The sequence below is a fragment of the Gemmatimonadaceae bacterium genome, from assembly GCA_036504815.1.
GTDB lineage: Bacteria > Gemmatimonadota > Gemmatimonadetes > Gemmatimonadales > Gemmatimonadaceae > PNKL01.
This window is the reverse complement of sequence record DASXUN010000020.1, coordinates 56880-114106: the sequence shown is the minus strand read 5'-3', so window position 1 is coordinate 114106 and position 57227 is coordinate 56880. Positions and strand designations below refer to the sequence as shown.

The following is a 57227-nucleotide window of genomic DNA, read 5'->3' as shown; positions in this document are numbered from 1 at the left end:
GACATCGACGTGGAAGTCGCCGATGCGGGTGAGCCGCGGCGTGAAGTCGAGCGCCGCGACACCCCCGATGCGCATGGACTGCTCGCCGGCGGTGAGGCGCACCTCGATGGCGCGCGAATGCGGCGCGAATCCGCCCTCGCCGTGCGCGAGGACGATGCCGCGCGCCGTGGCGAGCCCGCGGGCGTTGATGAGGTTCAGGCGCTCCTGTTCCACGACCCCTTCGAGCATCCCGGCGGCGGCCGCGGCAAGCAGGGCGCCCGCGCTCGCCGTCAGGTCGTCGCCGGTCTTGAGCGTCAGCGTCTCGATGGCCGTGGCGCCGCGCCCGGCGAGCAGGGCGCGCGCCACCGTTGCCGCGCGGCGGGCGAGCAGCAGGGCGGGACCGAGCGTCGCCGCGTCCTCGCCGGCGAGGGCGCCGTTGAGCGAGCGCGAGAGGTCGTTGTTGAGCAGCGCGTCCCGCACCGCCGCGCAGGCGTCCACGGCCACGTTGCGCTGCGCCTCGGCGGACGACGCGCCGATGTGCGGCAGGAGCACGACGTTGGGGTACGGACGGAACGGATGGTCGCCCGTGAGCGGCTCCTTCAGGTAGACGTCGAGCACGGCGCCCCCCAGGTGGCCGCGATCGAGCGATGCGCGCAGGGCGTCGTCGTCCACGATCCCGCCGCGCGCCATGTTCACGACGATGGCGCCGGGGCGCAGCCGGGCCAGCGCCCGCGCGTCGATCATGCCGGTGGTCTCGTCCGTCAGGGGGACGTGCACCGTGAGGAACTGGGCTTCATCGAGCAGCGCGTCGAGCGTGGGGGCGCGCTTCACGCGCAGCGCGGCAAAGCGCTCCTCGCCGACGTAGGGGTCGTAGGCATGCACGTCCATTCCGAAGGCGTGCGCGCGCTGCGCCACTTCGCTGCCGATGCGCCCGAGCCCGACGATGCCAAGCGACTTGCCGCGCAGCTCGGTGCCCAGGAGCTCCGAGCGCTCCCAGCGCCCCTCGTGCATCGAATGGTCGGCGCGCGTGAGGTGGCGCAGCAGCGAGATAACGCCGCCGAAGAACAGCTCGGCCACCGCGACGGTATTGCCGGCCGGGGCGTTGATGACCGCGATGCCCAATTCCGTGGCGACGTCCATCGCGATGTTGTCCACGCCGACACCGGCCCGTCCGACGACTTTCAGGCGGGTCGCCCGGCGGAGCAGCGCCGCCGTCACCTTGGTGGCGCTGCGACCGATCATCGCGTCGTACTGGTCGATGCGCTCGAGCAGGTCGGGCGCCGGGAGCGTGGGTTGCTCATCGACGTCGAATCGCGGGACGGCGCGCAGCAGGGCGACGCCTTCGGCGTCGATCTCATCGGTGACCAGGATCTTCAGGGGCATGTCTCAATTTGCCGAACGGGTTGCGCCGCCGCGACTGGAGCGAGAGGATTCGATAGTCTCGAGCGGTCCACCCGACCCCGTGGTTCACCTTGCCGGTGCCACCCAACCCGACGTCTGAACCCGACGTGGAGCGTGTCATGTCCTGTCGTTCCCTGCTTGCCCTCGCCTTCCTGGCCCCGACGCTGGCTTCCGCGCAGACGCCGCTGCGCGCCGCGCTCAGCGGCCGCGCCACCACGGAGATCGCGCTGTCTCCCCCGCGCGTCGCCGGTCAACCCGCGCCCAAGGCGCTGGTGGTGAAGATCGACTACGGCCAGCCGCACGCCCGCGGCCGGGACGTGCCCATCGAACTCGCCAAGGCGGGCACCATCTGGCGCACCGGTGCCAACAGCTCGACGACCCTGACGACCGACGTCGACCTCGTCATCGGCGGGGCGAATGTCGCCAAGGGCGCCTACTCGCTCTATACCATCCGCACCGACAAGGGGTACGACCTCATCATCAACCGCAACACCGGCCAGTGGGGCACGGAATATGACCAGACAAAGGACTTGGCTCGCGTTCCCTTGACGGCCAGGACGCTGGGAGAGACCCGCGAGTCGCTCCAGATTGCCCTGGTGCCGGCCGGGGACCAGGCGCCCAAGGGAACGCTGACCATCGCGTGGGGGAAGCTCGAACTCTCCACCGGCTGGTCGACGAAGTAAGTTTCAGGGGGCGCGGCCAAGGCCGCCCCCTTTCACTTGCCACCGACGCCCATACTATGCCCGCACCGCGCCTCCAGGCATTGCACGATGCCGGACAGAGCCTCTGGCTCGACTACATCGACCGCCCAATGCTGCTCAACGGGGAGCTGGCGCGCCGCATCCGCGACGACGTGCTCACCGGGATGACCTCCAACCCCGCGATCTTCGAGAAGGCCCTGGCCCAGGGGACGGCGTACGACGCGCAGGTGGCCGACCTGACCGGCGCGACGTCGGCGTGGCAGCTCTTCGAGGCGCTGGCGTCCACCGACGTGCGGGCGGCGTGCGACCTGTTCCGGGCCGTCTACGACAGCACGGAGGGCGTTGACGGCTACGTCTCCCTGGAAGTGTCGCCCAACGTGGCGAACGACGCCGAGGGGACCATCCGCGAGGCGCGGCATCTGTGGACGCTGGTGGATCGGCCGAACGTGATGATCAAGGTGCCGGGGACCGACGCGGGGGCCATCGCCCTGCGGCAACTGATCGCCGATGGCATCAACGTGAACGTGACGCTGCTCTTCGCCGTCGAGGCCTACGCCCGCGTCATCGAGGCCTACCTGTCCGGTCTCGAGGCGCGTGCCGCGGCGGGCGCGCCGCTCAGTCCCGTCGCCAGCGTGGCGTCGTTCTTCGTCAGCCGCGTCGATACCGAGATCGACAAGCGCTTCGATGCGATGGTGAAGGCGGGGACCCTCGGCGCGGCGACGGCCGACGCGCTCAAGGGCAAGGCGGCGGTGGCCAACGCCAAGCTCGCCTACCGGCTCTTCACGCATCAGTTCGGCAGCGCGCGGTGGGCGGCGCTGGCCGCGCGCGGCGCGCGCGTGCAGCGGCCGCTGTGGGCGAGCACCTCCACCAAGAATCCGTCCTATCGCGACGTCATCTACGTCGAAGAGCTGGTGGGCCCGCAGACGGTGAACACGCTGCCGCCGGCCACGCTGGAGGCGTTCCGTGATCATGGCGAGACGCGGCGCACCATCGACACCGACATTCCCGGCGCCGAGCGCGCGCTCGACGCGGTGGAGGCGGCGGGCATCTCGGTGCGCCAGGTGACGGAGCAACTGCTCTACGAGGGGCTCGCGTCGTTTCAGAAGTCGTTCGACGCCCTGCTCGCCGGACTCGAGGCGAAGGCGGCCGTGCTTGGCCGCCCCGTCGCCGCCAGCCGCTGAGGTGGAGCCGATGCCGAGTCGCCGCAAGCGCACCAAGGTCGTCTGCACCATCGGGCCGTCGTCCTCCGATCCGGAGATGCTGCGCGCCCTGATGCAGGCTGGGCTCGACGTGGCCCGCATCAACTTCTCGCACGGCACGCACGACCAGCACGCCGCGCGCATCGCCGACATCCGGCGCATCGCGGCGGAACTCAATCGTCCCGTCGCGATCCTCGGCGACCTGCAGGGGCCGCGCATCCGCGTCGGTCACCTCGCGCAGCCCATCCAGCTGTCGGAGGGGACCGAAGTCACCTTGGCGTACGAGAACGTCGCGCGAGCGTCGGACATTCCGGTGACGTATGACGGCCTCGCGCGCGACGTGAAGGCGGGGGCCCGCGTCCTGCTCGACGACGGGCTGCTGGCGCTCGACGTCCTGTCCGTCGACGGCGACTTCGTGCGGTGCGTGGTCGTCTATGGCGGTCCGCTGAAGTCCTCGAAGGGGATGAACCTCCCCGGCGTGCAGGTGTCCGCGCCGACGCTCACGGAGAAGGACCGCCTCGACATCGCCTTCGCTGTCGAGCACAAGCTGGATTATCTGGCGCTCTCGTTCGTCCGCCAACCGTCCGACATGGCGACCCTGCGGGCGCTCGTCCCCAAGGGGACGCTGCTGGTGTCGAAGATCGAGAAGGACTCGGCGCTGAACGACATCGAGGAGATCCTCAAGGCGTCGGACGCGGTGATGGTGGCGCGCGGCGACCTTGGCGTGGAACTCCCGTTCGAGGAGGTGCCAATCGCCCAGAAGCGCATCATCGCGCTGGCCAACCGCTACGGCCGGCCGGTGATCACGGCCACGCAGATGCTCGAGTCGATGATCACCAACCCGCGGCCGACGCGCGCCGAGGCGAGCGACGTGGCCAACGCGATCTTCGACGGGACCGACGCGGTGATGCTCTCCGCCGAAACCGCGAGCGGCGCGTATCCGAAGCTCGCGGTGGAGGCGATGGTGCGCATCGCGCTCGAGGCGGAGCGCCATCCCGTCCCGCGCGGTGTCGGCGCGGACCGCGTGGAGCCGGGTCAGGCGAGTGTCGAGGAGACCATTGCCGGCGCCACGGTGACGGCCGTGCGCATGGTCGGGGCGGTGGCGGTGGCGGTCTTCACCAAGTCCGGTTTCGCGGCGCGCATCGTCGCGGCGCGGCGTCCCGGCGTGCCGATCGTCGCGTTCACCGACCAGGCGCGCACCTACCGCCAGCTCGCGCTCGTGTGGGGCGTGACGCCGGTGCTGGTGCCGCACGCCGACACCTACGAGCAGATGGCGTGGAGCGCGCGCGGCATTTGCGTGGACCTCGGCTTCGCGAAGCCGGGTGACCGGGTGGTGATGACGGCGGGCGTTCCCTTCGACGTCCCCGGCACCACCAACACGCTCAAGGTGGAGACGGTGTGAAGCTCACGTTCCTCGGCACCGGCACCAGCTTCGGTGTCCCGGTGGTCGGGTGCGCCTGCGCGGTGTGCCGGTCCGGGGATCCGCGAGACAAGCGCACGCGCGTCGGCGCCGTCGTCGAGGTGGGGCACACCCGCCTCCTGATCGACACGCCGCCCGAGTTGCGGCTGCAGCTGATCGCCACGGGCATCCATGACGTGGACGCGGTGCTCTTCACGCATGACCACGCCGATCACACGCACGGGCTCGACGACATCCGGGCGATCTCTGTGCGCCGCGAAGGGGCCATGCCGATCTACGGGCCGGCCGAGACGCTCGCGACGCTGCACACGAAGTTCCCGTACATCTTCGACGACAGCATTCGGCCGATGCCGGGGACGTACAAGCCCGAGGGGCTGGCGATGGCGCTCGAGCCTGGCGTCACGGCGCGCATCGGCGACGCCGAGGTGACGCCCATCGAGGTGCCGCACGGCCGCTGGCGCGTCTTCGGCTACCGCATCGGCGCACTCGCGTACGTGACCGACGCGAAGATGATCCCCGAGCCGGCCTTCGCGCTCATGGCCGGCGCCGAGGTGCTCGTGATCAACGCGCTTTTCCGCACGTCGCACCCCACGCACCTGAGCCTCGGCGAGGCGGTGGACGTGGCGCGCCGCGTCGGCGCGCGGCAGACGTGGCTCACCCACCTGACGCACGACAACCTCCATGCCGCGCTCGCGGCCGAACTTCCTCCTGACATCCAGCCGGCCTTTGACGGCCTCGTGGTGGAGTGCTGATGGCGTTCTCGCTCGATCTGACCTCGATGACGGAGCCGGCGGTGGCCGCCGGCGTGCGCGACGACGACTGGGGGGCGCTGGGCGAGCGCTTCCGCGCGGCGCACCAGGCCGTGTCGGCGATCGCCGCGACGGGCGTGTACGGATACCGGGAGCTGGAAGCGCAGGCTGCCGAGCGCGCGCGGGTGGTCGCCTTCGCGCAGTCGGTGGCGGGTCGCTACGATGACGTGGTCGTGCTGGGGATTGGCGGCTCCTCGCTGGGTGCCATCGCGCTGCGCACGGCGCTGCTGCCCCCCGCGTGGAACGCGCGCACTTCGGCGGAACGCGGCGGCCGGCCGCGCCTGCACGTGCTCGACAACGTCGATCCGCGCACCATCGCGGGCGTGCTGTCGCTCGTGGCGCTGCCGCGCACGATCTTCGTGGTGATCTCCAAGTCCGGCGGGACCATCGAGACGCTGGCACAGTATCTCGTCGTGCGGGAGCGCCTGGCGAGCGCCGGGCTCGACGCGGCGCAGCATCTCGCGTTCGTGACCGATCCCGCCAAGGGTGCCCTGCGTGCCATCGCGGGGCGCGACGGGATTCCGGTCTTCGACGTGCCGCCGAATGTGGGCGGACGGTTCAGCGTGCTGTCACCGGTGGGGACGCTGCCGGCGGCCCTCTGTGGCATCGACGTCGAGGCGCTGTGCGCCGGCGCGGCGGTGATGCGCGACGCGACAATGGGCGACGAGCTCGCCAGCAACCTGGCCGGCCTGTTTGCGACGCTCCAGTGGCGCGCGCACGAGCAGGCGGGGCAGGGGATGCACGTGATGATGCCCTACAGCGACGCGCTGCGGGACATCGCGCCCTGGTTCGTGCAACTGTGGGCGGAATCGCTCGGCAAGGTGGATGCGGACGGCCTGCACGTGGGGCCGACGCCAATCGCGAGCGTGGGCGCCACCGACCAGCACAGCCAGGTGCAGCTGTTCATGGAGGGGCCGGCCGACAAGACCGTGACCTTCCTGCGACTCGAGCACCCGGCCGAGGACGTCACGATTCCGCGCCTTGAACAGGGCGAGAAGGCGCTCGCCTTCCTCGGTGGGCACACGCTGGGTGAACTGCTGGACGTCGAGTGCCGGGCGACGGCGAGCGCGCTCGCGCGCGCCGGACGGCCGTCGATGACACTGACCCTCGGCGCGGCCGATGCCTGGCATCTGGGCGGGCTGATGATGTGGCTGATGCAGGCGACGACCCTGGCCGGGGCGCTGTACCGCGTGAACCCATTGGACCAGCCCGGGGTAGAACTTGGCAAGCGGTTGGCCAACCGGGAGTTAGGTCATCCAGATTACGTGAACACCGGCGGGGTGAACGGGCTTGAGCCGGCGGGGTTCGTTCGGCGGGTCGTCCATCTCGGCTGAGGCAGCTGGCCAAAGGGTGCCACCCGCGGTTGGGCAGCCGAGATCGCGGCAATTCTGGGTAGGGCAAATCGCCGCTCTTCTATAGTTGCCGCGCGCTTCCAAGACGGCCAAATTACAAGGCTGGCTAGACCTGCCAGCCGACGGCGCATCCTCCGCGCCCACATCACACTGACTATCTGACATGTCGCATACGATCGACTCCCTGCATCGCATTCTTGGCCCGGCTGCCGCGATCGAGAATCATCGCGTCGTCCTGAAGGACCCGGCCGTGCTCGCCTCCAGCCGGATGGACGAGCTGGTGCGCCTCGCCGTCTTCGGCAGCGCCGACGAGAAGGACTGGGCCCGCTGGGTCATCCTTGAACTCGGCCAGGCCGTGGGCGTGCGCCCGGCCTCCATTCACGACCTCTACATGGCGCGCGGCCGCGGCGAGATCCGCGGATTCACCGTCCCCGCCATCAACGTGCGCGGCATGTCGTACGACACGGCCCGCGCCATCTTCCGCACGGCCATCAGGCTCGACGCCGGCGCCTTCCTGCTCGAGATCGCCCGCAGCGAGATCGCGTACACCGACCAGCGGCCCACCGAGTACGTGGCGGTGATGACGGCCGCGGCGCTGCGCGAGGGGTACCGCGCCCCAATCTTCATCCAGGGCGACCACTTCCAGGTGAACGCCAAGAAGTTTGCGGCGGACCCGGTCGCCGAGGTGTCGGCGGTCAAGGCGCTCGCCACCGAGGCGATTGCCGCCGGCTTCTACAACATCGACCTCGACACGTCGACGCTGGTGGACCTGTCCAAGGAGACCCTCGCCGAGCAGCAGCGCCTGAACTATGAGATCGGCGTCGAGCTCACCCGGCACGTGCGCGGGCTCGAGCCGAAGGGGATCACCATCTCGCTGGGCGGTGAGATCGGCGAGGTGGGGACGAGCAACTCCACGGTCGCCGAGTTGCGGGCCTTCATGGACGGCTACAACGCGACGCTCCAGCGCGAGGCGCCGGGGACGGTGGGACTGTCCAAGATCTCGGTGCAGTCGGGCACCTCGCACGGCGGCGTCGTGAAGGCGGACGGCTCCATTGCCGACGTGAAGCTCGACTTCCAGACGCTCGAGGACCTCGGGCGGGTGGCGCGCTCGGACTACGGCCTGTCGGGCGCGGTGCAGCACGGCGCGTCCACGCTGCCGGACGACCTGTTCAACAACTTCCCGCGCACGGAAACGGCGGAGATCCACCTGGCCACCGGCTTCCAGACGATGCTGTACGATCTGATGCCGGAGACGCTGCGCGCCGAGATCTATGAATGGCTGCGCGTCAATGCCAAGGATGAGCGCAAGCCGTCGGACACCGACGAGCAGTTCTTCTACAAGTCGCGCAAGAAGGCGCTCGGGCCGTTCAAGCGGCAGCTGTGGTCGCTGCCGGCGGAGACCCAGGCGGCGCTGGCGCGCGCGTACGATGCCAAGTTCGAGTTCCTGTTCACCCAGTTGGGCGTCGGTGGCACAATGCCGCACGTCCGGCGGTATATAGTTGCACCCGAGCAGCGGCGGCCTGCGCCGTCGCATGCCGGTCCGGCGGTTGAGGCGGCCCCCGACGACGCCGAGGCCGGAGAGTAGTGGTGCTGGACCGCGGGCCTGCCGGGGCGGGCTCGCCGACATCCTCTGGAGAAACCATGCGAAAGACATTTCTGTTTGCTGCCGCCGCGGTCCTGGCCCTCTCGGCCTGTGTGTCGAAGGACAAGTACGAGAAGGAGCTCGAGCAGGTGAAGCTCATCTCGTCGGAGAAGGACTCGCTGCTGAAGGACGTCATGGCGACGACGCAGTTCATCGCCGACGTGAACACGGAGATCGGGAAGGTGCGCGACGCCAAGGCCGGCAAGCCGGTCGTCGGCGCCACGGGCGAGCTTCCCAGCGCGTCGCCGGCGGAACAGCGCGCGCAGATGGTGGCGAAGGTCAAGGCGCTCGCCGAGCGGGTCAATGAGGCGGAGTCGCGCCTCGCGGCCAGCCGCCAGCGCGTCGCCGCGCTCACGGGCGACAACTCCGGGCTGAAGCAGCAGCTGGCGCAGTACGACTCGACGATCACGGCCTTCAAGTCGATCATCGAGAACCAGAAGGCCGAAATCGCCTCGCTGACCTCGCAGGTGGCCGCGCTGACGGGCGAGAACCTCTCGCTGAAGACCGACAAGGCGCAGCTGACGACCGAGAAGGAGACGCTGACGACCGAGAAGGCGGCCCTCACGGTCGAGCGCAACACGGTCTACTACGTGATCGGCACCAAGGACGAGTTGCGCAAGAAGGGGATCATCGTGAAGAAGGGCGGCATCCTGGGCATCGCGGCCACCGACATTCCGGCGACGACGCTCAACCCGGCCGACTTCACCGCGATCGACAAGACGCAGGTGTCGTCGATCTCGCTGCCGAAGGCCGACAAGAGCTACCGCGTGCTGTCGCGGCAGGATCTGTCCGCCACGGATCAGCCCGTGAAGGGCGGCTACAAGGGCGCGATCGCGATCAAGAACGCCGAGCAGTTCTGGTCGGCGTCGAAGTTCCTCATCATCGTCCAGAACTGATGCACGGAGCGTCTCGCGGATGAGCGCGCCGCCCTGGGGGGCGGCGCGCCTCCGTGACACCTTCCTGGACTACGCCCGCCGGATCTGGAAGAAGGGGGGCGAAGACGACCTGTTCTTTCTCGCCGGCGGGGTGGCGTACAACATCCTCCTCGCCGGCGTGCCGTTTTTCCTGCTGCTGATCGCCGGCATCGGCTACGTGCTCAACAAGCCGGAGGCCGACTCCACCCGCGACGTGGTTGAGTTCCTCAGCCGCCTGCTCCCGGTGGGCAATGGCGACGGCACGAACTTTCTCGACCCGATCCTGCGCGATGTCGTGCGCACGCGGGGGCGTGTGGGCCTGCTGTCCGCCGCCTTCTTCGTCTGGTTCTCGACGCGGCTCTTCGGCACGCTGCGCAGCGTGCTGCAGCGCGTCTTCGCCCTGGGGCACGGGCGGGGCATCGTCGTCGGGAAGCTCTACGACGTGGGCTACACCCTCGTCTCGTCGGCGCTCTTCGTGGCCTACCTCGCCCTCTCGGCCTATCTGGCGATCATGGGCGAGCGCGGCACCGCCATCCTGCACGAGATCGGGGTGGACGCCTCGGTGATGGGCGGCCTGGAGTACTTCGTCGGGCGCGTGCTCGCCTTCAGCGTCGTCGTCACGATCTTCTTCAGCATCTACAAGTTCATTCCGGCGGGCCACGTGCCGTGGAAGCAGGCGTTCGTGGCGTCGATGACGACGGGCGTGCTGTTCGAGCTGGCGCGCAACATCTTTGTGCTGGCGGTGCAGCGCTTCAATCCCGCGTCGCTCTACACGGGGACGCTGGGCGCGCTCGTGATCGTCGTCTTCTGGGTGTACTACTCGGCGCTGCTCTTCGTCATCGGCGGAGAGGTGGCGCATGTCTACGGCGTGCGCCGGCGCTGGCACCGGCACGAGGCCATGGAGGGATAGTGATCGACCTGCGCAGTGATACCGTCACCAGGCCCACCGCGGCGATGCGCCGCGCGATGGCCGACGCCGAGGTGGGCGACGACGTCCTCGATGGCGATCCCACCGTGCTCGCGCTGCAGGAACGCGTCGCCGCGCTGCTGGGCAAGGAGCGCGCGCTGTTCGTCCCGACCGGGACGATGGGAAATGCCTGCGGCCTCTGGGTGCACGGCCGGCACGGCACCGAGGCGTACGCGCACGACGACTCGCACATCGTCAACTGGGAGATCGCCGGGCTCGCCGGGCTGCGCGGGGTGCAGCCGCGGATGGTGCGCGGCGCGCCGGTGATGACGCTCGAGACGCTCAAGGCGGCGGTGCGCACCCCCAGCAAGCACGCGCCCGTCGCCAGCGTCGTCTGCTTCGAGAACACGCACAACGGCGCGGGCGGGATGGTGACGCCGCTCGCCGACCTGCGCGCCATGGCCGACTTCGCCCGCGGCACGCTGAAGCTCCCCATCCACATGGACGGCGCGCGACTGTGGAACGCGTCCGTGGCCACGGGCACCTCGCTCGCGGACTTCGCCGCCTGCGCCGACACCGTGATGGTGTCGTTCTCCAAGGGACTCGGCGCGCCGCTGGGCGCGTGCGTCGTGGGCTCGGCGGCGCACATCGACGAGGCGTTCGTGGCCCGCAAGCGCCTCGGCGGCGGGATGCGGCAGAGCGGCATCGTGGCGGCCGCGGCGCTGCACGGGCTGGAGCATCATCTGGAACGGCTCGCCGAGGACCACGCGAACGCCCGGCGGATCGCGGCGATCATCGCCGACGGTGTGAAGGACGTGCAGGTGGTGCCGCCCGACACGAACATCGTGATGGTGGACTTGCCGGCGCGGCTCGATGCCGGCGTCGTGACGGCGCGGGCGAAGGAACTGGGCGTGCTGGTCTCGGCGTGGCATGCCAAGCGGGTGCGCATCGTGCTGCACCTGGACGCGTCGGCGGCGCAGGTGGAGGAGGCCGGGCGGGCGATGGTGCGGGCGCTCGCGTAGGCGGCGGCGGAGGGGTAGGTTCTCGAACAGAAGACGAATGAGGATCTGGAATTCGGAACGGGATTGAGGATTCCGATTGCGGATGGCGATGGGCGATTGTGAGGCGGATGCCGTCGATGGCATTCGCACGCGGATTGCGATCGTGAATCGAAGTCCGCAATCGTAATCCGAATTCGGAATCCGGATTCCAAATCCTGAATCGCTATAGAAACCGGCCCTCACTCGGAGTCTGCCATGTCCGTCTCCCGCCGTCATTTCGTCTCCGCCCTCGGACTCGGGGGGGCCGGCCTGCTGGCGCCGCCGTTCGTTGGCGGCCGTGGTCATGAAGCCCGGCTCGCGGAGTGGCTGGCCGCACCGGCCGCCCCGACCGGGCTGATTCGCCTCGACAGCAACGAGAATCCGAACGGGCCGGGCGCGAAGGCCTTCGACGCGCTGCGCGCGATGTTTGGCGAGGCAAACCGCTACCCGGACGCTCCCGACGATGCCCTGGTCGCCGCAATCGCCAGGGAGCATGGCGTCTCGGAGGAGAACGTGGTCCTCGGCTGCGGCTCCAGCGAGATCCTGCGGATGTGCGTGGAGGCGTTCGTGAGCACGGCGCAGCATCTTGTGAGCGCCTCGCCGACGTTCGAATTGCCGGCCAACTTCGCCCGCACGATGGGACGTCCGGTGGTCTCGGTGCCGGTGGATGCCAAGCTGCGGCTCGACCTCGAGGGGATGGCCAGCAAGGCCGGTGGAGCGGGGCTCATCTTCTTCTGCAACCCCAACAACCCGACGGCGACCGTGCACGGCGACGCGGCGGTGCGCGAGTGGGTGGCGCATGTGCGCCGCGAATCGCCGGCGACGCACATCCTGATCGACGAGGCCTACCACGAATACGTGGACGATCCGTCGTACAAGTCGGCGGTGCCCCTGGCGATCGCCGATCCGAACATCATCGTGTCGCGCACCTTCTCGAAGGTGTTCGGCATGGCCGGCCTGCGCGCCGGGTACGCGATCGTGCATCGGGACACCGCCCGCAAGCTGCAGGGGTGGCGGCTCGGCTCCGGCGTCAACGTGCTGGCGCTCGGGGCGGCGACGGCCACCGTGAGCGACCGGGAGCACATCGCGCTCGAGCAGAAGCGGAACCGCGACGCCAAGGCGTTCACGCGCGCCTTCTTCGAGAAGGCCGGATACGAGGTTGGCGTCAGCGAGACCAACTTCCTGATGATCGACCTGCGCCGCGACATGCGCCCCGTGCGCGAGGCGTGCCGGCGCGAAGGCATCGCCGTGGGGCGGCCGTTCCCGCCGCTGACCAACTGGCTGCGCATCTCCATCGGGACGATGGACGAGATGCAGAAGGCGGCGGAGGTGTTCCGGAAGGTGCTGGCGTAACGACGACTTAGGATATGGAATCCGGAACGGGATGCAGGATTGCGAATGGGGACTGCGACCTGCGATCGTAAGTCGCAATCCGTATTCGAGTTCCTCGATCCCGTTCCGGATTTCCAATCCTCAGTCGTAGTTGTACCCGCCTCGCCCCGCCGTTAACTTAGGTATGCTTCAGGCCCCGATGGTCGCGGGCCCGCCAACTCCGCCAGGGCCGAAAGGCAGCAACGGTACGTGGTGTCCCACGTTGCATCGTCAGGCCTGGAGCACTCTCGCGGGGACTCACCGTTTGGTGAGCCCCGCGAGTTCGTTTACGACCGGGGATTCTCGATCCTAGGTCGTGCTGTTGATCCACTCCGCCCCCGCCGCGAACGCCTCCGTCAGCGCCTGGCGGTCGTGCCGCTCCACCGCACCGCGCAGCGCACCGAGCTGCGCCAGGCAGGTGTCGAGCGCGTCGAGTACGGGGACGGCATTGTCGTCGAAGATTGGCCCCCACATGTCGGCCGACGATGCCGCCATCCGCGTCATCTCGCGGCCGCCACCGCCGAGCCGTCGGCGGGCGATGGCCCGGGACGAGAGCGTCCCCGCCAGGGCGAGGGAGAGGAGCTGGGGGAGGTGACTGCTGAAGGCCATCTCCGCATCGTGCAGCGCGGCGTCACGCTCGGCCGGCTTGGCGCCCACGGCGCGCCAGAGCGCGCGGGCGCGCCGCCAGGCGCTGGTGCTGGTCTTCGGGGTGCGGCAGAGGTCTACGCGTGCCCCTGCGAAAAGACCCCTCCGCGAGGCGAGCCAGCCGGCGCGGTGATCGCCGGTCATCGGGTGGCTCCCCACGAAGTTGGCTGACAATCCGAGCGCCGCCGCACTCTGCATGATGCGTCGCTTGGTGCTTCCGACGTCGGTGATGAGCGCGGCGTGATGCACCGCGTCTCCGGCCTGCTCGAGCAGCCGGGGCACGGCATCCACCGGCACGGCCAGAATCACGGTGTCGGCCTCGCGCAGGGCGCGGAGGCCGCGGTCGATCACGCGCGAGATCACCCCGGCGCGCTGCGCGTGCCGCGTGGCGTTCGTATCGACATCGAAGCCCCACACGTCGGCGCCCCGCTCCGAGAGGTCGCGAGCCAGGGAACCGCCGATCAGGCCAAGGCCGAGGATCGCGACGGGACCCGTCACCTCTGCCCGACGCGCGGTCACGGGGCGTCGTCCTGCTGTGCGCGCCGGCACATCGCGACCACCGGCCAGAAAATGTCGCGCACGGCTTCCTCGGGGAGGCCGGCCTGCCGCGCATGGCGCGCCGCCGCGGCAACCACCTGTGCCTCGCGCCGCGGATCGAGCGTGGCAAGGCCGGCGGCGCGCTTCTCCGCGCCGATGCGGCGCGCGAGTTCCATGCGCTGGTGCAGCAGATCAATCAACTCGGCGTCCAGCGTGCTGAGTTCGGCGCGCAATTTCGCAAGCGCGGGCGCGGTCTTGGCGGCGGGGGTCATCAGGCGACCCTCGTCTTGCGGCGATCCGGCGCGAGCGTCCGGCCGGCCGCCTCGGCGAAGAGGGCGAGCGACTGCATCATCGCGCCGAAGGCGTCGAGCGTGAGTGACTGCTCCCCGTCGGACATCGCCTCGCCGGGGCGCGGATGCACCTCGACGATCAGTCCGTCGGCGCCGGCCGCGATGGCGGCGAACGCCAGCGGCGCCACGAGGTCGGCCCGCCCGGCGGCGTGCGACGGGTCGACGATCACCGGGAGGTGCGTCTCGCGCTTCAGCACCGGAATGGCGGCCACGTCGAGCGTGTTGCGCGTCGCCGTCTCGTAGGTGCGGATCCCGCGTTCGCACAGCACCACCAGCTCATTGCCGCGCGCCATGATGTGCTCGGCGGCGAGCAGCAGTTCCGTGATCGTCCCCGACAGGCCGCGCTTGAGCAGCACGGGACGCCGCACGCGCCCCACCTCTGCGAGCAACGCGTAGTTCTGCATGTTGCGCGCGCCGATCTGCAGCATGTCGGCGTGCTCGGCCACGAGGTCCACGTGGCGGGGATCCATGACTTCCGTCACCACCGGGAGGCCGGTGGCCGCGCGCGCCTCGGCGAGCAGCGCGAGCCCCTGTACACCCAGCCCCTGGAACGCCCACGGCGACGTGCGCGGCTTGAAGGCGCCGCCGCGCAGCATCGCCGCGCCGCGGTCGCGCACGCCGATGGCGGTCTCGACCAGCATCTCGGCGTTCTCCACCGAGCAGGGCCCGGCGGCAACCACCACGCGCCGCCCGCCGAGGGCCGTGCCGGCCGCGTCACCCAGGGGGACGAGCGTCGGCTCCGCCTTGAATCCGCGTGAGGCCAGCCGGTACGGGGTGCGCACCGGCACGACGGATTCCACGCCCGGCCAGCGGCGCACCGCCCCGGCGTCCAGTGCGGAGGTGTCGCCAATGCACCCCACGACGACGCGGTCGGTGCCGCGTGACACGTGCGTACGCACTCCGCGTTCCTCGAGGTGTTCGCGCAGTTCGTCGAGCGTGTGCTGCGGGATGCCAGCTTCGGTAATGATGATCACAGGATCTCCGGGGAAACAGAAAAGGCCCGTGGACATGTCCACGGGCCTGGTGTGAGCGAGGTGTTGGTGTCAGCTATGCGCGAACGCCTACCCCCGCGGCCCGTGAGAGGCTGCGAAAGTAGAAGTAATAGTAGGCGCGGGCGCTGAGCATGGTCACGGACGGTAACTGGACCCGGGGCGCCAAGTCAAGGGGTGGCCGGGGATTCGGACGCGGAATTTGCGCGGCCCAGAGCGCCAGCAGCCCTCCAGGAAGCGCGGGGACCGCGCGCTGTTCCCGCCTCGGGCCGCTCCCGTGCCGGAAGGGCGTGACCGCCCGCGTCAACCGTCTACCGTCCACCGTCTACCGTCTGCAGTTTTATCCCATGTCCCTCGCCCTCGCCCGAAAGTACCGCCCCAAGTCGTTCGCGGCGGTGGCCGTGCAGACGCACGTCGCGGGGACGCTCAAGGGCGCGATCGCCCGTGGCCGGGTGGCCCACGGCTACCTGCTGTGCGGGCCGCGAGGCACCGGCAAGACGACGCTTGCCCGCGTGCTCGCGATGGCGCTCAACTGCGAGCAGAAGCGCGAGGACGGCGAGCCCTGCGGGGCGTGCCCCAGCTGCACGCGCATCTGGAGCGGCAACGCGTCGCTCGACGTGGTGGAGATCGATGCCGCGTCGAACCGCGGCGTGGACGATGCCCGCGACCTTCGCGAACGGGCGCAGTATGCGCCCACCGGGGACGACCGGTACAAGGTCTACATCGTGGACGAGGCGCACATGCTCACGCGCGAGGCGTGGAATGCGCTCCTGAAGGTGCTGGAGGAGCCGCCGCCGCGCGTCGTGTTTGTCTTCGCCACCACGGAACCGCAGAAGATCGCGCAGGCCGCCGCACCGGTCCTGAGCCGGCTGCAGCGCTTCGACCTCAAGCGCATCGGCCCCGCCGACGTGCGCGAGCGCCTCGCGGCGATTCTGGCCGAGGAGCAGGTGCAGGCGGAGCCCGAGGCGCTGGCGATGCTGGCCCGCGCCGCCGACGGCTCCATGCGCGACGCCCTCTCCCTGACGGACCAGGTGCTCGCCTGGGGCGACGGCACGCTCACGCCGCAGCGCGTGCGCGATGCGCTGGGGCTGGTCCCCGAGGACGAGACGCTGGCGCTCTTCGACCTCGTGCTCGACCGCCGCGCGGGCGACGTGTTTGCGACCGTCGGGCGGCTGGCCGACCACGGCGTCGACTTCAACGTCCTGCTCGCCGACTTCAGCGACCTGCTGCGCGCGCAGCTCGCGCTCTCCCTGGGCGGCACGCCGCCGGAGATCAGCGACCGGCTGCGCCACGAGCTGGGGGCGCGCGCGGAGCGCGTGCGCGCGGCGGACCTGGTGCGGATGCTCACCATGCTGGTGGAGCTCGAGCCGCACTTCCGGCGCTCGTCGCAGCAGCAGCTGCTGTTCGAGACACTGCTCGTGCGTTTCGCCTTGCTCGACCGGACGGTGGATCTCGAGTCGGTGCTCAAGGGCATGATGCCCACGCCGCCGGGCGCCCCATCCGGGGGCGGGACGTCATCGCCCGCGCGCCGCGAACCGGTTCGCGGCGACGCCGCGCGCGAGGGTCCCCCGCGACAGGCGGCTCCCGTCGTGCGCGAAGGCGCACCGCCGCGGCTGCGCGACGCGGTGCCGGCCGCACCGTCGGCCGCGCTCGAGGCGCCAGCGGCGAAGTCAGCCCTCGAGACACCGCCGGCAAAGTCGGCCGCGCATTCCGTGGCGTCCGCGCCGCCGGCCGCCGACGTGGCGACGCCGGCCGCGACCCTACCGGCCGAGATCAACCGGCTGGCGGAGTTCTGGGACGAAATCGTGGACGTGGTGCGCCGCGGCGGACGCGGCACCCTGGCGTCGATGCTCGATCACGCGACGCCGCAGGCCGTGTCGGGGTCGGGCGTCATCACGCTCGCGGTGGATACCGAGGCGCACGGCGACGCCATCACGCAGGGGGCGGAATACGTGCTGGCGGCACTGCGCACCCGATTCACCGGCGTGGAGCGCCTGACGGTGAAGGCGCAGCAGGCGGCACCCATGGAGCGCCTCACCGAGGAGAGCATCCTGGCGCGGCGCGTCGCCCAGCTGCGCAAGCGCGATGCGGTGCTCGACGCCGCCATCGAGGCGCTGGATCTTCGTCTCCTTCCGTAGCGAACCATGGACCTCAAGAATCTCGTCGCCCAAGCGCAGCAGATGCAGCAGCGCGCCCAGCAGGTGGATGAGGCGCTGCTCAAGCTCACGGTCGCCGGCTCGGCCGGCGGCGGCATGGTGGTGGTCGAGGCGGACGGCAAGGGGAACGTGAAGAAGGTGCGCATCGATCCCACCGTGGTGAATCCCGCCGACGTCGAAATGCTCGAGGATCTCATCACGGTCGCGACGACCGACGCGCAGAAGAAGGCCGCCGAGGCGGCGCAGCGCGAGATGCGCGCGTTGATGGGCGGCCTCAATCTGCCATTCAACCTTCCGTTCTGACGTGTCGGCCATCGACGACCTCGTCGCCGAGCTGTCGCGGCTCCCCACGATCGGGCGCAAGTCGGCGCTGCGGCTGACGTATCACCTGCTCAAGCAGCCGGCCGAGCAGTCGCGCCGGCTGGCCGACGCGCTCGTGACGCTGGCGGAGAAAGTCCATCCGTGTCCCCGCTGCTTCAACCTGACGGAGGCCGAACTCTGCGCCATCTGCGCGGATCCCCGCCGGGATGCGGCGCTGATCTGCGTGGTCGAGGAGGCGTCAGACATCGGCGCGATTGAACGGTCGGGGGAGTTCCGCGGCACGTATCACGTGCTGGGCGGCCGGCTGGCGCCCATCGACGGCGTCGGCCCGGACGACCTCGCTATCGCGCCGCTCGTCGCCCGGGTAAGCGCGGGCGGCGTGCGCGAGGTGATCCTGGCGACCAACGCCAAGCTGGAAGGTGAGGCGACGGCCCTGTACCTGCAGCAGCAACTGGCGCCGACCGGCGTGGCGCTGAGCCGGATTGCGCGCGGCCTGCCCGTGGGCGGGGACCTGGAATACGCGGACGGAGTGACGATCGCGCAGGCGATTACGGCGCGACGGGCGCTTTAGCGGAACGGGGAGGGGGTAGAGGCCAAGCGAGGGGGGACGAGGCGTGGAACGAGAAGGGAGTTCCTCGGCGCGTCCAGCGGCCTCCCTCCTCGTTCCGACTCCCATATTCCCTCGCCGAGCCGCTACCCCCTCCCCGTTCCGCTTCTCCACCCCGTCCCCCTGTCCTCCTCAGGCGTTTCTGTCCATCTTTTACCCTTACTCCAGCCCTCCGCCATGCCCGTTGGTGCCGCCAGTTGGTCCTTTACGGAAGACGACTTCGGGGCGATCACGCATACGCTCCAGAAGTTCCTCTTTGACAGCAACGCCCGGTGCGCGCTCCTCGTGGACCGCACGGGGCAGCTGGTCGCGACCGTGGGGGAACAGCCCAACTTCGACCCGACGGCGTTTGCCACGCTGACCGCGGCGGATTTCAGCGCCAACGACCAGCTGGCGCGGCTGATTGGCGAATCGGACTTCAACTCGCTGTTCCATCAGGGCGAGAAGGAGTCCATGTACCTGGCGGACGTGGCCCGCCGCGTCATTCTGGTCACGCTTTTCGACAACCGCACGACGCTCGGCCTCGTGCGGCTCAAGATGAAGGAAACCGTGGGTGAACTTACGCGTTTATTCGAGGCGGTCTTCTCGCGTGGCAGCAGTGGCCAGCCGCAGCAACCCCACCTTCTCGCCGGCGCAGACGACGAGATCGACCAGCTGTTCAGCTAGGAGAGAACGGTCATGTCGATGATCAACTACGCCTCGCGCGAGATCAACTGCAAGATCGTCTACTATGGCCCCGGTCTCGGCGGCAAGACGACGAATCTCGAGCACGTCTACGGCAAGGTGAAGCCCGACACCCGCGGCAAGCTGATTTCGCTCGCCACGGAAACCGAGCGCACCCTGTTCTTCGATTTCCTGCCGGTGGACCTCGGCACCATTCGCGGCTTCAAGACCCGGTTCCACCTGTACACGGTGCCCGGCCAGGTCTACTACAACGCCTCGCGCAAGCTGATCCTCAAGGGCGTCGATGGCATCGTCTTTGTGGCGGATTCACAGCTCGAGCGCATGGAAGCGAATCAGGAGGCCATGCAGAACCTGTACGACAACATGGCCGAGTACGGGTACGACCTGACGAAGATGCCGTTCGTCATCCAGTACAACAAACGCGACCTGCCCAACGCCGCCCCGCTCGCGGACCTGCAAGCCGCACTCAATCCGGGCTGGGAAGTCGTCGATCCGGCCCGCCAACGCGTGACTCCCGATCCATTCCATCCGACCGAGAACCTCATCGAGCAGTTGCCGACGGGCGAGTGGATCGAACACGCGACGTACTTCGAGGCGGTCGCGGTGACGGGCGATGGCGTCTTCGACACCCTGAAGGCCGTTTCGAAGCTCGTCCTCAAGGCGCTCGCCTGAGCGCCGGCGCAGGGCCGTGAATCTCCCGAACTGGATCACCGTCGGGCGCATGGCGCTCACGCCGCTCGTTGCCTGGCTGCCGTTCATTCACTCGGCGACCCTGCGCGGGCTCGCGTTCGTGCTCTTCCTGGTCCTGGCAATCTCGGACCACTATGACGGCAAGCTGGCGCGGGAGCGCAACGAGATCACCAATCTTGGCCGTCTGCTCGACCCGCTCGCCGACAAGATCTTCCTGCTGGCCGTGTTCATTCCGATGTACCTGCTGCAGGCGCCGCGCGGTGAGTGGCTGGTGCGCCTGCTGCCGCGTGCGGCGGAAGGTTCGAGCTACGCCTTCATCACCTGGGGCGGGCTGTCGGTGCCGTTCCCGTGGTGGGTGCTCGTGATCATCCTCGGCCGCGAGGTCGCGATGACCTGGTTTCGTCAGGCGGCCAATGCGAAGGGCGTGGTGATCGCCGCCATCGGGCCCGGGAAGGCGAAGGCCATCTTCCAGTTCATCTGGGTGGGCGCCGCCTATTTCTGGTTCGCGTTCCGCACGTACGTCGAGGAGCACGGCTTCGTCCATTTTGCGCTCGATCAGGTGGCGTTCTTCGCCGGTACGGTGGGAACGCTTTCGATGGCCGTCGCCATTCTGCTCACGGTGTGGAGTTTCGCGGTGTATTTGCGGCGCTATGGGAAGGTGCTGCGATAGTCGGAACTCAGCAGGCGGTCGACGGCGACTGGCGGATGGCAGACGGCGGATGAAACCATGCTGATTGAAGTCGTCACCATCGGCGACGAACTCCTCCTCGGGTACACCATCGACACCAATGGTGCCTGGCTGGCGCGCGAACTGGCGCAGCACGGCATCCTCGTGGCGCGCCGCACCTCGGTGGGCGACGGCGCCGACGAAATTGCGTCGGGCGTCGGCGGCGCGCTGGAGCGCACGGGCGCCGTGATCACTACCGGCGGACTCGGGCCGACCAGCGACGACCTGACCAAGCCGTCCATCGCGCAACTGTTCGGCCGCGAGATGTACGAAGACGCGGACGTCGTCGCGTCGCTTCGCCAGCGGTGGGCGTCACTTGGCCGCAAGGGGGAGATCCCGCAGAGCAACCTGCAGCAGGCGCTCATTCCGCACGGGGCGGTGATCCTCGCCAACGGACACGGCACCGCGCCGGGGATCTGGCTCGAGGATACGCGCGGGCGCTGGGTCGCCATGCTGCCGGGCGTGCCGCGCGAGATGCGTGGCATGTTCACCGATCAGCTCCTCCCGCGCCTGGTGCAGCGCCTCACGGGACCGCCCACGGTGGTCCGCTCGCACACGATCCGCACCACGGGCATCGCCGAGAGCGCATTGTCCGATCGCATTCGCGGCATCGCGGGGCTCGAGCTCGAGGGATTGGGACTCGCATATCTCCCGGGATGGGAAGGGGTGGACCTGCGCCTGACCGCGCGCCGCATGGCCGCCGCCGACGCCGACGCGAAGCTGGCGCGCGTCGCCGCCGTGCTGCGCGAGGCGGCGGGCGAGCACGTGTACGGCGAAGGGAACGAAGACCTCGCGGCTGCCGTGCTCGCCGAACTTCGCCTGGCGGGGAAGCGCATCGCGGTGGCCGAGAGCTGCACGGGAGGACTGCTCGGCGCACGACTGACGGCGATTCCGGGATCCAGTGACGTGATGCTCGGCGGGATCATCGCCTACCACAACGACGTCAAGGTGCGCGCCCTCGGCGTGCGGCCCGAGACGCTGCAGGCGCACGGCGCGGTGAGCGAGGAGACGGCGCGGGAGATGGCCGCCGGCGCGCGGCGGGCGCTGGGGGCGGAGGTGGGCGTGTCGATCACCGGCATCGCCGGCCCCGACGGCGGCACGCCGGAGAAGCCCGTCGGGACTGTCTGCATTGCGGCCGACGTGCACGGGACGGTGAAGAGCTTCCGGGCGATCATGATTGGCGATCGTCAGGAAATCCGTCAGCGGAGCGCCCAGTCAGCGCTCAGCCTGGTCCGACGGTCGCTGCGGGGCAGCGCCTAGCCGGCTTTCGACCCGCATCAGGCGCTGCGGCATGGCAGCCTCCCTTTCGAAACGTCTGTGCGGCCACCTCCGTAGGTCTCAATAACCGCCATTTCGACAGAAAATTCGTGGCTCGCCGGTTGCACTGGGGGTCAGCGAACCGTGAAATTCACAGTGGCACACCGCGTCGCGCGACGCGGTGCGCCGTCCTGCCCCAATACTGAGCCGATGACCGATCCCAAAACCACGCCCGACCTCGATCCGGGCTCGCCGGTCGCTGACGAGGCCTCCAACGAGGCCGCCGATGCCGTCGAGTCTGCCGATGCTGCATTCGGTGCCGAAGGCGAGGCGCCGACGGATGCGACCAGCGCCGCGTTGCGCGACGCCGAGCGTCAGCTGGCCGAGCAGAAGGACAAGTACGTTCGACTCCTCGCCGAGTTCGACAACTTCCGCCGGCGGAGCGGGAAGGAACGGCTGGAAGCCGAGTCGAAGGGAATGGGGGCGCTGATCGCGGGGCTGCTCGACTCGCTTGACGACATGGGACGCGTGGCGCACTTCGATCCGGCCACGACGCCGGCGCAGTCCATCGTCGACGGCGTGCTGCTGGTGGAGAAGAAGGTGCTCAAGTCACTCGCCGGCCACGGACTCGTCGTCGTGAATCCGGAGGGTGAGAAGTTCGATCCGTCGGTGCACGAGGCGCTCACCGCGATTCCGGCGGCGCTCCCCGAAGAGGACGAGCTCGTCGCGCAGGTCTATCAGGTGGGCTACACGTTCAACGGCCAACTGCTGCGCCCGGCGCGCGTGGTCGTCAAGCAATGGCACGGCTGATCCGCTGATGGCCCACAGCAAGGACTTCTACGCCGTCCTCGGGGTCGCCGAAAAGGCGACCGCCGACGAGATCAAGAAGGCGTATCGCCGCCTGGCGAAGCAGCATCACCCCGACACGAACAAGGGGGATCCCAGGTCGGCCGAGCGCTTCAAGGAGATCTCGGAGGCGTACAACGTCCTGGGCGACGTGAAGAAGCGTGCGCAGTACGACGAGATGCGGCGCCTCGGCGCATTCGGCGACTTCGTGCGGCGCCCGGGCGGCGGCGCCACGGGTGGCTTCCGCAGCTCGGGCCCGCGCCCCGGCGCTCGCTCCGGCGCGGGGACGCCACCCAAGTTCGAGGAGTTCGACGTCGGTGGGTTCGGCGGACTCGGCGACCTGTTCAGCTCGATGTTCGGCGGCGGTGCGCAGCGTCCGAAGGCGAGCGAACCCGAGCGGGGCCAGAGCATCGAGACGACGCTGGAAGTGCCGTTCCGCGTCGCGGTGATGGGCGGCAAGATCCCCGTGGAACTCGAGGTGAACGAGGAGTGCAGCACGTGCGGCGGCAGCGGCGCGGCCAAGGGCGCCCGCATCAGCGCCTGCCCCGAATGCGGCGGCCGCGGCTCCATCTCGTTCGGCCAGGGCGGCTTCGCCGTGAACCGCCCCTGCCCGATGTGCCTGGGCAAGGGATCGGTGGCCAGCGAGAAGTGCTCTGCGTGCGCCGGTCAGGGGGAGAAGCGCGAACGCAAGAAGGTCTTGATCACGGTGCCGCCGGGCACCGACACCGACGCCAAGATCCGGCTGAAGGGACAGGGCGGGCGCGGCGTACGCGGCGGTCCGCCCGGCGACCTGGTGATCACCTTCAAGGTGGAACCCGACAAGTTCTACTCGCGGGATGGGCTCGACCTCATCGCGCATGTGCCGGTGAACGTCGCGCAGGCCACGCTCGGCTCGAAGGTGAGCGTCAAGACGCTCGACGACAAGAAGGTGACCATCGCGATTCCCGCCGGGACGCCGTCGAGCAAGCGCTTCCGCGTGCGCGGCCAGGGAATCGAGAAGGATGGGAAGAAGGGCGACCTGCTGGTCGAAGTGCGCGTGGATGCGCCGGCCGATCTGAGCGATGAGGCGCGCGCCGCGATGGCGGCGTTTGCCCGCGAGGCGGGGCTGAAGTACTAGTTAACCCCTGCGGCCCCCTCCCCGCGATTCCCACCCGGAGGTGCACTTGCGCGTCTTCTTTCTCGCCATCCTGGCGCTCGTTGCGTTGGATGCGACACCGGTCATGCTTGGCGCGCAGCAGGCATCGAGCGTGCGCGTCGCGCAGTTCGCATCCGCCGCCCTGGACGGCGGCGCGTACGCGAGATCGCAGGTGCCGGTTGCGGGGAAAAAGAGCGCTGTAGCTGCCGGTCTGCTGAGTCTCGGGCTGCCGGGCGTCGGCTCATTCTATGCAGGCAATCGGCGCCACGGGTGGCGCCATCTGGCGATTCACAGTGTGTCCATAGCAGTCGTGGCCGCGAGCTGCCTTCCCGGCCTCGACAACTGCAACGGCGTTGGAGGCATTGCCGCCTGGGCGTTTCTGGGAAACCTCGTCTGGGCGCCGATCACAGCAGTGCGCGATGCACACGCGGCGAACGCCAGGCGTCGGTAACCACGTAGCGTTCGCGAAGCGTTACGCGATGAACCCGCCGCCCAGCACGCGCGTGCCGTCGTAGAGCACCGCGCTCTGCCCGGGCGTGATGGCGGAAACCGGCGCGTGCAGCGTGACGGACACCGCGTCGCCCGTGATGGCGTCAATGACGGCGGGCGCCAGCGCCGCGCGATGCCGCACGCGCACCTGCACTTCGTCGCCCGCGCGCGGTGGAGAGTCCACTAGCCAGTTGATGCCGCTCGCCGAGAGATGCGTGCCCAGCAGGTCCTCGCGCGGCCCGACCACCACCTCGCGCGTTTCGGGGCGGAGCGCGATGACATACAGCGGATCGGCGGAGCCGCCCGGGAGTCCACGCCGCTGGCCGATAGTGTAGCGTGCAAATCCCTCGTGCTCGCCGAGCACCTCACCCGTGGTCGTCACGATGCGCCCCGGTGAGAGGGCGGGGGCACCGTCGCCGAGTTCGCGCCGGAGGATCTGCACGTAGTCGCCGTCCGGGACGAAACAGATCTCCTGGCTCTCTGGTTTGTCGGCCACACGCGGCAGCTGCAGATCGCGCGCGACCGCGCGCGTTTCCGCCTTCGTCATCTCGCCGACGGGGAGGAGCAGCCGCGGCACCACGTCGCGCCGGATCCCCCACAGGAAGTACGTCTGGTCCTTGTTGTCATCGGTGCCGCGATGCAGCTCACCGGCGATGGCGCGGGCGTAGTGACCCGTGGCCACATACTCCGCGCCGATGCCGTCCGCCTTGGCGACGAGGTCGCTGAACTTGGTGAAGGTGTTGCAGCGCACGCACGGAATGGGCGTGCGGCCGCGCGCGTACTCGGCGACGAAATCGGCAATCACGTCGCGGCCGAAGTGGTCCACCATGTTGAGCACGTAGTGCGGAATGCCGAGCTGCTCGGCCACGCGCCGCGCATCGCTGGTGGCGTCGAGCGAGCAGCACGGACGGTCGGGGAGTTCGGCGCCGTCCTCGAACAGCTTCATCGTGACGCCGACGACGTCGTACCCCTGGCGCACGAGGAGCGCCGCGGCGACCGAACTGTCGACACCGCCCGACATGGCCACGAGTACGCGCGCCTTAGCGGTCATCGGCCATCTGCCATCTGCCATCACTCCCCCACACGCTAGAACCTCCCCGACATAGCGCGTGCCGACTTGACCGCCTCGGGGAAGAGCTCGGCGACGCGGTCAATCTGCGAGTCGTCGGTGAGCTTGCCCAGGCTCATCCGGACGGCGGACGCACCGAGCTCGGGCGGCAGGCCCATGGCGCTCAGCACGTGCGACGGCGTGACGCTTCCACTCTGGCAGGCCGAGCCGCTCGAGGTGGCGACCCCCTTCAAGTCGAGCGCCATCAGCATCGACTCGCTGTCGGTGCCGGGGATGGAGACGTGCAGGATGTGCGGCACGCGGGGGGCGCCACGCCCGTGCACGACGAGGTCGGGGAGGCGCGAGGCGAGCAGCGACTCCAGCCGGTCGCGCAGCGCGCGCAGGCGTGCCACCTCCGCGTCCCGCTCCTTGAGGGTGAGTTCCATCGCGGTGGCGAGCGCCACGGCCATCGGCGTGTTCTCCGTGCCCGGGCGGCGCCCGCGATCGTGCGACCCGCCGAAGAAGAGCGGGGCGAGCGCGGTGCCGCGGCGAACAAAGACCGCGCCGATGCTCTTGGGTGCCCCGAACTTGTGCCCGCTCACCGAGAGGAAGTCGCACGGGAGCGTCCGCACGTCCACGTCGAGCTTGCCGAAAGCCTGCACGGCGTCGGTGTGGAAGATCGCGCCGGCCTCCTTGGCAAGGGCGGCGAGTTCGGCGACGGGCTGGATGACACCCGTCTCGTTGTTGACCCACATCACGGTGACCATCGCGACATCGGCGCGGATGTGACGCCGCGCGGAATCGAGATTCACGACCCCCGTGGGGTCGATGGCCAGCAGCCGTTCGTCGCCGCCCTCGCGCCTGGCCTGATGCACCGATTCGAGCACCGCCTTGTGCTCGATGGGGGTGCTGACGATGCCGGGGCGGCCGTCACCCTGCTGCACGCGCCAGCCGCCCAGCACCGCGATGTTGTCAGCTTCCGTGCCACCAGAGGTCAGGCAGATCTCGTCGGGCTGTGCGCCCAGGCAGGCGGCGATGCGCTCGCGCGCGGCGTCGGTGGCCGCGCGCGCCTCACGTCCCCAGCGATGCGCGCTCGACGAGTTGCCGAACTTCGCGCTGAAGTACGGCAGCATCGCCTCGAGCACCTCGGGGCGCACCGGCGTCGTGGCTGCGTGGTCGAGATAGATGGGGGGCGTGGGCATGGACGAAATATAACGGGGGCTACTTGTCGCCCAGCACCTTGATGATGACCCGCTTCTTCCGCTGGCCGTCCCACTCGCCGTAGAAGACGCGCTGCCAGGGGCCGAGGTCGAGTTCGCCGGCCGTGATGGGGACAATCACCTCGTGCCCAATGGTCAGCGAGCGCAGGTGCGCGGCGGCGTTCTCCTCGCCAGTGTCGTTGTGGCGGTACCGCGACGGGTCCCACGGCGCGATGGTGTGCTCAAGCCAGTGCAGGATGTCGTGCCAGAGTCCCGACTCGTGATCGTTGACGAAGACCGACGCGGAGATGTGCATGGCCGACACGAGCACGAAGCCCTCGCGAACGCCGCTCCGCTGCACCTGCTCGGCGACCTCGTCGGTGATGTCGATGATTTCCTGCGCGCGCGTGGTGTTGAACCACAAGTAGTGGGTGTGGGCAGTCATGCGGCAATCATGTGAAGGCGGGCGGGGCGGGGCAATAGCCCTCGCGGGATCTCTGGCGCCCGAAGCGGTAGCGGCCGACGAGTTTGATGGCACGTGGAACGCGATCCACGCAAACAGCCCCGCCCGTGATGAACGGGCGGGGCTTCCTGCCGCGCGGCGGCGCGGCGCGCTTACTGAAACGGCGGGCCTACTTCTTGAGCGCCCCGACGACCGAGTCCACCGCGGCCAGATAGGCATTCACCAGCGGCCGGCGCGCCGTGAAGATGATCTCGGCGCCGCTCCCCGTGATGAACTTCACCTGCACGTCCTCCTTGGCCTTGCGCAGCGGCTCGTCCGGAATGCGCGCGCCCACGGTGGAGGTGGGCGCGCACTTGCCGTTCAGGCAGTTCTGGTCGTCGCGGAGGCTGGAGATCTGCAGCGGGCGATTGAGCCCCTTGGCATCCGCGGCATCGCTGATGGCGGGATACGCGCTGTTGACCCAGAGCCGGTGATAGCGGTCAGGCGAGCCGTTGCGCTTGACGAAGGTCCGCAGGCCATACTGCGGTTCCATCGCGCTCCAGGCGACAATCTCCACAATGGAGGCCTTCTCGAAGTCGCGAACCTGGATGACGACGCCGCCCTGCGGCGCCTCGTGTCCGGCGCTGGGACGGGCCGCGACGGCCAGGGCGCCAACGGCGCCGATCAGGGCAAGTCCGCGCCAGACGGCGCGGCGGGAGAGCGAATTGAAACGCATGGTCAGGTGTCCGAAGAGGTTTGGCGCAGGACCGCCCGCACCGGCGCGGCATCGAGTCCGCCGAGTTTCACCGGTGCGGCCATGAGATCGTACGATCCCGCGGCGGGAATGGAAAGGTCAAGATTTTCCAGAATGAACGCGCCACCGCCGAAGATGGCGTGGTGAACGTCGAGCGTCTTCGATTCACGCACGTCGACGCTCGGACAATCCACGCCGACGAGTCGCAGCCCGTCGGCGGTCAGCGATTGTACGCACGCGGCGGTGAGCGCCGGCCACGACTCCGGAAATCCGCCGCGTGCAATGGACTGCCCGGTCTTGAGCAGCAGCCGCGCCGGCGTGGTCACGAGCCCTGCGGCGCGCAGCGTGTCGCGGTCGAGTTCGCCGGCGAGGTGTGATACGTCGACGACGACCGCCGGGCCGATGAATGCGTCGAGCGGCAGCTGGTCGCTCGGCGCGCCGTCATCGTGCACGTGCAGCGGTGCGTCGGCGTGCGTACCGACATGCGGGCTGGTGGTGAGGGCCGAGAGATTGACGCTCGCCCCATCGGCCATCCGCCACGTCCACCCACACGAAAACGGGGTGTCCCCCGGCCACTCCGGGGTACCGGGCGCCAGTGTCGTGGAGATGTCAATGAGGCGTTCGCGTCGCACTTGGTAGTCTGTTGTTTCTCTGTTGTCTCTCTGTTGTCTCTCTGTTGTTTCTCTTCAGAAGGTCTCTACTTGCAGGTCCATCACATCGTCCACTCTCATGGTCTCCTGCGTCCAGAACGGCTCGCCGTACGCGCAACGGATCAGGGAGCCATAGTGCGCCGACTGATGCCGGATGACGTCAGCAAGGGGCGCTCCTGTTGGATACACCTCGCCGGCCTGAATGACTCCCTCGAACTGCGATTCGTAGCAGGCGACGGCCCGCAGTTTCGTCTCGAAGTCGGCCGAGATGTCCACGACGAAGGTTGGCTTCACGTGGTCTTCGCGAAACGTGATGGCGTGCAGCAGCTTGCGCGGGCGGTGCGGCTCCGAGTGCGCGTCCACCTTCCGGATGCCGGCGAGAAAGCAGCCGTCGCGAATCATCTGCGCGGCGATGCGGTGGTCGGGGTGCCGTCCCCTGGGCGCCGGGGCAATCACCACCTGTGGACGGAGCCGACGGATCACCCGCGCGATGAGCATGCGCGTGTCGGGAGTGTTCTCGAGGTGCGAGTCGGGGAGCCCCAGGTTCTCGCGCACTGCGACGCCCAGCACCTGCGCGGCCTTCGCCGCTTCCGCGGCGCGAATCTCCGTCGATCCGCGCGTCCCCATCTCGCCGCGCGTCAGGTCAATGATCGCCGTGCGGTGCCCCGCGCGCGCGAGCTTGGCCAGCGTACCCCCGCAGAGGAGCTCGGCATCGTCGGGATGGGGCGCGAAGGCGAGGACGGCGACCGTGGACATGCGTTGAGAGGTGCTGGAGGAAAAGATGGCGGCTGGCAGATGGCGGATGGCGGACGGCGGACGGCGGACGGCGGACGAGTCGCGGCGAGAGGCGACCGGAGCGCCGATGATATAAGCTACAGTCGGCACTGACGCTTCACATCTGCCCTCTGCCATCCGCCATCCGCCATCACCCTCCCCCACCCATGCATTCGATCTCAACAGAGCGTGCCCCCATCCCCGCCGGCCACTACTCGCAGGCCATCGTCCACCATGGCTGCGTGTACGTCGCCGGCCAGCTTCCCATCGTCCCGGGGCAGAAGGAGCACCGGGTCGGCAGCATCGAGGAGCAGGCCGCGCAGGTCTTCGCCAACATCCAGGCCGTCCTGCAGGCCGCGGGGAGCGACCTGAATCGCATGCTGCAGGTCACGGTGTACATCTCCGATATGGATCTGTGGGGGCGCTTCAACGCCGCGTACATCAAGGTGATGGGCGATCACAAACCGGCGCGCGCCGTGGTGCCGGTGAACGCGTTGCACTACGGCTACCAGGTCGAGGTGCAGGTGATCGCCGCGCTCAACGAGTGAGCGTGATGGGCGCCTGGCGCGATCAGGTCGTCGTCCTCACCGGGGCCTCGCTCGGTATCGGCGCGGAGACGGCGCGCGTGCTCGCCGCCCACGGGGCGCGGCTCGTCCTCTGCGGGCGTGACGTCCAGCGACTCGACCACGTCGCCGCGGCGTGCCGCAAGGAGGGGGCGGAGGTCGAGGACGTCATCGTCGATGTCACCGTGGAGGCAGAGTGCCGGGCGCTGATCGATCGCGCGGTATCGCGTTTCGGCCGGGTCGATACGCTCGTTTGCAACGCCGGACAGGCGATGTGGGCACGCGCCGAGGAAGTGCAGGACTCGAGCGTGTACGAACGGCTGCTCCGCGTGAACTATCTGGGCGCGGTGTACTGTGCGCTCGCCGCCCTGCCGCACCTGCGCGCGACGCGCGGACGGCTGGTCGTGGTGTCGAGCCTCGCCGGCAAGACCGGCGTGCCGATGCGCTCCGGCTACGCGGCGGCGAAGGCGGCGCTCAACGGTTTCTTCGACTCGCTGCGCATCGAGCTGATGGGGTCGGGGGTCTCGGTGACCATCGTCTGTCCCGGCTTCGTCGCCACGGGGTCACGGGCGCGCAACCTGGGCGCCGACGGCGCGCCGCTCGGGCGCAGCCCGGTGAATGAGGCGGCGATGATGAGCGTCGCCGACTGCACGCGGCAGTTGCTCGACGCCGCCGAGCATCGCGATCGCGAGCTGGTGATGACCGGGCGCGCGCGGCTCGGGATGTGGCTCAAGCTGCTCTTTCCATCGCTGGTGGATCGGATGGCGGTTAAGGCGATGGAGAGGGGACGCTAGACTCGGGTGCCGGGGCACAGGCACGGTGAGGTGCAGGGTGTCGTGCACGGGAACGGAATAGCGAAGCGGGCCACGGACTGCTCCGTGGCCCGCTGTTCGTCACGTCGCGCTGGTTAGCGGGGCGGACGCTGGCCGCCACCCATGGGCGGCATGCTGGCGAGGTTCTTCTCGAAGATCGCCTTCTGCTCGGCGGTGAGGACCGCCTTGATGGCGTCGTTCCGCTTGGTGGAGATGGCCATCATCTTGGCACGGAGCTCGTCGCTCGGCGGGCCGCCGGCGGCCTGCATTTCCTCGCGAAGTTTCATCGACTCAGCGCGGCTGGACGCCGAAATGGAATCGACCTTGGCCTGCTGCTCGGCGGTCAGGGTGATCCCTTCCATCAAGCGCGCCATCTGATTCGGACGTCCCTGGCCGCCGCCCGGGGGTCCGCCCTGCGCCATCGCAGTCGTGGCCGTCAGCACAATCGCGGCTGCGGCGAGAAACCGAATCACCTTCATCCTGCCTCCGAGTGGTTCTCCCCGGCGCCGATCGCCGGGGAATCACCGTGAGTACGCCTGGCGCCGCCACGGCGTTAGCGCGGCCCGTGGTCCCTGGCGGGCGCCGTGGCTCTGCCGCGTACCGTCCGTTCCCACCGCAAGGCCGTTGCGGCTGGCGGTGAAACCCCGCGGCGGCAAACATTGTAGTATGGGGGCCGCCGCGGTGACCAACCGAGCGGCCCCGCCCGTTTCCACCTGAACCCAACTGCCCTCATGCGCGCCTACGCCACCGCTGTGGCCCTCACGTTCGCCATCGCGGCCAGCGCCGCTGACGCCCAGCAGCTTCCCGTGAAACGCCAGGCCAAGCCCACACGGCCGGCCATCACGGCGGAAGACCTGATGTCCCGCCTCTACGTGTACTCGGACGATTCGCTGGCCGGGCGCGCCGCCGGCACGCCGTACCACGACAAGGCCACCGAGATCCTCGCCGGCTGGGCCAAGCAGATCGGTCTCAAGCCGATGGGCGACAGCGGCACGTTCTTCCAGTCTGTGCCGCTGCTGCGGCGCGCCTGGGTGACGTCACCCGTGGTGGTCGGGGAGCGGACTTTCACGTACCTGAAGGACTACGGTGTCTTCGCGCAGTGGGGGACGAAGCCGTTCGATGGCGCCGACGTGATCTTCGGCGGCCTGCTGGGTGACACGGCCGTGCATCTCACCGCCGACCAGACCAAGGGGAAGGTGATCGTCTTTGGCTTCACTCCGGAGCTGGCCGCCAAGGGGCTGCAGGTGCAGTTCACCTCGGCGCTGATGTCGCGGCCCGTTGGTGGCGCGGCGGCCATCGTCCTTCCGCTCCTCGATGACGCGCCGTCGGCCATCCGCGGCTACTTCATGCAAGGCGAGATGGTCACGCCGCCGTCCGGCGGCCCGCAAATGACGATGCCGCCCGTGATCGTGGCCTCCAACGCCATGACCGAGGCGCTCGCCGGTGGACCGCTCGCCACCGTGAAGTGGGGGACGGCGACCGTCCGCTACACGGGGAAGATCGAACTGCGGGACTCGCCGACGGCGAGCCGCAACGTCGTTGCCCTGCTTGAAGGGAGCGACCCGGTGCTCAAGAACCAGTACGTGGCCATCGGGGCGCACAGCGATCACGTCGGCACGCGGCCGGGGAGCGTGGACCACGACTCGCTGCGCGCGTACAACATCGAGGTCGAGCGCATCAAGGCGGGGCTCAGCGACGGCGCATCGCCGGCCCCGGCGCAGCTGGCGGCGATCAAGGTGAATGTGGATTCGATTCGGGTGATCCGCCGCTCGCGCGCCGACTCCATTGCCAACGGCGCCGACGACGACGGCTCAGGATCGGTGGCGGTGGCCGAGATCGCCGAAGCGTTCGCCGGAGACAAGGTGAGGCCGCGCCGCTCGATACTGTTCGTCTGGCACATGGGCGAGGAAATCGGCCTCGTGGGCTCGGACTGGTACACGCGGCATCCCACGGTGCCGCGCGACTCGATCGTTGCCCAGCTCAACATGGACATGGTGGGACGCGGCGCCGCCAGCGACCTCAAGGGCGGCGGCCCAACCTACCTGCAACTCGTCGGGACGCGCCGCCTCTCCACCGAGCTGGGCGACCTCGTCGAGACCGTCAACAAGATGCGGAAGACGCCCTTCACGTTCGATTACACCTTCGACGCGCCGGGCCATCCCGAGAACATCTACTGCCGCTCCGACCATGCCAGTTACGCGCGCTACGGCATCCCGGTGGCGTTCTTCACCACGGGGCTGCACGCCGATTATCACCAGGTGACCGACGAAGCGCAGTACATCGACTATCCCCACATGGCGTCGGTGACGCAGTTCGTGCACGACGTGGCGCTGGCGGTGGCGAACGCCGATCATCGGCCGGTGGTGGACAAGCCGAAGCCGGCATCGCCGAACGCGCCGTGCAAGCAGTAACGGCCAGCCACGAAACCTTTGCCACCGGTCAGCGTGTCAAACAGTCAGTGAACGTCCCATCCTGTCGCTTTTGACCAATGCGTAGCCTTCTTCTCGCCCTCTTCGTCGCCGCCTGCGGGCGCGACACCACCGAGCCGGCGCTCGGTGAGAATATCGACATGCGCCTAGGGACCAGTGTCCAAGTTCCCGGTGACACGCTGTCCGTGAAGTTCACCGACGTCACGGCCGATTCGCGCTGCCCCACGGGCGTTCAGTGTGTGTGGGCCGGCGAGGCCACGACCGTCTTTACCGTCGGCGGCAGCCAGCAGGTGACGCTGATCCTTGGAGCCGACGCCACCAAGGCGCGCGTGATCACGCACGGCAACCAGGTGACGCTGGTGGCGCTCAAGCCGTACCCGACCTCCACGGGACCGATCGTGAAGGGCGACTACACCGCCACCATTAAGATCACGAGCGCGAAGGACTAGCAGGCACCGCGGCTACTCGTATCGCAGCGCCTCGATGGGATCGAGCCGCGAGGCACGGCGCGCCGGAAGCACGCCGAAAATCAGGCCGATGGCAACGGAGACCGCCACCGCGATCAGCGTCAGCCCCCACGGTGGCGTGGCCTGGATGTTCAGGAGGAGCGTGGCGAGGGTGCCGGTGACGAGTCCCACGACAATCCCGGTGATCCCGCCCATCCCCGTCAGCGTCGCGGCCTCGATGAGGAACTGCATCTGGATGTCGCGGCGTGTGGCGCCCATCGCCTTGCGCACGCCGATCTCGCGGGTGCGGTCGGTGACCGAGACCATCATGATGGCCATCACGCCGATGCCGCCGACCATCAGCGCCACCGAGGCCAGGACGATCATCACGACGAAGAAGACGCCGGTGATGTTGTTGAAGACGTCGAGAATCTGGTCCTGCGTGATCATGTCGAACGTGTTGCCATCACCCGGCCGCAGCCGGCGCATCTCGCGCATCAGGACCGTCACGCCCTCCTGGGCCTCGGCCACCGTCACCCCGTCGCGCGGCCGAACGGCGATGAACATCATGTTCGTCTTGTCGATGTAGTAGGCGTGGTCGGCGAACCGGTACGGCACGATCGCCCCGGTCTCGGCGCCGGGGGGCGTGAAGATGTTCGCGGCCGCCTCGTAAAGTCCGATGACCTGCACGGGTTTGCCGGCGATCTGCATCGTCTTGCCGATCGGGTCGAGCCGTCCGAAGAGCCGCCGTGCGTGCGTCTCGAGGATGACGGCCACCGCTGCGCCCGCGCGCTGTTCGGACGGCGTGAACCATCGTCCCGCGCTGAGCTGGCCGCCCATGATCAGCGTGAACGACGCATCGGCGCCGTAGACGGTGGTGGGTTGCGTGCGCGTGCCCTGATAGTCGAGGCGTCCCATGATCTGGTTCCACGCCGCGGCGTATTGGATCTCGGGCAGCCGGTCGATCGCCATCGCCTCGGCCTCCGTCAGGTCGGGACGGATACGCACCCACTTGGGCAGGGCCTCAGGGTTCAGCGGCTGCTGGCTGAACACCTTCATCACGTAGAAGGTCGTCGGCCCCGCCAATTCGATGGTGTTCAGGATCTGCTCGCGCACGCCGCGCACGATGCTGGCCATCGTCATTACCGTCGCCACGCCGATGACGACGCCCAGCATCGTCAGTCCCGACCGCAGCTTGTTGGCGCGCAGGTTGTCGAACGCGATCGCCACGTTCTCGTCGAGCGTGGTGTGCTGGAGGAGGTGGTCGAGGAACATCCGCTACTCCTGTCGCATGGCGGTGATGGGATCGAGCAGGGCGGCCCGCCGCGCCGGATAGACCCCAAAGAGCACGCCCACGCCGGCGCCGAGGAGCAGCGCGACGCCCACCGACCAGCCGGTGATGCGGGCGGGGAGGGGCGAAACCGCGTCCACCAGCAGTGCGAAGAGCCAGCCGGCCAGCACGCCGAGCACGCCGCCCAGGCTCGACAGCGCAATGGCCTCCGCGAGGAACTGCCGCTCGATGTCGCGCGCGCGGGCGCCGAGTGCCTTGCGGATGCCGATCTCGCGCGTCCGCTCGCTGACGCTCATCAGCATGATGTTCATGATGACGATGCCGCCCACGACGATGCCGATGGCGACCATCGCCGGGATGATGCTGAAGAGCACGCGCGTGAGGTTCTTCCAGAACGCCACGAGCGCCTCCGCAGTCTCGACGGAGAAGTTGTTCTCCTGCCCCGGGCGCAGGTGCCGCGCGATGCGCAGCGCCTCCTCGGCGCGTGCCATGGCCGGCGCGACGTCGGCGGCGTTGTACATCTTGATGCTGATGGTGGAGGTCAGCCGCCGACCGTAGAGCGTCTCGTGGTATGAGACCGGCAGCAGGACGAACCCGTCAAACGACTGCCCCAGCACCTTCCCCTTGGGCGCGGCGACGCCGACGATCTCGCAGCGCTGGCCGGCGACGCGCACCGACTGTCCAACGGGGTCGAGGCTGAGCTTGCCGAAGAGCTTGTCGGCGATGTCGTGGCCGAGGACGCAGACCGGGCGCCGCTGGATGACGTCCACCTCCGAGATGCCGCGTCCCTTCTCGAACCGGTAGTCCTGCACCACCTGATACGGCGGCGTGATGCCGAAGACGAGCGCGTCGCCAATCTCCTGGTCGCGCCAGATGACGTCGCTCATGGGCGTCGGCCAGCCCGAGTTGAGCGCCACGGCCTCGGCGTCAGGAAGCGCGGCGCGCACGGCTTCGGCGTCGGCCGCGGTCACGCGCGGGCGGCGGCCCACGCGCTTCCACATCTCATCGTCGAACAGTCCCACCTGCAGGGGCGTGCGCCGCACCTGGAACGCGTTGGCGCCAATCACCGCCCCGGCGATGTTCTCCTTCACATACGCGTTCATCCCCTCGATGATCGCGACGACCGCGACGAGGAACGCCACCGAGACGATGATCCCCAGCAGCGTGAAGAACGAGCGCAGCTTGTTCGCGGCAATCTGCCCGAGCGCGGTCCCGACGACGTCGAAGGGACGCATGGGCGGTTATGCCGGAAGCGCGCGCCGTGTGGCCCACCACGCCGCGATCAGGAAGAGGGCACCCGACCAGTAGGGCGCGGTGTACGCCACGTGGTCGAAGACGACCCCGGCCCACGCCGGGCCGAGGATGGCGGTGAGGCTCGTGATCGCGCCGTTCGCGCCGAAGAGCATCCCTTGCTCCTCGGCGGAGCCGGCCTGCGAGATCATGCTCTGCAGCGTCGGTGTCACGAGCCCCGTGCCGAGGGCGAGCACCGCGATGGCCGGCGACAGCATCCACCCGGCGGGGACCGCGGCGAGCGCGGCAAAGCCGATCGCCATGATGGCGAGCCCCCACAGCAGCAGGTTGCGATCGGTGAAGCGCCCGGCGATGCGCCGGATCAGGAAGCCCTGCACGAAGGTGGACGTGATGCCCAGCACGGTGAAGACGACGGCATTCTGCGCCGGCGTATACTTGAACCGGTCGAGGGTGTAGACCGCGAAGTTCGTCTGCATCCCCATGTGCGCGAAGCGCGTGAGGAAGATGCCGAGGAAGAGCGCGCGAAGCTGCTTGGTGCGCAGCGCCTTGAGCAGCAGCCGGAACGGGTTGAAGTCCCCGGCGTGCAGCGGATGCGGCCGGCGCAGCGACGGCGCCAGCGACTCCGGGAGCACGAACCAGCCGAAGCCCGCGGTCACGAGCGCCACGCCGGCCGACGCCCACGCCGGCGCGGTGAGGCTGATCTTGGCGAGGATGCCGCCGATGGAGGGCCCAAGGATGAAGCCGAGGCCGAAGGCGGCGCCGACGAGGCCGAAATTCTTGGCGCGATCTTCCGGCCCGGAGACGTCCGCGATGTAGGCCTGGGCCGCGGTGAGGTTGCCGCCGGTGAAGCCCGCGACGATGCGCGAGACGAAGAAGATCCAGAGCGCGCCGCCAATGCCGAAGAACGCGTACCCGATGGACGCGCCGAAGAGGCTGAGGACCAGCACCGGGCGGCGCCCATGCCGGTCGGAGATGGCGCCGAGCAATGGTGCCGCGAAGAACTGCGCCACCGAGTACGCCACCGCCAGCAGCCCGATCGTCAGCGCGTCGGCGCTGTACGGGCGCACCAGGTACGGAATCACCGGCATCATGATGCCCGCCCCGATGATGTCGAGGAGGATCGCGATGAAGATGAAGGTGAGCGCGCGGCGATTGGCGCGCGGGGCGGCGGACTCCATTCGATCTAAGCTAGGGGATGAGCCCCGACGGCAACAGCGATTGAGGATTGGGAATTCGGAACGGGATCATTGATGGCGATTCCGGATGGCGACTGGCGATCTCGGCCCGTCGCGAATCGCAGTCCGCATTCGGAATCATCAATCCGGTTCCGAATTCCCGATCCTCAGTCGTCGTTACTCGTAGCGCAGCGCATCCACCGGGTCCAGCTTCGCCGCCCGCATGGCGGGGAGCATGCCGAAACCCACGCCGGTGAGGATGGCGACCAGCAGGGCGGCGACGACGCTGGCGATGGGGACCGACGCCGGGATCGACGGGAAGTTCGCGCGGATCACCGCGGCCACGCCGGCACCGATCAGCAGGCCGATGACCGCGCCGAGGCTGGTCAGCGTGGAGGCCTCCACGAGGAACTGCCACAGGATGGTGCCGCGCGTCGCGCCGAGCGCCTTGCGCACGCCGATCTCCCGGGTGCGCTCGGTGACGGAGATCATCATGATGGCCACGACGCCCACGCCGCCGACGAGCAGGCCGACCGCCGAGAGCGCCAATCCGACCACGAAAATGGCGCCGAAGAGCTGGTTGAAGACCTCGAGCATCCGTTCCATGCCAATCAGCGCGAAGTTGTTCGGTTGCACCGGATGCAGCCCGCGCCGGCCGCGCAGCAGCGCGGTCACCGCGTCCATCGCGTCCTCGCGCGTCACCTCGGGGCGCGGCTTCACCATGATCAGCATGCTGCGCCAGACGGGCATGCGTCGCCACGCCGTCATCATGGGCACCACCGCGCGCGGCCGGTCGGGGCCGCGCCCGTCCATCGCCTTCAGGAAGCCGGCCTTGGTGTGGTACACGCCGATCACGGTCATCTGCAGCGAGCCGACCATAACCTGCTTGCCGATGGGGTCGCTGTCGCCGAAGAGCTGGCTCTTGAGCGAGTCGTTGACGACGATCACCGGCGCGGCGCCGTCGTGTTCGCTCTCCGAGAAGGACCGGCCGGGGGAGACGTCGGCGATGTCGGTCTTGATCCAGTCGGCGCTCTGCGCGTCGTAGCCGACATTCTTCACCGTGCGGTTCTTGTACGTCATGTCCTGCTGGCCGAACATCCACGCCATCGCGCTCCCCACCTCGGGGAGGCGGCGAATGGCGGTCCAGTCGTCGAGCGTGATGCGCGGATTGCGCCGCTCGGGGCAGTTTTCGTCGGTGCCGTCGCAGCTGCTGAAGCCCACGCCGCGCCGCCGCACCTGGAAGGTGTTGGCGCCGAACTCCTCGAGGTCCTGCTGGAAACTCTGCCGGATGCCGTGAATCGTGGCGCCCATGGCCACGACGACGAAGACGCCGACGGCCACGCCGGAGATGGTGAGCGCGGCCCGCACCTTGTTGGCGCGGATCGCATCGAAGGCGATCGTCACGCCCTCGAATGACATCTTCACCTGGTCCCAGAAGCGCATCGGACTCATTCCTGCCGGAGGGCGGCGATGGGGTCGAGCCGCGCGGCGCGGCTGGCGGGATAGACGCCCGCGACAATGCCGACGCCGGCGCCAAGGGCCAGCGCGGCAAAGATCGACCAGAGGGCCACCGCGGCCGGGAGCGGCGTCATGGCCTGCACCACTTTCGCCAGTCCGATGCCGCCGGCGATGCCGATGGCCGCGCCGAGCACCGAGAGCGTCGCCGCCTCGATGAGGAACTGCGACAGGATGTTCCCGCGCGTTGCGCCCAGCGCCTTGCGGATGCCAATCTCCCGCGTGCGCTCGGCGACGGCCACGAGCATGATGTTCATGATCACCAGCGCGCCCACGATGAGCCCGATGGCCGGCAGCGCCGTGCCGAAGACGACCATCTTGGACTTCAGCCCGCGGAAGAACTCCATGGCCGAGTCTTGCGTCTCGAGCGCGAAATTGTCGGCCTTGCCCGGCGGCAGGTGGCGGACGCTGCGCATCGCCTCGCGCGCCGTCTCGATGCCTTCCTGCACCAGTTCGAGCGAGGCGGCCTGAATGAGCAGCGTCTCCGGGTCGCCCCGCGGCCGCAGGGCGCGGTAGAGCGGGGTGGTCCACGGCGCGACGGCCAGCCGGTCCATCGAGAAGCCGAAGACCGTCCCCTGCTTCTCGATCAGGCCGATGATCTCGTACGGGCTTCCCGCGATGCGCAGCTCACGACCGATCGGATCGAGACCCGGGAAGAAATGCTCGGCGACCTCGGTGCCGATGACGACCACGCGCGCTCCGGCCTGCACCTCCTGCTGCGTGAACGCGCGCCCGGAGGTGATGCCGAACTTCTTGATCGTGAAGTAGTCCGCCTCGGTGGCGACCGCCTGCACCTGGCGCGGCCGGCCCTGGCCGCCGACGGCGTACAGGAAGTTCTCGTTGACGATGGCGGCGTGCGATCCGGGCGGAATCGTGCCGCGGACCAGTTCGACCTCCGCCTCGGTGAGCCGCGGGCGGCGCATGTACTCGCGCCACTGGTCCTCGCTCTCGTTCGGCGTGAACTCCGGGCGGCGGCGCAGGTTGTACGTGTTCACGCCGATGATCTTGCCGGCGAAATCGTTCTCCACGTACTGGCTCATCCCCTCGACGATCGAGATGACGGCGATGAGGAACATGACGCCAATCATGACGCCAAGCAGGGTGAAGAAACTCTTCAGCTTCTGGACGCGGATGGTGTCCAGCGCAAGGCGGACGGCTTCGAGGAAGGGCACGCGCTACTTACGGGCGGAATCCCGTGTGGGTTTCGAGAGATGGCGGATGGCGGAGGGCGGATGGCGGATGGGGCGCATCTGCCATCCGCCATCGGCCATCTGCCATCAGCCAGCACTACTCGTATCTCAGCGCATCAACCGGATCCAACCTCGCCGCCCGCGCCGCCGGCAGCATGCCGAACAGCACGCCGGTCACGGCGCTGGCGCCCAGCGCGGCGACGACCGCCAGGGGCGGCACGGAGGCCGCGATGGGGCTGTACTGCCGCACGAGGAACGCCACGCCCCAGCCGATGAACAGGCCGATCGCCCCGCCCAACCCGGTCAGGGTTACCGCCTCGATGAGGAACTGCAGCAGGATGGCGCGCCGTGTGGCGCCCAGCGCCTTGCGCACGCCGATCTCGCGGGTCCGCTCGGTGACCGAGATCATCATGATCGCCACCACGCCCACGCCCCCCACGATCAGCCCCACCGCCGACAACGCGATCATCACCAGGAAGAACATCCCGAAGATCTTGTTGTAGGTGTCCATGATCTTGTCCTGCGTGATGATCGCGAAATTCGACTCGCGTCCGGGCCGCAGGCCGCGCATCCCGCGCAGGGTGGCCGTGACGTCGTCAATGACCTCGGCGGGCTGGTAGCCCGTGCGCGGCTTCACGGCGAGCCCCATGTCACGGATGGGCACGTTGAGGCGTCGCGACAGCGACTGGATGGGCATCACCACCTTCGCGCGGTCGCCGCCGCCCGACAGGAAGCTCGCGTTGTCCCGATACACGCCAATCACGGTGACGGGCGTGCCCATCACCATGATCTCCTTTCCCAGCGGGTCGGCGTCTCCGAACAGCCGTTCCTTGGTCACGGTCGTGAGCACCACCACTCGCGCGGCGCTGCGCGCCTCCTGATCGGTGAAGGCGCGTCCCTCGATCATCTCGGGGGCGCCGAGCGCGGCCCAGTTGCCCGTGTACGACTCGATGGATGCCGACGGGAGCTGACGGTCGCGGTACTTCACCGGGCCGGCCCAGAAGTCGGCCGCGCCCACTTCGGCGGCACCCTCGAGACGCTGCAGCGCGGCCATCTCATCGAAGGTGATCGGCGGGTTCTGCAGCCACTTGCAGGTGTCGCCGGTGCCGTCGCACGCCTCGAAGGTGATGGGGTAGCGCTGCACGTAGAACGTGGTGGGGCCGGTGGACTCGAGATCCCTGGCCACGCTCTGGTTGATGCCGTGCACGGCCGCGGAGATCACCACGACCACGAAGACGCCGACCGCGATGCCGAGGATGGTCAGTCCCGCCCGCACGCGATTGGCGCGGAGCGCCTCGAGGGCAATCCGCACCCCCTCATAGACCTGCGATGCCTGCGCGGCGAACCACGTCATCGTGCGTTACTCCTGGCGCAGGGCGGTGATGGGGTCGAGGAGCGAGGCGCGGCTGGCGGGATAGACGCCACTGATGATGCCGACGCCGGCGCCCAGCGCCACGCCCACCACCACCGACCACGGCGCGACCGTCGCGGGGAGCGGGCTCAGCGCGGAGATCAGCTTGGCGAGCCCCACCCCCAGCGCGATGCCGACGGCCGCGCCCACCGTGCTCAGCGTCGCGGATTCCACCAGGAACTGACTCAGGATGTCGACGCGCCGCGCGCCGAGTGCCTTGCGAATGCCGATCTCACGGGTGCGCTCGGCCACCGCCACGAGCATGATGTTCATGATCACGATGGCGCCGACGACGAGACCGATGGCGGGGAGCGCGATGCCGGCGATCACGAGGTAGCGCTTGAGCTTGTTCCAGAAGGCGAGCGCGCTCTCGGAGGTCTGCAGCGAGAAGTTGTCGGGCTGACCCGGGCGCAGCTTGTGGCGCGTGCGCATCACCTGGCGCACCCGCTCCTGCGCCTCGGTCATCTGCGATGCCGACGGCACCTGCACGATGACGGCGTCGATGATGCTGGGCACGCGGTTGAGCAGGCGGTGCACCGGCGACTGCCACGGCGCGAAGACCTGGTTGTCGAACGAGAGGCCGAACGCGCTGCCCTGCGTCTCGAGGACGCCGACGACGGTGTAGGGAAGGCCGCCCATCTTGAGCTCGCGCCCGATGGCGTTGAGCCCCGGGAAGAGCCGCTTGACGATGTCGGGGCCGATGATGACCACGGGCGTCCCCATCTCCAGCTCCTGCGGCGTGAAGTCGCGCCCTTCGGCGATGACGAACTTGCGGATGGCAAAGAAGTCGCCGTCGATGGCGCTGATCTGGGCGTTGCGCGGGCCGCCCGAGTAGCGCGACGAGACCGGCAGGCTGTTGTCGCTGACCATCGCCCAGCGCGTCCCGGTGGGGAGCGCTTCGATCACCGGCGCGAGGTCGTCGCGGTAAAGGCGCGGCCGGCGGCGATACGACTCCCAGACCGAGGGGTCCACGTCGCCCATGTTGATGTTCGGGCGGTGCCGCAGCTCGAAGGAATTCACCCCGATGAGCTTGCCGATCAGGTCCTGCTCCATGTACCGCCCCATCCCCTCGACGATGCTGACCACGGCGATGAGGAACATCACCCCGATGCAGACGCCGAGCAGCGTAAAGAAGCTCTTCAGCTTCTGGGCGCGGATGGTGGCGAGGGCGAGGCGGATGGACTCGAAGAAGAGCATGGATTCCGTACGGACGACAGAGGGACGGAGTTTCCCACTGATTGAGGATCTGGAATCCGGAACGAGATGGAGGATTGCGATTCGGGATGACGATTCGCGATGGCGCGGCTCCCGATAACGCGCGAAGGGCGGCCCCCCGGTGGGGGCCGCCCTTCAATCGCCAATCGTGGTCCGCAATCGGGATCTTCAATCCCGTTCCGGATTCCCAATCCTCAATCTAGTGCTGCTTCGCCGCGATGATCTGCTCATTCTCCCGCACGAAACGCTCGCGACGGGTGTCGCTGGACACCTGGCCGTCGTGCAGCGCGACCACGCGGCGGGCGTGCGCGGCAATGTCGGCTTCGTGGGTCACCATGATCACCGTCTGCCCCTGGTCGGCGAGCTCCTCGAAGACGCGCATGATCTCCGACGACGTCGTCGAGTCGAGATTGCCCGTCGGCTCGTCGGCGAGCAGGATGGACGGGCTGTTCACCAGCGCCCGGGCGATGGCCACACGCTGGCGCTGGCCGCCCGAGAGCTCATTGGGCTTGTGATGCATCCGGCTGGTGAGCTGCACGCGCTCCAGGGCATAGGCCGCCGTCTCCTTGCGCTGCTTGGCCGACATGCCGGCGTAGACGAGCGGCAGTTCCACGTTGTGCAGGGCCGTGGCGCGGGGGAGCAGGTTGAACGTCTGGAAGACGAACCCGATCTCCTTGTTCCGAATGCGCGCCAGCTCGTCGTCCTTCATGGACGAGACCAGCGTGCCGTTGAGCCAGTACTCGCCGTCCGTGGGCGTGTCGAGGCAGCCCACGATGTTCATCAGCGTGGACTTGCCCGATCCCGACGGACCCATGATGGCGACGTACTCGTTGCGGCGGATGGCAATGTCCACACCGCGAAGCGCGCGGACGATTTCGCCGCCCATGTCATACTCGCGCTTGATGCCGCGCGTGACGATGACCCAGTCGCGGCTGGGCGTCACCCCGGGCTGCGAGGTGACCGCCTGGCGTTCCGCCGTCGTGCTGATCGGCGCGTCTGCGTGCGTACTGTCGCTCACGACTTCTTCTCCCCGGGCTTCTGCTCCGGTTGCTTGGCCTCGCGGACGATGACGCCGTCCTTGAGCTCGCGGATGGCCTGGTACGTGCCGCCCACGATCCGATCGTTCTCCTTCACGCCGGAAAGCACCTCGAAGTACTTCTCGCCGGCAATCCCTACCTTAACGGGCCGGAACGTCACTTTGTTGGTCCCGTCGACCACGAAGACGCCCTCGACGTCCTTCTTCCCAACCTGCTTGGCCGGCGCCTTGCTGTTGGGGACCGAATCGCGGCTCTTCAGCTCCTCGTTCTCGCGGACGGTGAGGGCGATGATCGGGATCGCGAGCACCTTCGTACGGGTGTCGGTGATCACCTTGGCCGTGGCCGAGAAGTCCTGCCGGGTGTCGGTCGGCGGGTTGAGCAGGCGGATCTTCACTTCATAATCGATCGCCTGGTCGCCGGTGCCGGTCGCCGCGCCCTTGACCGAGCTCTGCGAGATCTCGACCACCTTGCCGATGAAGGTCGTGTCGGTAAAGGCGTCGATCTGGATGACCGCCGAGTCGCCGAGCGAGATGCGCGACACGTCGGTCTCGTCCACCTTCACCTTGGTCTCGAGCACGCTCATGTCGGCGATGGTCATCAGGGTCGCCGCGTCCTTGTTGAACGTGCCCTGCACGGCGGTCTCGCCGTTCTCGACGTTCAGCCGCGTCACGCGCCCCGACATCGGCGCGTAGATGTTGGTGCGTGAGAGCTGCCAACGGGCGTCCTTCAGCGTGGCCTCGCCCTGCTTCACGTCCTGCTGGGCGGCCTCGAGCAGCGCCTGGTTGACCTCGAACGTCGTCTTGAGCTGTTCGATCTGCTCGTCGCTGATGAGCGTGGCGTTGGTCTTCCGGATATCCGCCGAGCGCTGGTAGTTCTTCTGCGCCTGCAGGAGGTTGGCCTTGGCCTGCGCCAGCCGCGCGCGCGAGTTGGCCAGCGCCGCCTCGGCGCGCTGCACCTGGCTCTCGAACTGCTGCGGGTCGATCTGGAGCAGCAGCTGCCCCTTCTTGACCATGTCGCCCATCTTCACGTTCAGCGCCACGATCTTGCCGGTGATGTCGGCCGAGAGGTCCACCTTGGTGCGCGGCGTCACCTGGCCGCTCGCCGTGACCGACGCCACGAGATCGCGCTTCTGCACGGCCTCGATGCGGACTTCGGTCCCCTTCTTCTTCGACTTCTGCCACTGGAGGCCGCCGAGGCCGGCGACGATCACCACGCCGACGCCGATGAGGATCCACTTTGAACGCTTGGTCATGGTCTGTCTCTGTTAGCGGAGGGGACGGCCCACCGCGTTTTCGAGCGCGGCCCAGGCACGATGGTAGTCATAGACGGCGCTGATGCGGTCGTTCGAGGCCCGCTCATAATCATTGCGGGCCTGCACCAGTTCGACGAACGAGCTGACCCCCACCCGATAGCGCTCCTGCGCCAGCGTGAGGGCTTCCTGCGCGGCGGCGGCGTTCTGCTCCTGCAGCCCCACCGTGCGATACGCGGCCTGCAGCGACGTCCAGGCCGAGGTCACGTCGGCGGTGAGCTGCAGCTCCTGCCGGCGCACGTCGTACCGGGCGTTGTCCCGCAGGATCTGCGCCTCCTGCACCCGCTGCTCGCGTCCGAACTTGTCGAAGAGCGGGAGCGACAGCGTAAGCGACAGGTTGTACGGGCTCGACGTGAAGTCGAACGGGAACGTCTTGTTGGCGTCGCGGATGGCCTGCGCCGACTGCGGCGTGAACTGGATGGCGTTGCACTTGGCGCCGATGGAACTGAGGCCGGCGCCGCGGCGGATCGAATCCGTGGTGAAGCAGCCGGCCTGGCTCGACAGCGTCTGGCTCTGCGCCTGCGCGACGAGGTAGTCGGCGTTCTTGTACTGCGTCGTGTAGCCGCCCAGCTGGGCGCCCAGCGAGACGGTCGGGGTGTACGCGCTCCGCGCCGACCGCACGCCCTGCGCGGCGGCGGCCTGCCGCGACTGGTAGCCCTGCAGCGTCGGATTCCCCTTGCGGGCGATGTCGAGCAGCTGGCCGAGTTCGAACGACGGCGCGGTGACGGACGTCATCGGCACCAGCGTGACCGGGCCAGGTCGCGCGACGCCGAGCTGCTGGAACAGCTTCAGCTGGTCCACCTCGGCCGTGTTGTGCGCGCGCAGCGCCAGCACCTGCTGCTGGCCGATGGCGACCTCGGCGCGCTTCACGTCGAGCGACGTGCCGGAACCCACCTCCACGCGCGCCTTGGCGAGCTGGAGGTCGAGCCGGACCTTCGTCAGGAGCGAGTCCTGCAGCTCCGCGTTGGCCTGGCTCTGGAGGGCGGTGAGGAACTGGTTCACGACCCCGGCGCGCAGCGCCACGTCGGCGGCCGAGACGTCAGCCTCGGCGGCCTCCATGTTGGCGCGCGCGCGGCGCAGCTCCGAGACCGTGGCCGCGGAGAGGCGGGCGTTGAAGTTCAGGCCCCAGTTGCTCGAGATGATGTCCGACGTGGCGCCGAACGCCACGCCGCCGAAGAACTCCTGCTTGCCCTGGCGGTAGCCGGTGCCGAACGAGGCATCCGCTCCCGGGAGGAAGGCGCCATACGCGGAGCGCAGCGCGAGCGCCGCTCGCGTGCGGCCGCTGAGCTGTTGCTGGTAGGCGGGATTGTTCTTCTTGGCGATGCCAATGGCGTCATCCAGCGTCAGCGAATTCGACGCCGACTGGGCAGCGGCCGAAAGGGCGACGCCGGAAACGACAAGGGCGGTCAGGAAATGGCGCATGTCCGAGGCTTCCAATTGTTGGGTCCGTCTGGTCGTACGGGGCCGTGGCGAGTGGAGTTTCAGGGGACGCGTCCGGCCCAGGAGCCCCACCGCGGGTCCCCGGTCCGTGGTGCGCCGGCATGGCGTGCTAGCGGCTGGCCGAGCGCGGCGCGTCGTCGCGCACCGCGACGAGTTGCTGCGACGGGACGGACACCTTCAGCAGATGGCCGGCAGCGTCCACCCAGACCTCCCGCAGCAGGGTTCCGCCGGCCTCGCGAACGAGATACCGCCGCGCGGCGATGGACTGCAGCGCGATGGACACGCGGTCGGCGCCGGCCTCCTCCACGGTGAGGCGCACCACCACGCCGCGCGACGGGACGACCGCCGGCACGCTCCCCGCGCCGCGGGCGACGACGAACTGCAGCGGGTGCAGGACGCCGTCCTCGACGATCAACGTGCCCGCTGGGAGGAGGAGTTCCCGAGCGGCTTCGCCAGTGGTGCGGACGACCCGGGCGCTGTAGCGGTGGCCGACGACCTCGGCCCGGTAGATGTCGCCGGATCGCCCGTCATCGGTGGACTTGAACTGATAGCGGACCGGCAGCCCGATGGAGTCCGTGCTGAGGTCCACCGTGATGCGACGCGTGCCGGCGACCACGACCCCCCGCGTCAGGGTCTCGAAAGCGCCGGCCGTGGTCGGGACGTGCCGGATGGAGAAGTCCTCCCGGCCGATGCGATCGCCCGCGCGGATCAGGGTGAGACTGCCGTCATCGGCGACCGTCGCCTGCGCCTGCAGGGACGGTGCGGCCAGCACGAGGGCGACGAGAAAGAGGGAGCGTTTCATGGGGAGACTATAATGATAGGCCCTTGAGGCGTACCCTGCATCTGGGGCGGTGTGCCGGGAAGATCGCCGCCGTCGCGCCGACGGGGTATTATCCTCGCCAGTGACTTCACCCGATCCGCGCCTCGCCGCGCCCGCGCCGCCCACGGTCCTCGCCCTGCCACGCTGGGTCTGGATGCCATCGGCCGCAGCCACCGTCCTCACGGCGGCGGCGTGGATTCGCACGATGCAGCCGGCCTGGCTCTGGCTGTGCGGGCTGGCCGTCCTCGTCGCGATTCCTGCCCTGGGTCGGCGTCAACGGCGCGGACGCGAAGCGCTCTTCCTCGCGATGGCCGTGCTTTTTGTCGGCGACGGCATCGTGATGCGCACCGAGCGGGTGCGGCGCGAGGCGAACTGGGCCGCGTGGAGCCGGAAGGCGGCGGCGCGCGCCACCGAGGATTTCGCCCGCCGCATCGAGGAGACGGCCGTCGCGCTGCAGCAGACGGCAACCGACGCGGCCCGGGGACCGGGCGCCGACAGCGGCGCGGCCGCCTGGGATGCGCTCGATCGCCTGGTGCGTGGGCACCCGGAGCGTGCGGTGCTGCGGGGGCGCGACGGCAGGCCCGATGTGTGGGCGGGCCGGCTGAACCTCCCCGTCGATTCGCTCCCGGGGACGCACGGCGTGATGGCGACGCCTTTCTATCTCGCGCTGTACGTGGCCGCGGCAAACGGCAACGTCACCGCCATCGCGACGGCGCTGCTGCACGCCGAGCCCCCGGCGGACAACCTGACGACGCCGCTCGATGCGCACGCGGCGCGCCCGACCGGTATTGCCCGCTACGTGTTCGGACCGGCCGACGTGCCGGGCGATTCGGTGCGGCGCGTGTATGTCGAGGGCGACGCCGTGCTCGCGGTGCGCGCGGTCGTTGCGCCGCCCGAAGTCGTGGCGCTGGAGTTCCGGGAGCGCGCGATCACGCGCAGCGGGGCCCTGCTGGCCTTGCTGGCGCTGCTCTTCATCGCCACCGCGTGGCGGCGCGAGCATCCGGTGCGTACGCGCCTTGCGGCGCTGGCCACCGTCGTGGCGACCGTCGCCGTGATGCCGCTGGGCGCGTATTCCAACGTGTCGCGCTGGTTCGACGCGGGCCTGTATTACGCGCCGACCCTCGGGCCGCTCACCGCCAATGTCGCGGCGCTGGCGATGGTCAGCGCGCTGGCGCTGATGGGGCTGTTCGCCGCGCAGCGGAGCCGGGTGAACGCGCGGATGCGCTGGACGTGGAGCGCCGTGCTCGTGATCGTCGCGGCGATCGGCCCGTTCTTCCTGCGCGACGTGTCGCGCGGCATTCGCGTGCCGACGAGCGGGATGTCCACGGAGCTGTGGCTCGCGTGGGAGATCTCGGTCTTCCTCGCGGCCTTTGCCGTGCTGCTGCTCGGCGTGACGGCCGGACAGTCGGTGGTCGGCGGCCGACGCGGCCTGCCGGGGTGGCTCGCGCCCGCCATTGCCGGCTTGTCGGCGCTGATCGCGCCGGTGCTGCTCGAAGCGCCGGCGCGCCTTCCCGGTTGGTACCCCGTGCTGTGGATCGCCGCCATTGCCGCGCTGGCGACGGCGCGCCGCGCGCGACGCGCGGTGCTTCGCACGGCCTTCGTGGCGGCGTGCGGCGCGACGACACTGGTCTGGTCGTCGGCGGTGCGCGAGCGCGTGCAGCTGGCCGAGCGCGACGTGGCGGGGCTGGGGACCGCAGATCCCGATGCCGCGGCGCTGCTGCAGCGACTGGCGGTGGAACTGATGCAGGAAGCGCCGACGCCCAGCCGTCCCGGACTGCTCGCGCGCTACGCGGCCACCGAGCTTGGCGCCGCCGGCTTCCCGGCGGAGCTGACGTCGTGGGATTCGCTGGGTCGCCCGATGGCCGATCTGCGCGTGGCGATGGCCGCCGGGCTGACCTCGGGACTCGAGACCTTCGCGTCGGAGGCGCGCCGGTTGCGGCAGCCGGTGCTGCGACAGACGACGGCCGCGCCGGTCTCGCAGCTCGTGCTCGCCGTCCCGCACGCGGGCGGCGCGGTCACGACCGTGGTCATCTCGCCGCGGACCAAGCTCGTGCCGGCCGATCCGTTCATCGGATTGATTGGCCTGGGGCAGGCGCCCAACGTGGAGCCGCCGTACACGCTGCAGCGCGCCGACGCCCACGAACTGCACGCCGGCGCGGAGCGATGGTCGCGTCGCGGCGACGAGCTGCACGGCGACTGGGTGGTTCCCGTCGGCGACGCCGGCGCGGAGCGCGTGCATGCACGGGTGGATCTGCGCGGCATCGAGGTGCTGGCGCCGCGTGGCGCGCTCCTGGTGATGGTGGATCTCCTGTTCGTGCTCTGCATCTGGAGCCTGCTCTTTGCGTCGGAGGGAACCGGGTTGCGCTGGCTGCGCCTCTGGGCGCGCGGCTGGCCGCGGAGCTACCGGCTGCGTCTCTCGCTGGCGCTGTTCGCGTTCTTCGTGCTGCCGGCGGGCGGGTTTGCGGCGTGGAGCTACCGCCGCCTGCAGACGGATGACCGGCAGAGTCGCGACCTGCTGGTGCGCGAGACGCTGCGCGGCGTGGCCGCGGCCTCGGACAGCGTGCAGCTGAGCGAAGCGGCCGCGCGCTTCGACACGCCGCTGTTGCTGTACGCCGACGGCTTGATGCTCGGGACGAGCGACCCGCTGTACGACGCGCTCGCCCCGGTGGGACGCCTGCTCCCGCCGGCCGTGGTGCGCGCGCTGGGAGACAACGACGACCTGCTCGCCGGCATGGACGAGCAGGTCGGGGGGAGCGCGGTGCGCTTCGGCTATCGCGCCGCCATCGATTCCAGCGGTGTGCGGCTGGTGCTGTCGGCGCCCGCGCGCAGCGACGAACTGGCGCTCGACCGCCGCCGCCGCGATGTCACCGTGCTCGTGCTGGTGGTGACCGCGCTGGGCGCGCTCGCCGCCTTCTGGCTGAGCGGGCTGGCGGCGCGCACCTTCGCGAGGCCCATCGACATGCTGCGCCGCGGCGCGCTGGCCGTGGCCGGCGGCGTGCGCGAGCCGCTCCCCGGGGGGCGGCCGCCGGTCGAGTTCGAGCCGGTCTTCGATGCCTTCCGCCAGATGGCGGCGGACCTCGGCGCGAGCCGCGATGCGCTCGAGGCGGCGGAGCGCCGGCTGGCCGCGGTGCTGCGTGACGTCGCGAGCGGTGTCGTGGCGGTGGATGCGGAGGGGCGCATCTCGCTCATCAATCCGCGCGCGGTGGCGCTGCTGCACGCGGGGGCGATGCCGGGCGTGGTCGCGAGCGACGTGCTCGAAACGCCGCTTGCCGAGCGCCTGCATCGGTTCCTCTCCGGCGTCGCGGAGCAGGAGGAATTCGACATCGAACGCCACGGCGGCGTGCAGCTGCACGTGCGCCTGACGCGCCTGCTGCGCGGCGCGCGCGGCGCGGTGATCACGCTCGACGACCTCAGCGAACTGGCGCGCGCGCAGCGCGTCCTCGCCTGGGGCGAGATGGCGCGCCAGGTGGCGCACGAGATCAAGAACCCGCTGACGCCGATGCGGCTCGGCATGCAGCATCTGCGGCGCGCACGGCGCGACGCGCGGGTGGATTTTGACGAAGTGCTCGACGACAACGTCGAGCGGATACTCGCCGAGATCGACCGGCTCGATGAGATCGCCCGTGCGTTCAGCCGCTACGGGATGCTTCCCGAAGAGCAGGCGCCGCCGGATGCCGTGGACGTGGCCGCCATCGTGGCCGATGTGGTGCGACTGGAACAGCTCGGCGTTGGCGGCGTCGAATGGCACATGGACGGGGCAGCCAGCTCGGTCATGGCGTTCGCGCGCGAGCCCGAGCTGCGCGAGGCGCTGCTCAATGTGCTCGAGAATGCGCGTCACGCGGGGGCGCGCCAGGTGCGCGTCTCGCTGGGCAAGGGCGAGAGTGCCGTGCGCATCGTGGTGCGCGACGACGGGCACGGCATTGCGGCGGATGTGCTGCCGCGGATCTTCGAGCCGCACTTCTCGACGCGCACCAGCGGAAGCGGGCTGGGCCTCGCCATCAGCCGGCGGCTGATCGAAGGGTGGGGCGGGGGGATCGACGTGGCCAGCGGTGCCGGCGAAGGAACCGTCGTCACCATTCGGCTGGTCGGGCGTAGTGCGGTCTGACACATTTCACGAAGCCATGAACGTCTTCGCCTCCACGCCGCCGCAGAAGCGATCCAAGGACATCCCGCTGCACCTCGATCGCTGGGAGCTGCCGCCCGGCTGGCGCTGGGGCGACGAAGGGGTGGCCACGCCGTACCGGCACGCGATGCAGGTGATCGACGCCTTCGACCGGCCGCTCGCGCTCGTGACGGCGCCCGATCCCGCGCACGAGAGCTGGCTGTTCGCGGAGGCGCGGCAGCTCGCGCATCGCAATCACCCGAACATCCCGACGGCATACCATTTCTGGCGCCGGTATCGTGAGAGCCGCCGCGGTCCGGGCTATCTGCGCCGCTGGGTGGCGGGCGAGACGGTGGGCGCCCGGCTGCGGCGCATTGGCACGGAGACGGTGCCGTACATGCTGCGCGTGCTGCGCGGCGTGGGCTCGGCGCTCGCGTACCTGCACGACTCGGGCACGCCGCACGGGGCCGTGTCGCCCGACAATATCTACACGACGCCGGCGGGGCGGCTCTACCTGCTGGGTTGGCAGTGGGCCGTGACTCCCGAGGAGACGCCGGCCGGCCTGCGCCCTGATGCCCGCTGGGTCCCGCTGCCGCAGGAACTCGCCAGCGGGCCTTGGCGCCCGACGCCGGCCAGCGACCAGTGGCAGCTGGGCGCGGTCTGCTTCGCGATTCTCACGGGGGAACTGCCGCCGCGCGATGGCGTGCCGCCGATTCGCTTCGTGCGTCCCGACGTGCCGGCCAGCGTGGCCGAGTTGATTGACCGCTCGCTCGCGCCCGAGCCGGGCGACCGGTTCTTCAACCTCGCCGCGCTGCTGCGGCAGATCGAGCGCATCTCGGGAACGGGCACGCCCTTGCTCGTCGGAGTGGACCAGTCGTCGGGCGAATACCGGGCCGTGTCGGAGGAAGACCGCCTGCGCTGGGCGACGGGCGACGACTATGAAGTGCTCGCGTCGCTCGGCACGGGCCAGTTCGGTTCGGTGTGGCGCGTGCGCGACCTGTCGCTCGAGCGCGAAGTCGCGCTCAAGATGCTCCACCCCAACATCGCGCGAAACGAGGACGCGGTCGCGCGCTTCCGCCGCGAGGCGCGGCTGGCGGCGCAGCTCAAGCATCCGGCCATCGTGCCCATCTATGCGTGGGACTCGAAGGGCGATGTGTCGTGGTACATCATGGAAGTGCAGGAGGAAGGCTCGGTGGCCGACCTGGTGGCACGCCAGGGACCGCGCGGGCTGCAGGAGATCGCGCCGCAGGTGGACGCCATCCTCGACGGACTGGGCCAGGCCCACGCCAACGGCATCATCCATCGCGACATCAAGCCCGAGAACATCCTCATCGATCGCTACCGCCGGTGGCGGCTGTCGGATTTCGGCATCGCCAACGCCCTCGGCGACGACAAGATGGGCGCGTCGGGGACGCCGGCCTTCGCCGCGCCCGAGCAGCTGCTGGGCGAGGCGCAGGGCGTGGCGGCCGATTTGTTCGCGGTGGCGGGCATCGTGGTCTTTGCGCTCACTGGCAAGCTGCCGTTCGGCGGCGGCGACGCGCGCGCCATTCTCGCACAGCAGCTGGCCGGCAAGGTTGACCTGAGCGCCTTTCCACGGGAACTCGCGGATTGGCTGGCGACGGCGCTCTCGCCCGAGCCCGAGCGCCGCTTCCGCGACGCGTCGGAAATGCGGAGGGAGTGGCGCGCCCTCACGCGCGAGCTGGCGCGGCAGGAACGGCGCGCCACGCGCTGGTCGCGCTGGTGGAAGGCGACGCGGCGCTTCTTCCTGCGGCCGCGGTAGGCGCGCGGCGGCGCTAGGGCGCGCCGCGCACCGTCTTCACGTTCACGAAGGCGCGCAACCCCTCGCGGGCCAGTTCGCGCCCGACGCCGCTCGCCTTGACGCCGCCGAACGGGAAACGCGGATCGCTGGCCACCATCGCGTTGATGAAGACCGATCCGGCCTCGATACCCGCGGCGAAGCGACGCGCCTCGGCGGGATCGCGCGTCCAGACCGACGCGCCCAGCCCGAAGGCCGAGTCGTTGGCCAGCGCCAGCGCGTCATCGGCGCTGGCGACCCGGAAGAGCGGCGCGACCGGGCCGAACACTTCCTCGCGCGCCGCGGCGGAGTCGAGCGGCACGTCGGCGAGCACGGTGGGCGGGTAGAAGTGCCCCTGACCCGAGGGCACCTCGCCGCCGCAGAGGACGCGCGCGCCGGCGGCAACGGTGCGTCGCACCTGATCGACCACCTCGGCGCGGATGGACGCCGTGGCGAGCGGACCCATCTCGGTGCCGTCGAGCAGCGGATCGCCCATCGCCAGCGCCCGCATCGCGGCGACGAACCGTTCGGCGAACGCGTCGAAGATGTCGGTGTGGACGATGAAGCGCTTGGCCGCGATGCACGACTGGCCATTGTTGATGCAGCGGGCGCGCGCGGCGGTTTCGGCCGCCGCGGCCAGGTCGGCACTGGGCAGCACGACGAACGGGTCGCTCCCGCCGAGTTCGAGCACGCACGGTTTCACGGCTCGGCCGGCGCGCGCACCCACATCGCGTCCGGCGGCTTCGGAACCGGTGAGCGTCACGGCCGCGATGCGGGGATCGTCGATCAACGCGCCGGCGCGCGCGCCGTTGATCAGCAGGGTCGTGAAGGCGCCGTCGCGGGCGCCCGCCGCCACACACAACCGTTCAATGGCCAGCGCGCACTGCGGCACGTTCGACGCGTGCTTGAGCATCACCACGTTGCCGGCGGCGAGCGCGGGCGCCGCGGCGCGGATGGCCTGCCAGTAGGGGAAATTCCACGGCATGATGGCGAGCAGCACGCCAAGCGGGAGGAAGTGCACGGCGCCGTCCTCCACGCCGTCGCGGCGCACGCGCTCGGGCGCGAGCATCGCCGGCGCCTCGTCGGCGTAGTAGCGGCAGAGGAGGGCGCACTTGGCCACTTCCTGGCGCGAGGCGACGATGGGCTTTCCCATCTCGAGCGTCGCGAGGCGCGCCAGCGCCTCGCGTTCGCCGTCGAGCAGGTCGGCGAGGCGGCGCAGCATCGCCGACCGCTCGGCGTGCGAGGTGGCGCGCCAGTTGCGGGCGGCGGCCGCCGCGCGCGCCACGAGGCGTTCGACGTCGGCGTCAGTATGGTCGGCAATCGCGGCGAGGATGTCGCCGGTGGCGGGATTCACGCTGGATTGAGGCATGGGAGCACGATGCACGAAGCCGGCGGCTCACGCCAGCCTGTGCCCTCGTTGGTCCAGTCTTTGCGGGCGATTAGCTTGCACCATCCTTCCGCCCCCACTCCATGCCGCCTCGTTCGCAGCCCGACGCCGTCCCGTTCAAGATCCGCCGCTCCGCCATCGCCGGGCGCGGCGCCTTCGCCACCCGCGACATAAAGAAGGGCGAGCGCGTCATCGAGTATCTGGGGGAGCGCATCTCGCACGCCGTTGCCGACGCGCGCTACGACGACGCGACGATGACACGGCACCACACCTTCCTGTTCTCGGTGTCGCGGCAGACGGTGATCGATGCGTCGGTGGGCGGCAACGATGCCCGTTTCATCAACCACTCGTGCACGCCGAACTGCGAGGCCGTCATCACGCGCGGCCGGGTGTTCATCTGTGCGATCCGTCCCATCTCCAAGGGCGCCGAGCTCTTCTACGACTACGCCTACGAGCGCGACGGCACCGAGACGGCGGCGGACGAGGCGCGCTACGCCTGTTTCTGCGGGACGAAGCATTGCCGCGGAACGATCCTCGCCGCCCGCAAGCCCAAGCGCCGCAAGCCACACCACGTGGCGGCGCGGCACACCGACAAGCACGCCGACGGGTGATGTGGCGCGGGGGAGGCCAGCCGGCCTCCCCCGCCGTGCCTCAACGGGCGAGGCGCCTCAGGCGACGGGCTGCACCTCGTCGAGGCGGCTGATGTCGAGCGACATCACGCCCGCCGCGTCGGGCGGGTTGAAGATGTTCGTGAACTTCGCGTCCCAGCGCAGCTCGTGGGGCTTGTACGAGGTGCGGGCGTGCACCGTCGTCGCGAACGTGTCGTCCGTCCCCGAGAGGAGAAGCAGGATCTCCGCGTCCTTCTCCTGCAGCGCCGCCGCGTCGAGGCCCCAGAGCGGACTCGCGGGGGTGATGGGGTGCACGATGGTCCACGCGAGCGGGAAGAAGGTGACTTCGCCGCGGTCCAGCGTGAGCGGACGATAGCGGCGCATGGCCACGCCACTCGAGCTGTCCAGGAACGAGAAGGAAAGCGAGGCCTTGAGCTCGATGAGCTCGTTCTTGCGACGGTTCGCCATGCGGATCATCAGCGCCTTGCCGTCGCGGAACGGCGCGATGACCGCGTGCCGGCTGAACGTGATCTGCGCGGTCGGGCGGGCGAAACGGGCGAAGAAGAGGCCGGTGATCAGCGCCTGGGCCAGCACGCCGACGAGCGCCTCGACGGTCATGACCAGGTGCGGCGCCAGCCCGTGCGGGCTGATGTTGCCGTACCCGATGGTGGCGAAGGTCTCCACCGAGAAGAAGAAGGCGCGCCCGAAGGCCCCGCCCATCGAGGCGATGTCGGGTCCGACGATGGCGCTGCTGCCGCACAGCAGGTACAGCACCGCGAAGACGAGGTTGATGCCGAGGTAGATCAGCACCACCCAGCCAAAGAAGGCGGGCCAGGTCAGCGTCAGGGCGCTGTGGTAGAGACTGACCACCTCCGTCCACGGCAAGCCCACGCGCCGCACGTTGAAGCTGCCGTCCTGGTTCAGCAGGCGTTTCCGGCTCGCGGTCGAGACGACGGCGCCAAAGCCGAGGTCGCCCTGTTCCTCCGGCCCCTTGGGCGTCGGGATCGCGGCGAAGTTCATGGTCTCCATGAGGTGCTAACTTATGTCAGCATCTCGCGCGCCGCTTGCGTAAGGGTGCAGTCCCCCCGCACTCCCCCATCATGCTGCCGACGATCCTTGCCGTCCTTGCCTCGTTGACCGCGCTGCAGCTGCCGCCGGCCGACTCGACGCTGGTCCACCACGGCCGGCGGGGCGAGGTCGCGGTGGCGCCGCCGCGCATCGAGGCGACCATCACGGTGGATGGCGTGCTCGACGAGCCCGCCTGGTCGCGCGCGGCGCGGCTCACCGGCTTCTCGCAGTTCTCGCCGAAGGACGGCATCGCGGCGCTGGACAGCACCGAGGTGCTCGTCTGGTATTCGCCGACCGCCATGCACTTCGGCATCCGCGCCTTCGAGGCGCACGGCGAGGTGCGCGCCACGCTCGCCGAGCGCGACCGCATCGACAGCGACGACTATGTGCAGCTGCTGATCGGCACGTTCAATGATGGACGGCAGGCCACCGTCCTGATGGTCAATCCGCTTGGCGTCCAGGCCGACGGGGTGCTGAAGGAGGCGGGGCAGCTCGCGACCAGCAGCTTCATGAATCGCGTGCAATCGCGCGAGAGCGTGGACTTCAGCCCCGACTTCGTCTTTCAGTCGAAGGGGCGACTGACGTCGTGGGGCTACGAGGTCGAGGTGCGGGTGCCATTCAAGTCCCTGCGCTACCAGTCGGCCGCCTCGCAGGCGTGGGGGCTGAATGTGACGCGGGTGGTGCAGCACGCCGGCTCCGAGGACAGCTGGGCGCCGGCGCAGCGGGCCGGCGCCTCGTTCCTCGCGCAGTCGGGACGGCTGACGGGACTGACTGGCATGCGCCGCGGGCTCGTGCTCGACCTGACCCCGGAAGTCACCGATCGCGTGAATGGCCGGCCGAGTGACGCCGACGGCCGCTGGACGTATCGCGGCAACGATCCCGACGTCGGCGCCAACGTTAGGTGGGGAATCACCAACAACCTCACCCTCAACGGCGCCGTGAACCCCGATTTTTCGCAGGTCGAGGCCGACGAGGGGCAGTTTGTGTACGATCCCCGACAAGCCCTCTCCTATCCGGAGAAGCGTCCCTTCTTCCTGGATGGCATCGAGCAGCTGCGTGCGCCCAACGGTCTCGTCTACACGCGCCGGGTGGTGCAGCCCGTGGCGGCGATGAAGCTCACTGGCAAGGTCGGCGCGACCAACCTCGGCTACCTGTCCGCGTTGGACGATCGCGCCGCGAGCACCACGGGGCGTGACCGGCCGCTGTTCAACATCCTGCGCCTCACGCGCGACCTCGGCGCGCAGGGGCGCGCCGGCGTGCTGTACACCGACCGCGTGGACGGCGGCAACAGCAATCGGGTGCTCGACGTCGACGTGAACGTGGTGCGC

At 69.3% G+C, this 57227-nt stretch carries 52 protein-coding genes and 1 other RNA gene (2 of these 53 cut by a window edge); 29 read left to right on the top strand and 24 right to left on the bottom strand.

All coding sequences use genetic code 11. The features are described 5' to 3' along the window. Positions 1 to 1362, bottom strand: the 5' portion of a protein-coding gene (serA, locus tag VGJ96_09695) for a phosphoglycerate dehydrogenase (GenBank protein HEY3287373.1). It extends 249 nt beyond the left edge of the window; only the first 1362 of its 1611 coding nucleotides appear in the window; the start codon lies at positions 1360 to 1362; its stop codon lies off the left edge, out of view. Between the two features lie 137 nt (positions 1363 to 1499). Here serA and VGJ96_09690 point away from each other — a divergent pair, with 137 nt between their 5' ends. The 11 genes from VGJ96_09690 to ffs all read left to right on the top strand — a co-directional run bounded on the left by VGJ96_09690 (position 1500) and on the right by ffs (position 12980). Beyond that, on the top strand, positions 1500 to 2063 hold the full coding sequence (locus VGJ96_09690) for a DUF2911 domain-containing protein (protein HEY3287372.1): 564 nt from the start codon (positions 1500 to 1502) through the stop codon (positions 2061 to 2063). Positions 2064 to 2119: 56 nt separating this feature from the next. After that, positions 2120 to 3262: a transaldolase gene (gene tal / locus VGJ96_09685; GenBank protein ID HEY3287371.1), complete on the top strand. Its 1143-nt coding sequence runs from the start codon at positions 2120 to 2122 to the stop codon at positions 3260 to 3262. A gap of 10 nt (positions 3263 to 3272) precedes the next feature. Beyond that, positions 3273 to 4682, top strand: coding sequence for a pyruvate kinase (pyk, locus tag VGJ96_09680; protein ID HEY3287370.1), 1410 nt, complete (start codon positions 3273 to 3275; stop codon positions 4680 to 4682). Next, a complete protein-coding gene (locus tag VGJ96_09675) occupies positions 4679 to 5452 on the top strand; it encodes an MBL fold metallo-hydrolase (GenBank protein HEY3287369.1) in 774 nt (257 codons plus the stop codon). The genes pyk and VGJ96_09675 overlap by 4 nt, the downstream gene beginning before the upstream one ends. Next, the gene (locus VGJ96_09670) at positions 5452 to 6843 is read left to right on the top strand and encodes a glucose-6-phosphate isomerase (GenBank protein ID HEY3287368.1); all 1392 of its coding nucleotides are present in this window, start codon (positions 5452 to 5454) and stop codon (positions 6841 to 6843) included. The genes VGJ96_09675 and VGJ96_09670 overlap by 1 nt, the downstream gene beginning before the upstream one ends. A gap of 181 nt (positions 6844 to 7024) precedes the next feature. Continuing rightward, a complete protein-coding gene (locus tag VGJ96_09665) occupies positions 7025 to 8446 on the top strand; it encodes a class II fructose-bisphosphate aldolase (GenBank protein HEY3287367.1) in 1422 nt (473 codons plus the stop codon). 56 nt (positions 8447 to 8502) lie between these two features. Further along, positions 8503 to 9399, top strand: a complete 897-nt coding sequence (locus VGJ96_09660; protein ID HEY3287366.1) for a hypothetical protein — start codon at positions 8503 to 8505, stop codon at positions 9397 to 9399. A 19-nt stretch (positions 9400 to 9418) separates the two neighbouring features. After that, positions 9419 to 10327 (top strand): YihY/virulence factor BrkB family protein, encoded by a 909-nt coding sequence (locus VGJ96_09655; protein ID HEY3287365.1) that lies wholly within the window; start codon positions 9419 to 9421, stop codon positions 10325 to 10327. Then, positions 10327 to 11346 (top strand): GntG family PLP-dependent aldolase, encoded by a 1020-nt coding sequence (locus tag VGJ96_09650; protein ID HEY3287364.1) that lies wholly within the window; start codon positions 10327 to 10329, stop codon positions 11344 to 11346. Before VGJ96_09655 ends, VGJ96_09650 begins: the two co-directional genes overlap by 1 nt. 234 nt (positions 11347 to 11580) lie before the next feature. Continuing rightward, entirely contained in the window at positions 11581 to 12717 is a 1137-nt protein-coding gene (locus VGJ96_09645) for an aminotransferase class I/II-fold pyridoxal phosphate-dependent enzyme (GenBank protein ID HEY3287363.1), read from the top strand. A gap of 167 nt (positions 12718 to 12884) precedes the next feature. Continuing rightward, an RNA gene (gene ffs, locus VGJ96_09640) (signal recognition particle sRNA small type) lies at positions 12885 to 12980 on the top strand. Between the two features lie 64 nt (positions 12981 to 13044). Here the strand turns inward: ffs and VGJ96_09635 are convergent. Genes VGJ96_09635 through aroF form a run of 3 tightly spaced genes read right to left on the bottom strand, consistent with a single transcriptional unit; the run spans position 13045 to position 15241 of the window. Then, positions 13045 to 13899 (bottom strand): prephenate dehydrogenase/arogenate dehydrogenase family protein, encoded by an 855-nt coding sequence (locus VGJ96_09635; GenBank protein HEY3287362.1) that lies wholly within the window; start codon positions 13897 to 13899, stop codon positions 13045 to 13047. Next, positions 13896 to 14189 carry a chorismate mutase gene (locus tag VGJ96_09630; protein ID HEY3287361.1) on the bottom strand — a complete coding sequence of 98 codons (294 nt, stop codon included), beginning with the start codon at positions 14187 to 14189 and terminating at the stop codon, positions 13896 to 13898. The genes VGJ96_09635 and VGJ96_09630 overlap by 4 nt, the downstream gene beginning before the upstream one ends. Then, positions 14189 to 15241 carry a 3-deoxy-7-phosphoheptulonate synthase gene (aroF, locus tag VGJ96_09625; GenBank protein HEY3287360.1) on the bottom strand — a complete coding sequence of 351 codons (1053 nt, stop codon included), beginning with the start codon at positions 15239 to 15241 and terminating at the stop codon, positions 14189 to 14191. Before aroF ends, VGJ96_09630 begins: the two co-directional genes overlap by 1 nt. 362 nt (positions 15242 to 15603) lie before the next feature. Here aroF and dnaX point away from each other — a divergent pair, with 362 nt between their 5' ends. From dnaX to VGJ96_09575, 10 genes are all read left to right on the top strand, one after another. After that, a complete protein-coding gene (dnaX, locus tag VGJ96_09620; GenBank protein ID HEY3287359.1) occupies positions 15604 to 17394 on the top strand; it encodes a DNA polymerase III subunit gamma/tau in 1791 nt (596 codons plus the stop codon). A 6-nt stretch (positions 17395 to 17400) separates the two neighbouring features. Further along, entirely contained in the window at positions 17401 to 17715 is a 315-nt protein-coding gene (locus VGJ96_09615) for a YbaB/EbfC family nucleoid-associated protein (GenBank protein ID HEY3287358.1), read from the top strand. Position 17716: 1 nt separating this feature from the next. Then, complete coding sequence (gene recR, locus VGJ96_09610; GenBank protein ID HEY3287357.1) at positions 17717 to 18304, top strand: recombination mediator RecR; 588 nt, start codon at positions 17717 to 17719, stop codon at positions 18302 to 18304. A gap of 213 nt (positions 18305 to 18517) precedes the next feature. After that, positions 18518 to 19006 (top strand): roadblock/LC7 domain-containing protein, encoded by a 489-nt coding sequence (locus tag VGJ96_09605; protein ID HEY3287356.1) that lies wholly within the window; start codon positions 18518 to 18520, stop codon positions 19004 to 19006. Positions 19007 to 19018: 12 nt separating this feature from the next. After that, complete coding sequence (locus VGJ96_09600) at positions 19019 to 19696, top strand: GTPase domain-containing protein (GenBank protein ID HEY3287355.1); 678 nt, start codon at positions 19019 to 19021, stop codon at positions 19694 to 19696. Between the two features lie 16 nt (positions 19697 to 19712). After that, positions 19713 to 20384, top strand: coding sequence for a CDP-alcohol phosphatidyltransferase family protein (locus VGJ96_09595; GenBank protein HEY3287354.1), 672 nt, complete (start codon positions 19713 to 19715; stop codon positions 20382 to 20384). Between the two features lie 57 nt (positions 20385 to 20441). Beyond that, positions 20442 to 21701 carry a competence/damage-inducible protein A gene (locus VGJ96_09590; GenBank protein HEY3287353.1) on the top strand — a complete coding sequence of 420 codons (1260 nt, stop codon included), beginning with the start codon at positions 20442 to 20444 and terminating at the stop codon, positions 21699 to 21701. A 207-nt stretch (positions 21702 to 21908) separates the two neighbouring features. Continuing rightward, a complete protein-coding gene (locus VGJ96_09585) occupies positions 21909 to 22508 on the top strand; it encodes a nucleotide exchange factor GrpE (protein HEY3287352.1) in 600 nt (199 codons plus the stop codon). A gap of 7 nt (positions 22509 to 22515) precedes the next feature. Continuing rightward, positions 22516 to 23661 (top strand): J domain-containing protein, encoded by a 1146-nt coding sequence (locus tag VGJ96_09580; GenBank protein HEY3287351.1) that lies wholly within the window; start codon positions 22516 to 22518, stop codon positions 23659 to 23661. A 46-nt stretch (positions 23662 to 23707) separates the two neighbouring features. Next, a complete protein-coding gene (locus VGJ96_09575; protein HEY3287350.1) occupies positions 23708 to 24130 on the top strand; it encodes a hypothetical protein in 423 nt (140 codons plus the stop codon). A 21-nt stretch (positions 24131 to 24151) separates the two neighbouring features. Here the strand turns inward: VGJ96_09575 and mnmA are convergent, their stop codons facing one another. From mnmA to bshB1, 6 genes are all read right to left on the bottom strand, one after another. After that, a complete protein-coding gene (gene mnmA / locus VGJ96_09570) occupies positions 24152 to 25219 on the bottom strand; it encodes a tRNA 2-thiouridine(34) synthase MnmA (GenBank protein ID HEY3287349.1) in 1068 nt (355 codons plus the stop codon). Between the two features lie 35 nt (positions 25220 to 25254). Beyond that, positions 25255 to 26418, bottom strand: a complete 1164-nt coding sequence (locus tag VGJ96_09565) for a cysteine desulfurase family protein (protein HEY3287348.1) — start codon at positions 26416 to 26418, stop codon at positions 25255 to 25257. A 19-nt stretch (positions 26419 to 26437) separates the two neighbouring features. Beyond that, complete coding sequence (locus VGJ96_09560; GenBank protein HEY3287347.1) at positions 26438 to 26860, bottom strand: secondary thiamine-phosphate synthase enzyme YjbQ; 423 nt, start codon at positions 26858 to 26860, stop codon at positions 26438 to 26440. A 187-nt stretch (positions 26861 to 27047) separates the two neighbouring features. After that, complete coding sequence (locus VGJ96_09555) at positions 27048 to 27593, bottom strand: hypothetical protein (GenBank protein HEY3287346.1); 546 nt, start codon at positions 27591 to 27593, stop codon at positions 27048 to 27050. 2 nt (positions 27594 to 27595) lie between these two features. Further along, a complete protein-coding gene (locus tag VGJ96_09550; protein ID HEY3287345.1) occupies positions 27596 to 28243 on the bottom strand; it encodes a cyclase family protein in 648 nt (215 codons plus the stop codon). Positions 28244 to 28297: 54 nt separating this feature from the next. Next, positions 28298 to 29017: a bacillithiol biosynthesis deacetylase BshB1 gene (gene bshB1, locus VGJ96_09545; GenBank protein ID HEY3287344.1), complete on the bottom strand. Its 720-nt coding sequence runs from the start codon at positions 29015 to 29017 to the stop codon at positions 28298 to 28300. A gap of 185 nt (positions 29018 to 29202) precedes the next feature. Here bshB1 and VGJ96_09540 point away from each other — a divergent pair, with 185 nt between their 5' ends. After that, positions 29203 to 29583, top strand: coding sequence for a Rid family detoxifying hydrolase (locus tag VGJ96_09540; GenBank protein HEY3287343.1), 381 nt, complete (start codon positions 29203 to 29205; stop codon positions 29581 to 29583). Positions 29584 to 29588: 5 nt separating this feature from the next. After that, positions 29589 to 30392, top strand: a complete 804-nt coding sequence (locus VGJ96_09535) for an SDR family oxidoreductase (GenBank protein HEY3287342.1) — start codon at positions 29589 to 29591, stop codon at positions 30390 to 30392. A 113-nt stretch (positions 30393 to 30505) separates the two neighbouring features. Here VGJ96_09535 and VGJ96_09530 read toward each other — a convergent pair whose 3' ends face one another. Beyond that, positions 30506 to 30889 carry a Spy/CpxP family protein refolding chaperone gene (locus VGJ96_09530; protein ID HEY3287341.1) on the bottom strand — a complete coding sequence of 128 codons (384 nt, stop codon included), beginning with the start codon at positions 30887 to 30889 and terminating at the stop codon, positions 30506 to 30508. Between the two features lie 252 nt (positions 30890 to 31141). On the opposite strand from VGJ96_09530, the gene VGJ96_09525 reads away from it, so the two are divergent. Both VGJ96_09525 and VGJ96_09520 read left to right on the top strand, forming a co-directional pair. Next, a complete protein-coding gene (locus tag VGJ96_09525) occupies positions 31142 to 32821 on the top strand; it encodes a M28 family peptidase (GenBank protein HEY3287340.1) in 1680 nt (559 codons plus the stop codon). A gap of 77 nt (positions 32822 to 32898) precedes the next feature. Continuing rightward, positions 32899 to 33288 (top strand): hypothetical protein, encoded by a 390-nt coding sequence (locus tag VGJ96_09520; protein HEY3287339.1) that lies wholly within the window; start codon positions 32899 to 32901, stop codon positions 33286 to 33288. A 12-nt stretch (positions 33289 to 33300) separates the two neighbouring features. On the opposite strand, the gene VGJ96_09515 is transcribed toward VGJ96_09520, so the two are convergent. The 11 genes from VGJ96_09515 to VGJ96_09465 form a co-directional block, all read right to left on the bottom strand. Continuing rightward, positions 33301 to 34560, bottom strand: a complete 1260-nt coding sequence (locus tag VGJ96_09515; protein ID HEY3287338.1) for an ABC transporter permease — start codon at positions 34558 to 34560, stop codon at positions 33301 to 33303. A 3-nt stretch (positions 34561 to 34563) separates the two neighbouring features. Continuing rightward, the gene (locus VGJ96_09510; protein ID HEY3287337.1) at positions 34564 to 35811 is read right to left on the bottom strand and encodes an ABC transporter permease; all 1248 of its coding nucleotides are present in this window, start codon (positions 35809 to 35811) and stop codon (positions 34564 to 34566) included. A gap of 6 nt (positions 35812 to 35817) precedes the next feature. After that, a complete protein-coding gene (locus VGJ96_09505; GenBank protein ID HEY3287336.1) occupies positions 35818 to 37005 on the bottom strand; it encodes an MFS transporter in 1188 nt (395 codons plus the stop codon). A gap of 174 nt (positions 37006 to 37179) precedes the next feature. Then, positions 37180 to 38454, bottom strand: coding sequence for an ABC transporter permease (locus VGJ96_09500; GenBank protein HEY3287335.1), 1275 nt, complete (start codon positions 38452 to 38454; stop codon positions 37180 to 37182). Continuing rightward, positions 38451 to 39689: an ABC transporter permease gene (locus VGJ96_09495; protein HEY3287334.1), complete on the bottom strand. Its 1239-nt coding sequence runs from the start codon at positions 39687 to 39689 to the stop codon at positions 38451 to 38453. The genes VGJ96_09500 and VGJ96_09495 overlap by 4 nt, the downstream gene beginning before the upstream one ends. Before the next feature lie 115 nt (positions 39690 to 39804). Then, entirely contained in the window at positions 39805 to 41061 is a 1257-nt protein-coding gene (locus VGJ96_09490) for an ABC transporter permease (protein ID HEY3287333.1), read from the bottom strand. A gap of 6 nt (positions 41062 to 41067) precedes the next feature. After that, positions 41068 to 42315 (bottom strand): ABC transporter permease, encoded by a 1248-nt coding sequence (locus VGJ96_09485; GenBank protein HEY3287332.1) that lies wholly within the window; start codon positions 42313 to 42315, stop codon positions 41068 to 41070. 217 nt (positions 42316 to 42532) lie between these two features. Continuing rightward, positions 42533 to 43351 (bottom strand): ABC transporter ATP-binding protein, encoded by an 819-nt coding sequence (locus VGJ96_09480; protein ID HEY3287331.1) that lies wholly within the window; start codon positions 43349 to 43351, stop codon positions 42533 to 42535. Beyond that, positions 43348 to 44622 carry an efflux RND transporter periplasmic adaptor subunit gene (locus VGJ96_09475; protein ID HEY3287330.1) on the bottom strand — a complete coding sequence of 425 codons (1275 nt, stop codon included), beginning with the start codon at positions 44620 to 44622 and terminating at the stop codon, positions 43348 to 43350. Before VGJ96_09475 ends, VGJ96_09480 begins: the two co-directional genes overlap by 4 nt. A 12-nt stretch (positions 44623 to 44634) precedes the next feature. Continuing rightward, positions 44635 to 46101 (bottom strand): TolC family protein, encoded by a 1467-nt coding sequence (locus VGJ96_09470; protein HEY3287329.1) that lies wholly within the window; start codon positions 46099 to 46101, stop codon positions 44635 to 44637. A 127-nt stretch (positions 46102 to 46228) separates the two neighbouring features. Then, positions 46229 to 46921, bottom strand: coding sequence for a hypothetical protein (locus tag VGJ96_09465; protein ID HEY3287328.1), 693 nt, complete (start codon positions 46919 to 46921; stop codon positions 46229 to 46231). 100 nt (positions 46922 to 47021) lie between these two features. Between VGJ96_09465 and VGJ96_09460 the strand changes: the two genes are divergently transcribed. Together VGJ96_09460 and VGJ96_09455 are read left to right on the top strand one after the other, a co-directional pair. Beyond that, positions 47022 to 51044 carry an ATP-binding protein gene (locus VGJ96_09460; GenBank protein ID HEY3287327.1) on the top strand — a complete coding sequence of 1341 codons (4023 nt, stop codon included), beginning with the start codon at positions 47022 to 47024 and terminating at the stop codon, positions 51042 to 51044. A 16-nt stretch (positions 51045 to 51060) separates the two neighbouring features. Next, positions 51061 to 52821 carry a serine/threonine-protein kinase gene (locus VGJ96_09455; GenBank protein ID HEY3287326.1) on the top strand — a complete coding sequence of 587 codons (1761 nt, stop codon included), beginning with the start codon at positions 51061 to 51063 and terminating at the stop codon, positions 52819 to 52821. A 13-nt stretch (positions 52822 to 52834) separates the two neighbouring features. Here VGJ96_09455 and VGJ96_09450 read toward each other — a convergent pair whose 3' ends face one another. Further along, positions 52835 to 54205, bottom strand: a complete 1371-nt coding sequence (locus VGJ96_09450; GenBank protein HEY3287325.1) for an aldehyde dehydrogenase family protein — start codon at positions 54203 to 54205, stop codon at positions 52835 to 52837. A gap of 101 nt (positions 54206 to 54306) precedes the next feature. On the opposite strand from VGJ96_09450, the gene VGJ96_09445 reads away from it, so the two are divergent. After that, positions 54307 to 54834, top strand: coding sequence for an SET domain-containing protein-lysine N-methyltransferase (locus tag VGJ96_09445; protein ID HEY3287324.1), 528 nt, complete (start codon positions 54307 to 54309; stop codon positions 54832 to 54834). Between the two features lie 57 nt (positions 54835 to 54891). Here VGJ96_09445 and VGJ96_09440 read toward each other — a convergent pair whose 3' ends face one another. Further along, complete coding sequence (locus VGJ96_09440; GenBank protein ID HEY3287323.1) at positions 54892 to 55851, bottom strand: ion channel; 960 nt, start codon at positions 55849 to 55851, stop codon at positions 54892 to 54894. Between the two features lie 80 nt (positions 55852 to 55931). Here VGJ96_09440 and VGJ96_09435 point away from each other — a divergent pair, with 80 nt between their 5' ends. Beyond that, on the top strand, positions 55932 to 57227 hold the 5' portion of the coding sequence (locus VGJ96_09435) for a DUF5916 domain-containing protein (GenBank protein HEY3287322.1). Its footprint extends 1071 nt past the window's final position; the window shows 1296 of its 2367 coding nt (coding positions 1–1296); it begins with the start codon at positions 55932 to 55934; its stop codon lies beyond the right edge, outside the window.

Bases quoted from the DNA above. Each gene is read 5' to 3' on its own strand.
- VGJ96_09540 (HEY3287343.1), top strand. From the start codon at position 29,203: ATGCATTCGATCTCAACAGAGCGTGCCCCCATCCCCGCCGGCCACTAC.
- VGJ96_09565 (HEY3287348.1), bottom strand. From the start codon at position 26,418: ATGCCCACGCCCCCCATCTATCTCGACCACGCAGCCACGACGCCGGTG.
- pyk (HEY3287370.1), top strand. From the start codon at position 3,273: ATGCCGAGTCGCCGCAAGCGCACCAAGGTCGTCTGCACCATCGGGCCG.
- VGJ96_09500 (HEY3287335.1), bottom strand. From the start codon at position 38,454: ATGAGTCCGATGCGCTTCTGGGACCAGGTGAAGATGTCATTCGAGGGC.
- VGJ96_09590 (HEY3287353.1), top strand. From the start codon at position 20,442: ATGCTGATTGAAGTCGTCACCATCGGCGACGAACTCCTCCTCGGGTAC.
- VGJ96_09690 (HEY3287372.1), top strand. From the start codon at position 1,500: ATGTCCTGTCGTTCCCTGCTTGCCCTCGCCTTCCTGGCCCCGACGCTG.
- VGJ96_09670 (HEY3287368.1), top strand. From the start codon at position 5,452: ATGGCGTTCTCGCTCGATCTGACCTCGATGACGGAGCCGGCGGTGGCC.
- VGJ96_09525 (HEY3287340.1), top strand. From the start codon at position 31,142: ATGCGCGCCTACGCCACCGCTGTGGCCCTCACGTTCGCCATCGCGGCC.
- VGJ96_09475 (HEY3287330.1), bottom strand. From the start codon at position 44,622: ATGACCAAGCGTTCAAAGTGGATCCTCATCGGCGTCGGCGTGGTGATC.
- VGJ96_09600 (HEY3287355.1), top strand. From the start codon at position 19,019: ATGTCGATGATCAACTACGCCTCGCGCGAGATCAACTGCAAGATCGTC.
- VGJ96_09655 (HEY3287365.1), top strand. From the start codon at position 9,419: ATGAGCGCGCCGCCCTGGGGGGCGGCGCGCCTCCGTGACACCTTCCTG.
- VGJ96_09645 (HEY3287363.1), top strand. From the start codon at position 11,581: ATGTCCGTCTCCCGCCGTCATTTCGTCTCCGCCCTCGGACTCGGGGGG.
- VGJ96_09555 (HEY3287346.1), bottom strand. From the start codon at position 27,593: ATGCGTTTCAATTCGCTCTCCCGCCGCGCCGTCTGGCGCGGACTTGCC.
- VGJ96_09490 (HEY3287333.1), bottom strand. From the start codon at position 41,061: ATGACGTGGTTCGCCGCGCAGGCATCGCAGGTCTATGAGGGGGTGCGG.
- VGJ96_09530 (HEY3287341.1), bottom strand. From the start codon at position 30,889: ATGAAGGTGATTCGGTTTCTCGCCGCAGCCGCGATTGTGCTGACGGCC.
- tal (HEY3287371.1), top strand. From the start codon at position 2,120: ATGCCCGCACCGCGCCTCCAGGCATTGCACGATGCCGGACAGAGCCTC.
- VGJ96_09630 (HEY3287361.1), bottom strand. From the start codon at position 14,189: ATGACCCCCGCCGCCAAGACCGCGCCCGCGCTTGCGAAATTGCGCGCC.
- VGJ96_09485 (HEY3287332.1), bottom strand. From the start codon at position 42,315: ATGCTCTTCTTCGAGTCCATCCGCCTCGCCCTCGCCACCATCCGCGCC.
- VGJ96_09465 (HEY3287328.1), bottom strand. From the start codon at position 46,921: ATGAAACGCTCCCTCTTTCTCGTCGCCCTCGTGCTGGCCGCACCGTCC.
- VGJ96_09615 (HEY3287358.1), top strand. From the start codon at position 17,401: ATGGACCTCAAGAATCTCGTCGCCCAAGCGCAGCAGATGCAGCAGCGC.
- VGJ96_09535 (HEY3287342.1), top strand. From the start codon at position 29,589: ATGGGCGCCTGGCGCGATCAGGTCGTCGTCCTCACCGGGGCCTCGCTC.
- VGJ96_09440 (HEY3287323.1), bottom strand. From the start codon at position 55,851: ATGAACTTCGCCGCGATCCCGACGCCCAAGGGGCCGGAGGAACAGGGC.
- VGJ96_09510 (HEY3287337.1), bottom strand. From the start codon at position 35,811: ATGCGTCCCTTCGACGTCGTCGGGACCGCGCTCGGGCAGATTGCCGCG.
- VGJ96_09450 (HEY3287325.1), bottom strand. From the start codon at position 54,205: ATGCCTCAATCCAGCGTGAATCCCGCCACCGGCGACATCCTCGCCGCG.
- VGJ96_09445 (HEY3287324.1), top strand. From the start codon at position 54,307: ATGCCGCCTCGTTCGCAGCCCGACGCCGTCCCGTTCAAGATCCGCCGC.
- VGJ96_09470 (HEY3287329.1), bottom strand. From the start codon at position 46,101: ATGCGCCATTTCCTGACCGCCCTTGTCGTTTCCGGCGTCGCCCTTTCG.
- VGJ96_09520 (HEY3287339.1), top strand. From the start codon at position 32,899: ATGCGTAGCCTTCTTCTCGCCCTCTTCGTCGCCGCCTGCGGGCGCGAC.
- VGJ96_09660 (HEY3287366.1), top strand. From the start codon at position 8,503: ATGCGAAAGACATTTCTGTTTGCTGCCGCCGCGGTCCTGGCCCTCTCG.
- dnaX (HEY3287359.1), top strand. From the start codon at position 15,604: ATGTCCCTCGCCCTCGCCCGAAAGTACCGCCCCAAGTCGTTCGCGGCG.
- VGJ96_09515 (HEY3287338.1), bottom strand. From the start codon at position 34,560: ATGTTCCTCGACCACCTCCTCCAGCACACCACGCTCGACGAGAACGTG.
- bshB1 (HEY3287344.1), bottom strand. From the start codon at position 29,017: ATGTCCACGGTCGCCGTCCTCGCCTTCGCGCCCCATCCCGACGATGCC.
- VGJ96_09585 (HEY3287352.1), top strand. From the start codon at position 21,909: ATGACCGATCCCAAAACCACGCCCGACCTCGATCCGGGCTCGCCGGTC.
- VGJ96_09505 (HEY3287336.1), bottom strand. From the start codon at position 37,005: ATGGAGTCCGCCGCCCCGCGCGCCAATCGCCGCGCGCTCACCTTCATC.
- mnmA (HEY3287349.1), bottom strand. From the start codon at position 25,219: ATGACCGCTAAGGCGCGCGTACTCGTGGCCATGTCGGGCGGTGTCGAC.
- VGJ96_09455 (HEY3287326.1), top strand. From the start codon at position 51,061: ATGAACGTCTTCGCCTCCACGCCGCCGCAGAAGCGATCCAAGGACATC.
- VGJ96_09605 (HEY3287356.1), top strand. From the start codon at position 18,518: ATGCCCGTTGGTGCCGCCAGTTGGTCCTTTACGGAAGACGACTTCGGG.
- VGJ96_09665 (HEY3287367.1), top strand. From the start codon at position 7,025: ATGTCGCATACGATCGACTCCCTGCATCGCATTCTTGGCCCGGCTGCC.
- VGJ96_09580 (HEY3287351.1), top strand. From the start codon at position 22,516: ATGGCCCACAGCAAGGACTTCTACGCCGTCCTCGGGGTCGCCGAAAAG.
- VGJ96_09560 (HEY3287347.1), bottom strand. From the start codon at position 26,860: ATGACTGCCCACACCCACTACTTGTGGTTCAACACCACGCGCGCGCAG.